Below are 55002 nucleotides of genomic sequence, written 5' to 3'. Positions count from 1 at the left end.
GCTACTACTAAGCAACAATATTAAGGCGTCAACTTTAATATTGTCATAGTTGTATTAATATTATTGTGCAACTGAGCAGGAGTTGCATTGGCATTTACCAGTTGTATTGTAGTTGGAACTGTTGTAACGGTTATAATAACTTCAGCTGCGGTAGGTCCCCCACCATTGCCTGAAAAAGGTAAGGGTGTTATAGGAGTTCCGTTAACAGTGAGATTGAAGTCCGCATCACCTTGGTTGTGGATAGAAAATGAGATGAAGTAGCTCCCCGTCTCGTTAATCGTTATCGTTGGAGATGGAGGAGTAAAAGTAAATGCACCACCAACATTCGCTAAAACCCCAGTAAAGGTAATGGGTGAGTTACCCGGAACTGTGTCAGTCCCCGTACCAGGATCTGCTCTGAAAACACTTAAGAAGTCTGATATCCCGACGCCTGCAGGCCCTGCTGGCCCCGTTGCTCCTGCTGGTCCTGCTGGCCCTATTGCTCCTGCCGGTCCTGCTGGTCCTACTGCTCCTGCCGGTCCCGTTGCTCCTACTGGCCCTGCAGGGCCAGGAATTCCTTGGAAACCTTGTAGCCCTTGCTGACCTTGAGCACCTGGAACTCCCTGTGGACCTGGCAGTCCCTGGGGTCCCTGCGGTCCTTGAGGTCCTTGAGGTCCTTGAGGCCCTTGAATTCCTTTAACAATGACCTTCGGCAAAACTTTGAATTTTTTAACTGAACATCTTCTAAATTTTCTCCGATGCATTTTCTTTTGCCAACAATAATGTCTAAACATAATTAATGGTCACCTCCAAAGTCTAGTCAAATTAGCTTATTGTGCAATTAACCAAAAAGATTGGGCTGTTGACTTCATCTAGGAAAAGATAGGCATAGGCCTGTCCGTATGCTCCAACTCGTTGGTCATGATCTTAAACCTCTGTGACCGCCCACCTGTTCTCGGCGTGTGTTGTATGCTTTTCCAACAAAAAAGGACTAGCTCAACAGCTAGTCCTTAATGATTGGGTTGAAAAGTACTACCTTCTATTATTTTTGGGTAAATGCGATTTTTAAGCCGATTAGTGTAAATAACGAGCCTTGAATATAATTGATTTTTTTAGAAAAGGATGGATTTCTCCGTAGAAAGGAGCCTGCTTTTCCAGCAAAAATACTTATCAAAATAAAAAGCACTAAAGTTTGCATTAAAAATACCACTCCAAGAACTAGCATTTGAACAGAAACATTACCGCTTTCCTGGTTTACGAACTGAGGAAGAAAAGCCAAGAAAAAGAGTGATATTTTTGGATTCAACACATTCATGATGACACCTTTTTTATACAATGATTTGTAATTCAAGGTATCACCACTCTTGAGTTCAAAACTCATATCTTTTGCTCTAAATGACTTATACGCCAAAAATAATAGATAAGCTGCTCCAGCGTATTTGATTACTGCAAATGCCAAGGAAGATTGATAAATTATTGCTGCGAGGCCGAAGGTTGCTGCAAAAATATGAACCAACAATCCCGTGCAAAGGCCTAAAGTAGTAAATATCCCTGCATTCCTACCTTTTGCTATGCTCTGTGTCAGAGTGAACACGTTGTCGGGACCCGGCATAATGGTGAGAACAATTGCTGCTCCCAGAAAAGCTAATATAGTTTGAAGCTCCACACAACTTCCCCCTTTGGATAATTTGCATATATACTACACCACAATATGTATAGAAGCTATTAGAGCAAATGATTGATGTAAACTGCCGAATTACAGAAACTCCGCTGCAAGCTACATGAGCACTCATGGTGTAGCAATGGTATAGAAAAGGGCTCCCTCTCGGGAGCCCTTTAAATAGCGGGATTACAGGGTTTTGAGGCCCTTATTACATCATGCCGCCCATCTTTGATTGATTCTCGCCGATAAACATGTCTGAACTTAACTCTTATTTTATAACATGTTTTTTTCCCTTCTCAGAAAATTTCATTCGCCTATATTCATCCATATTCGCCGAGATTGTGATTTTTTTTGTGATTTTTTTGTGATTCAAATAACGAAATATTCACCACATATCGGTCTCATCAACAATTTCCTTCTATTGTATATTGAGGCATGCGAAGTAGCAATGATATTTCTGAGAATTTATTATTCTCTAAAGTCCCCATTCTCGTCTCCTGCGAGCATGACGATCTTTTGATTATGATCCCAGCCCTCCAGATGATGATATCCTCAATTAGTTCTTATCTTACCACAAGATACAGCTATCCTTTTGGATAACCGCCAGTCTTGCTTTATGTCCATTCCCCCTGTCTGTTTTGATCCTCAATCCCTATTTCGACTTGAATTAAAAAAGTTTTTGGTTTGTCAGTTGGCTAACCTTCTTTTTATTCTGTTTTGCAAGTCTCCTCTCAATTTTGTAATCACAATATAAAAATCCTCAAACTATAAAGAGCCTACAAAAAAAACCGTCTATAAAAGACGGTTTTACTTAAAGGATGAAACAACGGCTTAACTTAGTGCAGTATTTTAAAGCTAAATACAACATAATCTTTTTTTTGTTCATAATCTGTAATGTACGTTATCTGACCTTTAACTTTTCTCCCAGTATATTCTTCTTTTAATGAATCCCATTCGTTTAGCAATATTAAATCTCCAACATTGAATTTCCGATCATTATATCTAATTTCAAATGTTTTTATTTCTTTATATACTGGATCAAAGAACTCCTTATTGATTTTTAAATGATGCTCCATAGTATAATTAATTCCTTTCAAAAATCAATAATCAAAAAAATTAACAAGTTCTGAGATCGGAACACTTTCATCATATTTAAAGAGAGGAATTTGATAGTTTTGAGAGAACGCGATTGCAGCTTTAATTTCACTCATTTGAAATTCGGTTAGTAATTCTAAAGGGTAGTGTACACCATCTCTATTGAATAACCTTTCTTTTATTATTGAAGGTTTTTGGGTAATTAAAACAATTCTTTTTAAGTTTGTTCCAAGAAATGTCTCCTCCGGTAAAGTTATAATGGATTGTTTACTGTCCAACAAGCAAAAATGTCCGTCTAACACTAAGTATCGCTTCTCGCTAATTATTTCATTTAATTCTTTTTTCCACAGTGATTGATTAGTATAGGCTTGGTTAGTATTTTTATTTGTACTATCTATTCTAGTTCCTGCTCTTCTAATTAAATCACTAATTGAAAATGCATCAAAGTCTAAATACTCCGTTAGTACTTTTGAGAGATAAGTTTTTCCTACCCCATGAATACCTGCCAACAAAATGTATTCTTTCATAGCTGAGGATTCCGTATATAACAAAAAGATTGGGGTGCTACTTTTATTCCGGCATCAAGATCTCGCAACTCCAAAGGTGTTTCGTAAGTTCTAAATTCTTTAATTTGTATAGCATAGCCCTTTTCCTTGTTTCTAAAATAACTGTTAAAAAAACTTTTCTTTATTCCAGAATAGTTCTTTGTTCTTTGCCAAATCTTATAAGGACTATCTTCCAATATCCCTTCTATTTCAAATTCACCAACTACTTTTCCAAATGGTTTAGTAGCATAGACAACGACAGTAGAAATGTCATCTCTCTTGAATATACTTTTTCTATACTCAAACTTCTTCTTCCCTGAAATTATATCTTCAACAAACTCAGGTTTAATCGATAATAAAACTTTCATCAGTTTCACCTAATTCCATAATTTTATTAAATTGGTTATCAGTTAATTGCATAAACCCAGCATATGCGTCTCTTTCTAATCCTACTTCTTCAATTAATTTTTTTCTAATTATTCTTTTGTTTAGCGAGAAATTATACAACATTTTTATAATATGAGGGTATTGCTTTGTTCTCCAGAAACTAACTAATTCTTTTCTATCGAACACTACACCTTTGCCACAATACTTAATAAAATCTTCAATTGTGCTAAAGCTCTCAATTCTCCTAGTCTCAGCAACAGTACAAATAGATGTAGCAACGGAACTGTACTCTGCTGATTTTCCATAATCCGCCACTCTGTAAATTACAATGTTGTCTTTTGGCTTAAGGTTTTCTATCCCTCTCATTTTAGTAAGATATATTTTATCCACAGTGTTGGTAAAAGATAAATCTTCAACTTTATGTTCCCTTTCAGTATTTAGTTTAGAATAGGGAAACAATTTGGTATGGTATTGAGGACGAATGGACAATAAATATTTATTGTTGCCCTGTCTTTGTATTCTAGGGAAGTCCTTATATATATCATTTCTTACTTCCAATACTTTATTATAGACTAACTCTCCGTTCTCCTTCTTTCCCCAAAGAAGAAAACCAAATTTCTCAAAAAGCTTAATTAATCCTGTCTGCTTATCAAACAAAGTAACATAGGTTTCCTGGAATGATTCTTCAATCATCTTTTTAAGAATAATTCCTAAAAACCTTTCTCCTAAAACTGTCCCGTGGGCATCAATTTTAAATGTACCTATTTTCAAACGTCTTTTTTGTTTCATCGGGGGGTTTATGGTGTTATCTTCCTCATCTTCATCTTTTAAATACAAAAAGCCTAACAATATGTCTTGATCTTTAAGAACATAAACAGTTTCATCACCTAGTGACTTCTTCTCAAACCAAATACTAAAACCATCATAATCTTCCTTTAGAGAGTCAAAAAAAGCATTAGATACATCTAATTCGGAAAATTTAACCAATTGAATCACATCATTACTCATTCTAAATCTCCTCCATATTATCATTACCTTCTAATAAAAACAAACATAGGTTCGCCTTCGAATACTATTCGGCATGTAGTAATACTTACTTTTAGCTTCATAGTAGTTTTGTCTCGAAATATTCATTCAAAAAAGGCTAATTACCTAAGTAAATAGTACCAGAAGACGTGTTAACAATTTGTCGAAATTTGGAGTTTAACAAAATAACAAAATGAAAGAAGGCCTTACCAAATTTAATTTTTGGTAAAGCCTTATCTATGTTGTTATCTTATTTCACTATAAATCTTACCATTGTTCCATCAGCATACTTATCTAACTGATGACTTACCCATGATCCTGCTCCCCTGTTATCACTAGGGGTTATGTATCTGATATCAGCACCTGCTCCACCTTCAGCGCACATTCCCATTGGCCATTCGTCACGATCATACCCTTTTTTAGTCGGATACCCCTTCAAGGACTCCCTTCGATTTTCTTCGGCTCCGTCCCGATCAATCGTACATACAGCAGAATGTCCCGCTGCTATCGCATCCCTAATGTGTGCTCCGGTTTCAGGGTAACGTGAACTCGGGAACTCCAACGTATACCCAACTGCTTGTTGGCTGATTACCGCCGGTTCAGCATAAACGCCTTGTACCGAGAAAATAGCAGCTAGTAAAAATACAATTAATCCTTTTGCGATTCCTCTTAACATATGACACCTCCAAAGTATTTAAATCTTCTCTATACTAATTGGAGAGTCATGTCGAAGTATCGCCTATGTTGTCACATAATAAAAATTAAAATCTGCCATTAAACTTTATTTTGAATATATAGACATAAATGTTTAGACATCCCTTTTTATTATTTGTATGCTTACTAAGCAAATAAAACAAAAAGGGGATTTATTCATGAAAAGAAAGCTCAATCTAATTTTGTGCTTTGCCTTACTTATTACCATTTTTATTCCATTATCATCTGTGAGTGCCTACACTGGAGGATATGCTAATGGGAAAAATGCAGCTATTACAGCAGCAGCAATGTATATATACGGAGCAACAAGTCCTGAAAACACAGCTCTTGTTACAGATAATAATGAAGAAACAAGTTACTCAATGCCTGCTGGTAAAATGATTGTAATTGACCTAGGAGAAATCAAAAATATCGATTCTTTTAAACTTAAAAGCGATGCCAAAGTATCTAGAATAGTTTTCTATGGACGTGATACTGGTTATCTAGGTTCTTATGGTATAAATGAAAGTAATGATAGTGCTTTTACTGGGCAACTCAATAAAATTCCGTTACAACAAAATGTTAGATTCGTCTCTTTTATGGGGTTATCAAAAGAAACAATTAACATCAGGGAAATTGACTTTTTCAACAGTAAAGACATAGTACCAGCACCCGAGCCTTCTCCGACACCAGATCCTAAACCGACACCTGAACCAACACCAACACCAACGCCGACACCAAATCCAACACCAAGTCCTGAGCCTAATCCTTCTGAACCTACGGAGCCAACTGAACCATCCGAACCATCACAACCTACTGGTGACCGTGCTATTCTGACTGTAACAATGGACAATGGCTTTGATAAAGAATTCGATCTAAGTAAAAAAGAACTCAGTGCATTCATAGCTTGGTATGACGCTAAAGATGCTGGCAGAGGCCCTTCATTCTTTGCCATCGATAAGCACAATAACAACAAAGGACCATTCAGTAACCGTAAGGACTATGTGATTTTCAATAAAATCCTTACATTTGAAGTAAGTGAGTATTCATCTAAATAAACAACAAAGGACTCCATACTGGTTACATACCAGCGGAGTCCTTTTTCACATCTACTCTAAATTCAAATTGATTCCGTATGTAATAAGCTCCTGCAATTTTTACCGAATCAGGCGAAAACTTTTCTATAGTGCCACCATAGTCTACAACCGACACCATATCCTCTCTCAACGACTGAACAACGTACACCCTTGCTTGATTTAATGCAGCTGCAAATAGCTCTATATCCGACTTTAACACTTTATATGTATGGTTCATGCTGATCACCTCAGGATAGGTATTTGATGGATTGTGTAGAAACCCCTTCAATGTATAAACCCGCCGACCAGTTAAGGTTAGCGGGTATTTGCTTTACTTACGTTTAAGCACCGCCAACTTGGTCAAACAATTGTACGATTTGGCTATGGTTATTCGACTGAACAGGTATAGTACCAATAAACAAAAAGCTAGCCGCAATGATTAGCAGTACCATTTTCTTTAACATTATCTAACCACACCTTTTCAATGAATTTTGAGAATTTTTGCATTGTTTCAGGAACCGCATGAGTACGGAAATGCTCAAACAGCCCTATACAGTTTATATAATAACTCTCATTATTTAGTGTATGATAACTTACCATTGAATACATCAAGTATTTGAAGCCATCGTCGTATGTACCTCGATGTAAATAATAATACGCTAACTCATAACTCAAACGTGCATACTGTTCTGGTATAACTTGTTTCGTATACATATCAGATGACGACTGCTGCACAAAAGAATCAATAATCATTTCAAACCGTTTAAGTATATCATTCACGTCTAACTGGTACCGATTAGCAGCAAGTATTAAGTTCAACAGTTTAGTAACCATTTCACTATCGACCTTTGAGGCAGCAATGTATTCTACATAGTCCGAAAGTACACCTATATCCCCAGACAGGAGTGTATTAACATAAATATTGCATTCTGCCCAGTTTTGGAACAAGCCAATCCAGTGTTGGGTGGTCTCGTCCGTCTCTTTGACCCAACCTAAATCAGCGTAGGCATATGTATATTGTAGAGCTTGTTGATAATCGCCTTGGGCTTCACATACACTTGCACACAACAAGTCAGCATAGGAAATATATACAAACAACGGGCGACTTAGCTTATTGACAGACTCATCCCGCTCTCGACTCCGTTGTTCATGTTTCATTGAATATTGGATTTCTGCCTTGGCTCTCATTTTCCTCGCCATTTCGTCAACCTTGTCCCATTTACGCAAAGACCTGTATACATTAGCCAAATCCTTCAACGCATCAAGCTGGTCACTTTCATCTAGCCGTTCGACAAAAGCTTCAAACACCGCTGCCGCCCTAATGTTACGACTTTGATCGTCTCCAATTTGAATCGTGAATATGCGATATTGACAGACTGCCAAACGTTCAGAATGTTGATATTTCTCCGCTTCAGCTACCCCCTCATAGAGCAGTAATGCAGCCGCGTGTCTTCCCTGCGACAACAATTCCTCTGCAATTTCAAATAGCTTAGGCGAATAAAGTAGATTGTCCATGATGGCTCCCACCACTCGACGGATCGAATCCAGCTTGTCCAACTCCGCACAGCGAAACAAAAACGGCTCGATTCGCCTCATATTGGGTGGGTGATCGATGATGTAGTTTTCTATAAATAGGTCATAAAAGTGACCTTCTGGTAAGCCCATAGCCTCAGTGATTAAGTCAAGCTGGTTCACAGACATGGACTTATTCCCCGCCACAATAGCACTTACGATTCCCCTATTCATGCCCGCTATATGTCCAAACTGCGTTAGACTCATGCCCTCTTGTTGTATGTATCTGTCTAATTCTGCTCGAATCGTAGGTGTATGCTTCATGTCATAGCCACCCTTCGCATAGAAATTCCAGTATTTTATAATCATTTACTATTTTTGTCCAGAAATTAACCAATTGTCAATATCTTTTTGCGAATCATGTGGAAAAGCTACGTTTGTCATAAGGGTACTCCTGTAAACAAAAAAAGCACCCCACCGGCTTTAAGCCAGTAGGGTGCTTCGTATTTCCAAGCGTTTGTGATTATTCGGCAGTAACAGGCGGTTATGTAGCCGGAACAGCAGTTGATTCTTTAGTAGAAACTGTAGGTACTTTATTATCTCCAACAGCTTGGTTTACCAATTCGCTAACTTTAGCTGCAAAAGCCGAAACAGCCGCTTTAGCCACATCTTCAGGTGGCTGTAATTCAGAATCAACGCGCTTGGTTTTACCAGGGTTAAACCGCTCCCAGGCCAATTGCACAGCCGATTCAATTTCATCTGAACCTGCTTTTATTCCCGCCGCTCCCAACTTATCTGAAAGGTATTTAGTTGCCCCGTGAAATTTAGCAGCTCCTTGGCCTGCAAATTTGGTTTCGGCATAAGCGTAGGCATCATGTGCCAGTTGTTCGATGCGTTTGCGCTGCTCTGCTGTAAAACGAGCCTCGTACAATGGCTTTAGCTTTCGGTATACCGCCGTGCCAAGAGTCAGCGCTCCGATTGTAACCAAGCCGATAGCAGATAGTGCAATGGTTGTGACGTATTGTTCTATCATAATAATTACTTATCCCCCTTGAAGATGTTTTTACGTAGACGATTAAGAGCGACAGCAACTTCTTCTCGGGTAATTAATGCACCTGGCCGGGTTCCATCAAAATACCCGTTTTGGGTCATTTCTGTCCACGCATCGGCTGCCCATGGGCTAACTTTGTTAATGTCTCTTTGTTGTTCTGACACTGTATTTCCCTCCTTTTTCATTGCCTTGATCCAATTGCGTAACTCGTCCGCTGTGCCGTTGTACTCGTTAAGATCTACTGGTCCGCCAATGCCATTAACTCGCATTTTTCCGTTTGGTAGCGTTCCGCCTGCGGAACCATCGGAATACTGCCAGAAGTCCCAACGTTTCCAACCGGACGCATCCGGTGGTACTTGTGTGGCACTGTACCTTGCAATCCATAATGGGTAACCGGACAGCCCCGAAAAATTCCCGATAAAAGATGGATACGTATAAACAATTGGGCGTACTCCAGTGAGCCGCTCCACTTCCTCCAAAAAGGCCCTGGCTACGGCTGTAATCGCCGTTTTGCTTAGGTTGGACTTATTGGACTCGTAGTCCATCACGGGCGGCAGGTCGAACGTGGACACGCCTCCAGCGTCCTTTATTGCCTTTGCAAAGTTTCCCGCCTCTCGTCGGGCCAGCTCTGGCGTAGTGGCAGAGTCGTCAATGTAGTGATACGCCCCTATCAGCAGACCAGCCGCTTTTGCGTTCTTCGCAAACTGCAAAAATGTTTTAGAACGGAATGAGCGTCCCTGTGTAGCTTTAATGAAAACAAAACTGATCCCGTCTGCAGCAACCTCTTTAAAATCAATGTTGCCTTGATGATGAGATACGTCAATACCTTGTGCATTACGGCTGTTTCGTCGTTGCATCTGTTTCATCTCCCTTGTCTTTCAACTGCTGCAAGAAACTTTTAAGCTTGAACGGTAATGGAATTCCCAATGCCCCAAGGTTCTCGGCCAAGGAAAGTCCTTCACGGCCAGCGTAAAAATAAATCGCTGCGATTCTAAAAATAGGCGCATCTGGTTGTAGCCAATCATCAATTTGTGCAGATAAGCCCACCACCATTAAAACAGTAGCCTTACGGATTCCTCCCCAAAACATCACATTACTGTCCGCTTTCTTATTTTTAAAAGCTGCGATAACTCCGAAAATATAATCTGCTACCATCATATAAAACAGCACCTTCAGCGGCTTGTCCCACCCACCCAAAAATGTAACAATCAGACCAGTCAGCGCCGTCACTCCCCCTACCGCCGCCTCCTTTTCCGATGTCCCAACGATTGCGGTCCATACGGTGCTGCCAAACATTTTTATTTGGCTCACTACCTTTTCCCCCTTAAAAAATAAAGCCCCCGATCACTCCGAGGGCATAAAAATAGCGCATCCGACTGGATACGCTGGCTAAACATTCTGTGGTGTTGCTAATATTGTCTTTTGTTCTTCTTCGCTAATAAATTTTGGAGTGTACAAAATTAACCGTTGCTCATCAACTTTTTTCATGGTCCACATGTTAAGTAAAAATGAATACATCTATTTCACCTCCCCCCGTTAAGATTTGGTTGTAACATCCATAAGAGCAAGCATAGCGGCTTCCGTGCTATCTTGGCGCGTCTTGAGCTCTGCCACCTGATCCGCAAGAGGTTTCTGAGGCACAGGGACTGAATCGTCGGGTTTATCTGTAGGAAAAGTAAAAAGCATACTCTGTGCCGCTGGATCTACTCGGTAAGCAATTGCCAGAGCGAAGTCCTCTGTGTGTTGCCCATATTCTAACTGCAAAACGCCTACTTGATCCCTGTCCAAAGCTTTTATTTCAGGGTAAAAACCGTAATCATCATCGATCGTTGATTCGATTACATCCCCCTGTGCTTCTCCACGAACCAAGAGGACTTCCCCTGTAGTTTTCCGATAAAAAATACGTCTTCCAAATTTAGTCATCCTTTTCTCCTCCTTATTCGATTGCCCACCATAAAGATATTCCCGCTTCATATCTGCGAGGTGCTCCGCTATAGATTCCAGACTTGATAAATACAGTCACAGTGGTACCCGACAAACTGACCGCTATACTTCCGTTTGTATTGCTGATATCTCCTTGTGTATCCGGCGCTACCGTTATAAGTCCTGACGGCAACGAAAACTGATTCCATCCACTGCTCATCGAAATTATAGCGTAGACGGATGCTGATACCCGAATGAACAACCTACCTATATTAAATCCTGTGGGTAGCTGGAATGTCCTTGTCATGACGGCTGGTAGAGCTGCAGTTTGTCCCCCATCAGGCTCACCGCTAATCGACAGATTTAAATTGCCGTTAGCATATTTTTTAACTGGCATATTGTTTAATGAGGCGACTATTTGATCGGCAGTCATATCAGTATTGGCGCTTCCTCCCTTGCCGTTGATCGCGCCTACGATTTTATTTTTCAGATCAACGGCTTGCGTAAAAGCTTGGTCTGCCCGGCTGTATGCTTCATTGGCTCGATCATATGCCGTCTTGACCGCGATTGGCGCGGCTGCCTGATCTGTAGAAGTGCTGCTTACCGATGTATTAATCTGCACAATTCCGCGCGCCTGTGTTGATGCGGAAGGCAGATCCGATGCAGGATGCGTATGCGCCTTGGGTGCTGCATACTGCTCTGTATACTTCTTGGCATTTCCCTCTGCCGCATTCCACGTCGCTTGCTTGGCGGCAGTTACATGCAAGTTGGTATCAGAAATGTGACTGTCCAGTGCTGCCTTGGATGCAATGTCATTTCCGGCCGGATCGTTTTTAATGTTTTCAATCTGTTCGGCCAATGCTTGGTCATTTTCATAGAGCGTATCAATCGGTACATTCAGAACGTCCGCATGTCCCTGGTCTGTGGTAACAAAACGTCTTGGTTGCTTTATTGGCATGATCTATTCCTCCTTATCAGTAGATATCATCGATTTCAAAAATAAACTCCATATCCGCATCCTTGATCTTATTGGTCATTGTACGGATAGCCGTCAGCTTCCCCGCTGAATCTACCAGGGCCAACTCATTGATTGTTTTCCCGGCCAACTCCGCTTCGGCCAATGAGCATACATACCTAATAGTTGCAGGGGCAATAAATTCAAAACTGGAAATGTCCTTTTGCAGCAGCTCCGCTTTTAAAGCCTGCTCGGTACCATCCAACGGCAGTGATTTTCCCTCTGCATCCACACCACCGCTGCCAAATGCCATCTTAACCACCTTCGTCAGTGTACCGCCTTCAGCCCGTGCTCGGGCCATCTGCTCTCTCGCATAGGCAGTTGTTACCGTCAATACTTGTTCAGCCATAACTGACATCCTTTCTAAACTTCCATGATCGTTTCCGTCGAACTTAATGTCCGGCTACCATCCAGCATAACGCTACCATTCAGCAACCAATAATTCTGCCGGACCTTTACATTGCCTTCCTGTCGATTTTCTATTGGATGCCGTACCTTCAACTCCAACCTTTCCCGGTATCGCTGGCGCTCCCCGGTCCATCCGGACAAAGAAGCAATTCCATCTAATAGCTTCACACCATCCAGATACCAAGGCTGCCCACCGAAAAATCGCACTCTGGAACGTAAACGGACACGGGAACGGATTTGGAACGTATGATGAAATGCAATGTTAAATGAAGGCAAAGCCTTATTGATGTGGACAGGTCGAATGTACTCAAAGTCTTCCATCAGGCTTTTTACATCAAGTGGGGTATCAACAGCATAGACAAATAGAATATTCTTTTTTAGAAAATTCTCTTGTACCTCCAACAGATTACCGTACTTCCTGCCTATTAGCCGCAGCGTAGACAGCGTAAATGGCCGTTTGGCCCAACGTTTACGACGTATTGCGTCACGGCGCTGCTCCAGTGTTCCAATCTGCTCTTGTCGGAAGTATATCCACTCCCATTTCGGTAGCGCCCAGGTAGCCCGTTGTAAGATAAACTGATTGCCCAGATCGTCAATTGACTTTTCTCGGTCGTCTACAACCAGCTCCATAACGTCAAAATGCCGCTCAGCCATGTCTATCTCATACATGTGCGGCGGCAGCATTTCCCGATAGCGCAGAGGTATCATGTCAGGATCACCTCAATATTCAAAACAGACGTGGCAGGGACTTCAATATCCTCTACCGCTCCATTAAGCGTAAGATTGTCGTAATCCTCCACGCCCTTGACCAACAATGCAGCACCTACGTAATTAAAGACAAGCTTTGTTCTGCCAATGGCGTAGTCGGCAATCCGTTTCCTAATGGGTTCCACCAATTCTGGAAGCGGAAGAACTGTATTTAGTTTCGCAGCTACTTGCAACGTGAATACTGGGGCAGGATGTACAGCCAGATCATGCCCGGCAATCCGCTTGGTTTCCCACATATCCGCCTTCACCTTAGCAGCAAATTCTTCTGTTACAGGCTCACCCTGCAGGTCAGTCAAATACAGGTCTATGGACACATCACTACGCGCCTTCTCCACGGCCACAGCACCACCAACACCCTCCAGCTCCTTCGCCCATGTCTCATAATCCTTTCGACGCCCGCTGCCTTCCTCAGTAAACGCACGCTCAAGCATTCGCAATCGGTACGTATCATCGTCCTCGCCCGCTTTACGGGGCATTCCATCCGACCACCCGTGACCATCCAGAAATTCGCCATCTGCCCAAATGGGGAAGCCCTGAAGGAAAGCATACGTTAACAGTTCCTGCTGTTCGGAATATTCCATAGCTATCGGGTACCACAGATCATAGAAATATTCTCCCGGATCAGTAGGAGGCGGGGGCAAGCCTTTTTCCTGTGCCAATGTAATCGCACGGTTAACCCATCGGCGGTATACTTCCTCGGGGGTTTCCTCCAAAATTGCCATTGGAGGAAGCGCCGGCAGATCCGTTAACTTAACACTCACAGTTCAATCGCCTCCTCCAGTTCTGTTTCTCCGATCAACCCAGTTAATTTAATTCGTAGGTGCATGTTTTGACCGTCTCGCTCCATAGACAGCACCTCGGCTTGAGTGATTTCCGTATGAGCTGCCAAAGCTTCCTCGATGTCGCGTTTAATTTCAACGTCCTCCCAATTGGCCCATTCCGAGCGCTCCACACCTATTTCCTCATCGTATACAACATACTGAAAGCGTTCTGTATTCAGGATTTTGAGCGCAGTCTGCACCAAGTATTCAGCATACGTGGCTGTCTTTTTTGGACGGCCATCGTCGGTGGTTGCCATCTGCCGCGTGCGATAGTCGATCACGTACGTCCATTTGGTTTCAGAAGCTACGGTTTCGGTCAGCTCCACCTCGTCCAATGTGGAAAAATCTATATCCGGAAATAACGTTTCATCGTCAGCCACCAGCGCCCACATCCTTCCCGTGGACGTAGTACCGCTGTCCACTCAGCCTGGAGACAATCAGCCGATCTCCGACCTGCAAAGGGCTAGGAATAACCAGCTTGCCACGTAACGAGTTGCGTGGGGCCTGCTTATAAGGCTCTCCTGTCTCGTATACCACACCGTTAGCCAATACGCCTGTAACGCTGCCTTTGGCTTCATCGCCCTCCAGATATTCAGCAGCTATGAAATCAGCTTTGACTTCCCGGTCTAACAGATAGTCAGCAAAGACTAACTTGTCCGCTGGATAGGGAGCAGGGTCACCATCTACCTCTATTGACGGGCTAACCGGCCAACTTAAAAGCGTAGCCCTTTCGGTGTCCCGTGCGTCGATGTTGTCTTTGGTTTGTTCTTTTAGAAGCTTGAGCGCATCATTCAGCACCGCTATTCCCTCCTTTCCAATTCCAACGTTACGGTATATGTTCCATTCTTGTAGCTGCTATCTGCCGTGACGACAATCCATTTAGAGGTATGATCCGTTTTAGTCAACACCAGCCAGCCAGAACGTAAACCAGTCAGCGTATGGTCTTCATGTCGGACAGTGATCTTCTTGATCTGCTTGGCGGTAGACAGAACTTTCAGCCGTTGTGTTGCGATGGTCTCTGGCTTTTCTTCTTCCCCGACTTCAATAATTTCTTCCATCCGGCCCATAGCCTTCACCGCACCCGATGCCGTTTTAGTAACAGTAGAAGCAATTTTGTCATCCTTCCACTTTTGGGCGGTCACAACTGTATAGGTGTCCTCGATGCTGTATCCTGCGGTGCTTGAGGTCATCTGCTCGGGAACAAAAATAGGGACCTTCGTGTTGGTCCCCTCTCGCATCACTTGCAGATAAAAGCTCTTTTCCGTCCTAACAAGGTCTATATAATATCTGTAGCCGCTACGCTCATATGCCTTTTGCAGCACATCAAGAATGATCTCTGAATGTGCCATCGTCCCATATCGTTCGTCCAAGCTGAAGCCCAAAGCTGGGCAGCGGAAGTCAATGCCCGTGCTCTTGATGTATCGTTGCAGCTCCGCTCCGGCTTCACCTTTAAGATATGGCCGAGTTCCCTTGTTTTTGGACAAGTACCAGCCGATCTCCCGTGCTTCAATTTCCCAGGCGTTTGTGAATTCGTCTTGTTCATATTTGATTATCGGCCCGTGAAAAAATTGGTTCTTGTGATGATATAAAGCACCACCGACCTTTTGCGAAAAGCACATCAGCATACCGGCTACCTTGATGTTGGTCGCGTTACGAAGTCGCACCGTAGCACTGCGGGCAATCTCATCCCGCCCGGAAGACCAGGACACTTCCTCGATGCCATCCGTTAGCATCTCCCGGGCGTTTTCCTTCCCATATACAACCGCAAAGCCGTCCATAATGCATCACTTCCCTTTCGCCTTGGAAACCTTGTCCGATATTCGCTTTTTGGAACTTGTATAGTCAAAAGCTCCCCTGGCGTTCGGGTCCTCCTTGGCCTTTTTACTTTTATCCTTTGCCTTCTTTTTTTTATCATCTTTTTTCTTATCATTTTTCTTGTCCTTTTTGCCCGTAGTATTGGGGCGGCTTTTGGACGATTTGGTAATAACCGTACCTGGCTTGAGAACCTGCTTAGAGTTGGAGTAAGAGACGATTTTAACAGGCTTATACTCTACAAATGAATAATTACCGTGAAGGTTTCCCTGTCCGTCCTTGTACGTCTGATCCATCCCCTCCAGGAGCATCGTTTGGCTAAACAGATTCTCAAAGTTAAGTACAACCGGCTTACCTTTCCATTGCTCCAACAGCTTCCACGTTACTTCCGGTGTTTTATACGTGACCGTCTGTTTGCTATCTGTCTCCCAAATTTCTTCCCAATAGCGTGGAAGGATAGCAGAAAAAGAAACCCGTTTCACTTTCGAGACGGGTTTTCCTGTGCGCTCCTGTCCAGTTATGACGGTAAAGGTTTCAACCTCATTACCAGACGTGATTTGAATTTCTGCCGGGGTGATCGGAAAGGTAAGACGGATCTTGCCTTGCGATAGTGCCAACATGGCTTACCCTCCACTCTCCAATACTTTCATCATTTCTTCACCAAACACTTTACGGATCAACGCACGACCTTGAGGACTGGTGAGCATCTGTGCGAACTCGGCAAAATTACTAATGCCCTTTGCCATTTCTCCGAAATCAATATTGATATTCTCAATGCTTATTGACTTCGGGGCAGCCGAAACGGATGGATTAAGCATCTGTGCCATCGGCATCATACTGGACGCACCGATCAGGCTTGGCCGTCCGACTTGACCGCCGTTTGCATATGGACGTACACCCATAATAATCCCGGCCCGCTCCCACAGCTCCCGACCACGGTTGCGTCGGCTGGCCGACAACGGAATAATCATTTCCGGACCAGCTTCCCCAACCAAACCAACATGTGGACGATTGATATATCCACCTTGAGCATATGGTTTTGGCTTAGGTTTCGGTGTAATTCCACCGCCGCCAGAATTAGCATCTTTTGCTTCCTTCATCTTTTTAAGGACTACTGCAACGGAACTGACGACAGAAGACAACGTGGGGAACTGGCCGCGCATACCAGCAATAAAATGGGACATAAGATCACTTCCCCAGCTATTGCCTTGGCTCGATACGTTTTTAAGTGACAACAGATATTGTGTGGTCTTATCCACGGCCGTTTTTGCAGCAGCGCTGACACTATTAAAACTCTGTTTATTTTTTGCTGCCCCTTTGGCCACATCATCAGCGCTGCTCTTTGTAGCGGTTCCTACAGCCTTGACATCTTTCTGAGCCTTACTACTATCGCCCATCTTCCACACAACACCCCATGCATTTTTAAGTGCATTAAGGCGTTGCTTGACTTCTGGCTGTTCAGCAACAGTTTTCAGTCCCTCTTTAAGACCCTTATCGATTATACTTTTGCGTACCTCGTCTCCAATTTGCTTGAGATGCTGCTGCTTTTGCACAGTGAGCCCGTTAATTGTAATCTTGGCTTCTGGCGGTGGACCAGGCTTCTCTTCCTTCTTGTCCCCCGTGAACCAGTTTTTCACGCCAGTCCAGGTATCCTTAGCAGAGTTAAAGATTCCAACCGCACCATCCACGACTTTCCGGGTCAATCCACTTTCATCGGCAAATTTCCCGATCTTTTCACCGACGATGTTTCCGATGTATGCACCGGCCATTGTACCGAGTGGTCCAAGGGCAGACCCTAGAGCCCCACCAATAGCACCGCCAGCTACACCACCAACCATAGCACCGCCCTGAGTAGATACAGCCTCACGCAAGCCCTTGTCCTTTGATGCTTGATAGAGGTCATATGCACCGGCTGCTACGCTTGCAACCGTACCAACGATACCGCCAACTTTAGCCGCTTTGCTTGCTCCTTTCAGGAAACCTCGCAGACGGCCACCGCCAGATGGCGGACTCGGTGGTGGGGGTGGATTTGGTGGAGCTGGACGACGAATACGATAAGGATTGTCACGCGATCCCCTTGGGCTTGGGTTCGGGTTAGGCGGATTTGGTGGAGTGGGACGGGGACCATTAATACGTATACGTCGTCTACCGCCACCGCCTCCCGCTCCCCTACGCCCTCCACGACGGTTTCGTCTACGGCGGCGATCTCTGTCTCGGTCGCCCCCATCGGCACCACCATCACCTGCCCCGCCTTCTCCGCCACCAGACACAGAGCCATTTATATAGACTTTCGTAGCGTTAACAGTCATGGAAGCGATAGAGCGTAAACCACCAATACGATCATCGACAGGGTTACGGTTTCCACTCAATTGGCGTCTAATACCGCGTCCGCCCATCCGCTCCCGTATTCGGGCAGCTCGTTGGGCTGGGGTTTCTTCAGGTGGTGGAGCTGGAGGTTCAGGAGGTTTCCGTCGAATCCAATTCCAACCGGTTTTGACTCCTCTTCCTGTGGCATTTGCCCCCGCTTTTCCCTTCTCTCCTACCCATTTAGCTGCGGTGGTTAAGTCATCATTGAATTTCTTAACACCCTGAGCGAAAGACCATAATTTCTTAGCCACCAGTACAGCAGCCAGTCCCATCAGAGCAGTGTTTATGGCTCTAAAATGATCTTTATAGAAGCTGGTCGCTCCGGTTATCGCATTGGTTATCCCTGTACCAAGTGCCTGAATATTGTCCTTATTCTGTACCAGCAAGGCGTTAAATTCCTTCATAGCTGGAAGGGCTGCTTGAGCAATATTGGTTCCAATCTCTTGCATTTGCAAGCTCATTTCAGCACGAGTTTGCTTCATTTCCGTCATTGGGTCAGCAGTTTGCTGCTTACGAAGCAAATTATCAGTGGTGCCCTTCATGTTAGGTGCTTTTTGAAACGCTGTGCCGAACGTCTTCAGGATGGAATCAGCATTGTCTTCACCAGCGCCAGAACCTAGAGTGACAAGAGACTGTTTTAGCTGACTTCTGGTTTGAGTGGCCAAATCCCCGACTAATGCTGCAATGGCTCCTTGCGCACGCTGTTTGTCACCTGAATTAATGTCGTCTGTAAAAGCCGACGCCTGGCGTTGGGCCTCATCCTTCCCTGCCCCACGACTGATAAAGTAATTCGCCATATCCCCTGTATTCAGAGCTTTGACACCAAACGTCTCTTTGAAAAAGTCGGCAGGCTTGTCGAAGTTAAATGCGCCATTCTGGACAGTTTTCGTTAAAAAGTTTGCCATTTGCGCTGAATCGGTGCCGCTGCTTGCAAAGTATGGACTGTACTCCCAAAACGTATCGAACAGATCCTGCTGCTTGTCACCTACCTCCTTATAGGCATACATCATGCTATCAGCGACTTGACTGTAGGATTCTTTAAAACTGTTCGACGTTTGAGACAGCGCCCGCTGTACTTCCTCAGCTCCGGCATCCGGGCGAATGTACTGGATTTTAGCAGACGCACTTACGAAGTCACTCATCTTGGATTTGTCCTGAACTAAAGGGGCCGCATCGGCAAGTTGTCGTGTTCCTTCAATACGATCTGGGATAATGGCCTTTTTAACTAAATCATCTACCGTACTAAGGCTCTGCTGACGAATGTTTTCCGGCATGTATGCCGCACTTCGCGCCGCCTCACGGCTGTAGTCGGACACGCCTCCAAACATAGAGTCACTCACACCGCTACCGAGCACAATCCCGCCCGCCAAAGCTGCCAAGGCTGAAATCTTGTCAGATAACTGGTCAACGACTGGACTTATGGAATCCTCAGCACGTAATTTCACATTAGCATCACGAATACTACGGATATCCGCGTCCGCACGATCCGCTGAACGCCGAAGATCGTCCGCCCCCGCACGTGCACGACGAAAGATATCGTCCAGATGGATCTGATTCATGCGGCGTACTTCGTCGGACGCGCCATTAATCCGTCTGCCTAGATCGTCCGCAGATTCCCTCGCCCGGCGGCTACCTGATACAAAATCATCGAACATGCTACCGGATGCCCGGCGAAAATTCACCAAGTCGTCATGGGCGCCCTGAAGCATACGACGCATATTCCGGACTGCGCCGGTGATCATATCCCTTGCCTCAAACGGTACCGTAACTGATGTAGTTGCTATAGTTCCCACCCCCTTCCTGTTTCGACATGGTTATTTCCGATTCATACGCGCCATTTCTTCCTCAGCGATCATTGATGCTGCCAGGCAAAAATAATATTGGCGCTCTTCATCCACTTCATACGGCAAGACCTCAGAAGGCAGCTTTTTTTGGTTAACCCAAAAATGGGCTATCCAGCTTGCCTCGCCATCTCGCCGGATGAGTTTTTTGCTTCTTTCATCAATTCTTCCTTAGTTTCTTGGAAGTTACGTACCGCCTTGCTGAGGATTGCATAATGGTCTGGATTGCTGAGCATTCGTGGTGGTAACTCATTCTTGTTTATGCAACTATAAACTTTTAGAAGCTCTTTGTTGTTCCAATCGAAGTCATGCTCCGTCGCCCGCACAATCATAACGTCGATATCGTTGAATGTTTCCTTTGGTGAACCATCATCATTAAATGCCACATCATAGCAACGGCGGATGTCCATTGTGGTCAAGCGCCGAACGGACCATTTCTCGCCGTCCACCTCTACCTCAAGTTGTTCCGGCTTTGCCGCCGCCGTGCCAGCCGCAAGATATTTTTGTAATTTGTCGCTCATTGTGATTCCTCCAATTTATTAGTCTTCTTTCATCAAAACACAGGTATTTTAAATAATCACTGCATGTAAAAAGCCTGCAAACTACTCCTATTGGAGTCAGTCTACAGGCTTAAATGATCTAGGAATTTATTATCTCACAGTAATGTAATACTCAATTTGCCCCGATCCATCTGGTAGATCAGCCACAACCAAAGCGACTCCAGGCTTCAGACCAACTACTAGACCATCAACATTGAGATAGATTGGGTTATTGTCCCCCTGATCCCCACTAATCCAAAAACTTGAACCAGTCAGATACCTCGATTCGCCTACTTTAAGAGTTAATCGACTGATAACTGCGTTCTTAGTAACCCCTTGCGTAATTGCGGCTTGAGAATCTGGAGCGGCGGCGGCAGCCGGAGAAGCAAATGATGTCGATCCTAAAGAGAAGCATGCAGCAACAGTTAAAAGTCCAATCAATAGTTTCTTTTTCACTTTACATCATCCTTTCATATTTGGAATACAAATCTATTATATAGAATATATATCCAAATATAAACACCTATTGGTAAAATATTTGATAAAATTTCGAGTGTTTTATGAAATACTTCACTAGTAAAGTGAAAAATTGTAAAACTAATATGAGTATTCAAAAACTTTTAAGACTATTTTGCTAGAGCCTAGCTTTCTGAAAATGAACTCTTGGTTCCGCTTAAGCCATATAATCCGGAAACTTGTCCACGAAATCAAAATCCGTAGCTGTACCGGACAAGGTAATGTCAATGCCATTATTGTCATCAATTTTTGCAACGAGAATATCTATCTCCTCGTGAATGTGAATTCCCGTGATAAGGACACGTTCCGTGTTGCCCGTGATACGGTCTTCCAAGGAACCTGTAATACGAGGAAGGAACATTGTACGACCTGCTTTAAAATCGTCCAGCAGTCGGTATCGCAATCGCGATTCCAATTTTGACATGACAATTTTAACTGAGATTTCGTATCCTGTGAGTTGCTTTGTTTTAGCCATGCGCCGTGCTCGAACAATGTCCAAGTTTTCTGGTTTCAGTAGCACTTCTACTTCCTTCACCGTCTGTACGTCCTCACCGTTGTCATCCTGTAGCGAGAGATTTCGTCCAATAAGCTCGCGATCCATCTATTATTCCACCTCCCAGTCAGTATAGAAAATTTCGATAGCATCAAGCGGTTTGGCGCCGAGCTTGAAATAGGCATAATCGTTCTCGCTTGTCTTATCCGGATTTTCTGAGAAACTGAATTTGTCTGCAATGGCCTTCTGCTGAGCACGGATTTTGAGATATTCCAACACAGCAGCAATAAACATGCCGCGGCCTTCTTTGTCGTTATCCAGCTTGGCCTTCCAACGCTTGCCCGCTTCGTAGATATCGTTCATCACTTGGTCAATCGTAGCGGATACGCGAATCTTCCCAAAGTCCTCACGCTCATTTGGTCCGATCGTGGTCAGAGTGTTAATAGCAGATTCGATAATGTATTTGTAACCATCTCGTGTAGCCATCAGTGTTCCCTCTGCCAGTCCTTTTAGTGCCTCAGTGTGGCTCCAGTCCACTTTTGCCAATGTCATAGGCACTTCAACACCCGTAAATGACTTATTGGCAGGTGTACCCGCAACCAGTCCAGCCACCCATGCAGCCCATTCGACGGATGTGTAGGTCTTGCCGCTGGTGTGTTCACCAGCCAACGAACAGTTAATTACATAACGGGCATTCATAGCCCGTGAACGTGCGTTGTGCGCCTCAATGTCGCCGTCCGTAGCTGCCGGGCCAGCGACAACCACCGTCGCCAGCTTATGACCCTTATCACGGCGATCCAGCAACCATTGTTTGGCGGAAGCTTGTACAGCCGGATCAGTAGCGGAAAGATAAATAGTATCAAACGTCAGGCCGTACACCCGGTTGAAGATGCGATTCCAGTCGGTCGCTGCCAATGTGGCCGTGCCAGTTGTACCGCCATCCAATTTGGTGTAAGCCACGTCTGCAAGGACAGCAGCTCCAGTATCTTTAAAACGGACCATAGCGGACTTTTTAAGAGCTTCCACAGCAGCGGCTTTGTCAGCCACTAAATACGTTTCAGTATCATAGATACCTTTAGTGTCTCGGACCACGATCTCCTTTTTGGTGTCGTCTATTAATGCAGGACGCACCATATATTCAAAGTCGTTGCCTCGTGTTCCTGGATAACGCGCCTCAATAGTGTAGCTGTCAGTAACAGCGACAGATGCAGCCTTTTCTTCCCCGTTTGTAACCCGGTAGCCGATAACAGTCGCCCCGCTTTCGGCAGCAAGCTCCAGTACATCAACAAGCTTGCCGGACTCCTTTAGGCGCTCTGAATCATCAGCCATATCTACGGCTTGGTTCGGCGCGCCCCATTCGGCCTGATAGGGAATGAGTACGCGGCCAGTTGTGGGAACAACACGTGACCGCGCCTTAACCAACAGCGCAATATAAGCGCTGGGTCTAACCCGCTGAATTGTCATTTGGCGTTTCCTCCTTTGGTTTTTTCACTTGTGGTTTATCAGGCACGGCAGCAGGGGCTTCCTTGACCGGATGCAAATACGCATCCAGTCTTTGCTCCACTTCTGCCCGCGAAAGCAAGGCGTCAGTAGCGCAATCAAAAAGAGCGCCCGCAATCTCGTAAGGCTCTGCCTTCAAGACCGCTGCGCTCTCAATCCATTCCTGCTTATTCCGTTTGTTTAAATCCTCAGTCATGCGTCAAATTCCTCCCCGTTGTGACTGATATAAAAATTGTTAATCTTCTGAATTGGGCGGCCATCGTCATTGACCAGTGACTTCGGTACACTGAGCAAATACGAGTACCTAAAGGTAACCTCTACTTGATCGGCCTTTTTTCGGGTTCGTGGCGGCTCAATGACCAGCACGACTCCAAAACGTTTGGATGCTACGTTAAAGCGCTGCTGTCGAAGGTAGAGGAACAACGGGTCAAGATCAAGCGGTATAGGCTCCCCCTCGTCCTGTTCGTCCGCTCGTTCCTTATCATAGTGGAACACCAGCCCCACATCTTCAATGATCCGATCAGCTCGCGGCGTATGAACCTTGTCCGATACAAGATCCGTCTCGATAAACACGGCAGGCAGTTTAAAATCACCAGCCAACCATTTAGACCGATCTCGCAAGATAGAGAGCTCTGGATACACTCGTCGCACAATTTCGGCCCAGGCTTTTAAACCAACATCCATCATCAGCGCAACATCCTTTCAAGCTCAACCTCTAACCGCCGCATGAGGAGTTGGTTCATTCCTCCCTCAAGGTGCTCCACAGCAATATCAAAATAATGCCTGCCGATGAAGCTACGCGGCTTTGCCATAAACCCAGTCTTGGCAGACGGATCATAGACAAATGAGCCGCCACCATTCCAGTAACCCGGCACAAAATGTTTCTTCTCAATGGTGTAACCATCATTGACCAATTGTGCATAAGGCAGGTTGGAACCAAGCTCCAGCGTGATCGCATTGCGGTCTACATCCCATTCCCACACGTTATTATTGTCGCCACGGGAAAAGGACTGCCACATGGCCCCGGTGTCGATCAAGCCCTGGCGGTCAATTTCATCAATGATTAGATTGAGCAGTGTTTCCCCGGCTGCCTCCGCGATGTTACGCAAAATACGTTCCATCCCTTCATCAGCTATACGACGGAACCGCCGGGCCAGTCCATCGAAATCATGAACGGTCATTTCCCTTCACCTCACATGTTACAAGCAGCTCGCGCCAGTAACGACGCGGAATGGAGTCAATAACCAGGTATCTACGGCCTAGCAACACCACTTCATCACTGAGCTTAATGTCGGCTGTCTTCGGGACCCCTACAGTCTTTTTGACAATGTACATTACTGGTTTAGCATCCGCTTTGGCTTCCGTCGTAGTTGTCACGACAAAGCATTTTACGTCAGTCACCTTGCCCGACTTACGGTCATCAAACAGATCGTCCTCGTCTCGTCTCTGACCAACACGATACACGGCCAGTGGCGTTTTAAAACGGTGGTTCATAGCACGTATGCGGTGATGTTACCATCATCCGGTCCAGTCTGCTTTTTCACCCACAGAAACAGGATAGCGTCCACATCAGCATTACCCGTTGTTTTGCCTTCCACAGCCTGACGGGTGTACGTCCAAGCACCATCGCTCTCGGACGCATAATTACGCGCCACGGATGCAAGATATTCCTCGCTGTCCTGCAATGCCAATCCCTCCGCCAGCTTGGTCCAAGCCAGCATAATCTGCTTATCAGGTTCGGCCGGGAAGGGAATTGGCAGATACAGTTCAATACGTACTTGCGCGTCATCAATGTATTGCTGTAGCAGCTCAGCCGGTGCCTCTTGGATCGGGGTTACCCGGCTACGCTGTTGGAGGATTGTTGGCGTCAGCACTTTTACCGTCAGCCCCTTCCGGTTTTGACGGATCATCTGCAGGTGACGTATTATCGGAAGGCTTACCACCGCCACGTAAAGCAGCAATTAGATCAGACTTGTTCATGCTGCCGAATCCTTCAATGTTGGCAGCCTTAGCCTTGTCTTTAAGTTGGACGAGGGTCAGGTCTTCCAGCGGAATAACCTTTTCTTCCTTGATATCAAAATCCGAGCGTTCACGAAAATTTTTAAGGACAGATTCATTATCAACCAGTACCGGCACCTTTGGTACAAAGCGGATACCATAAAGCATCAAAGAAGTGTTTTCTCCTCGATATGTGATATAGGCCATTAAAATTCCACCCCTTCGACGTATGCCACCGCTCCGGGCTCTTCGAAGATAGAGTCAAAATCCGAATGGATAGCGTAGAATCGCTTGTCTGCATAGATGGCTTCTCTGCCCTCAGTAGTTTTACGAATCTGCATGTCATAGGTGTTAACCAACGCAAAGTTATCGTGATAAGTGAACAACACAGCACCCTCTGGCATATGTGCGACTTCAACCACATCGTAACTATTGATTTTCTTCACACCACCAGTAATTTGCAACTGAATAGATGCGCTGGTGTCTTTCTCAGCCAGCGCCTGAATACGCTCACTAAATGTGTTTGGGTGCATGAAATATTTGAACACACCACCTGTGCGCAAGCGAGTAGGAATTGCACGCTCGATCTCGAAGAAGACGCCTTTTTTCTTTACATCAGGAAGCGTCGTCCAGTCAATAAAGTTGCCCTTGGTCTTCGCCAACTTGAGCCATCCGTCATTGATGCTGAGGAAAGCATAATCAGGGTCCGTATTCGGCGTAGCAATATCCCCGTTGAACCCAATGTCCTGCATGTTATCACCATAGTTTTTGGTCATGGCCGCCATGATGATTTCCTCGGCATTCTGCCCGCGTACACGTTCAGTCTGACGGATGAACTCCTCCGTAATTTCAAAAGGCAGAACTACTGGAGCCACAGCATAAGGGACCTGTGGAAAAGTAGGTGCAGCAGTATTGGTGGCCTCCTTATTTTCCACTTTACTGCGCAGGTTACGGCCAGTCACACCGATTTTGTCAATTGTACCTTTAGAGCTGATCTTGTTAACCGTGCGAATCCCCTTTAAAAACTCCGTAGATTCATAGGCCATTTCGGTAAACTTGTCCACCTGTTCATAGTTTAGGGCTGTTTGATCCAGCGTGCTCGTAATGGTGGATTTGATAATTTGTCCGTTTGTTCTCATATTTATCTCCCCTTTCGATTACAGAAGGCCGCCGAAGCTTACGCCCGCCGACTTCTGAATGTCATTTTCTCCGCCGCCACCTTGAGCGGAACCACCACGACTGTTCTTCACAACCTGTACGTCAGTAGCCAGCGCTTGAACCTGCTCAGTCAACGGTGCTAGTGCCTTAGTAATCGCATCAGTCAGCGCGTTTGCTTGAGGTTCAGCAGGTGGTTCTGTTCCCGCTGACTGTTCAGGCTCTGCCCTTTCTTGTTTCTTCAATTCAGTAACTTGCGTCGACAGGGTTTCTACCTGCTTGGCGATTGGAGCCACCGCAGCCTGTACAGCCTTAGCAATATCTTCAGCGTTCAAATCGTCTTCCTCCTCGGACCCCTCATCTTTTTCAGGGTCGGTTTTTGTTTTTAATTCGGTTAATGCAGCAATGGCATCGTCAATGTGTTTCATGTTGCCGTCCGAAATCTTTTTCCCTGCTTTAGCAATCTGTTCAGGTGGGCTTCCGATTGCCTTTACAATATCCTCCTGAACGAGCACCTCCTGAGCGATGTCCACAAAGTCCTGAAGGGCTTCACGGATTAATTCGGGGTCGCTCTCCATGCCGCTCTCCCAACTATCCCAACGAAAAAGAACCGCATTCAAGGCATCTTGAGCAGCCCAAAATTCGCGGTTCTTACGGTTCTTATTGTATTTGTCAGCGACTGCGCCTTTTTCAATCAATCCCATTGCACCGAGCGCTTTAACGATTTTACTCAAGAGCCCTTTGGATACCTCCCCGTCTTCCTTGATCTCTTCCCGCTTACCGACACCCCACATCGAGAAGCCAGTAATCTCGCCTTTTTGAATATCATCCCAAGTGTCGTCATCCGTTACCTTTACCCCGGCCACCCATGAGCCTTTAACAATAGTCTGTTCACCGATCTCCATGTCACAAGGAGCAATATAGGATTCGACTACATAGCCTTTGTCCGTATCCAGGTCATGCTGCTTGTCGATGTTGTAGGTATGTTGTTTCTCCATGAAGAGATGGGCAGCCTTCTCAATTTCCTCTGCATCCATCTGATCCCCATGAGCGTCAGCCACGTCCGGCTGATATACCACACCGATTACAACCTTCTTGGCATCGTCAACCTTCGCAATCTGTACTTGCTTCTGGATGGCATTTTTCCCGGCAGATTTAATGATTGCGAATGGTACACCGTTGGCTCCTTTATCAACCAGCGAAATATGTGTAATCTTTGCATCTTTCAATTTAAAGGTCATATTCTCTTTCACCTCCCCTCATACGTAATCGATCATAAGCATCCGTAGTTAGTAATCATCTATAACTATTAAATTCTCATGAATGATTACATTTTTTTCTGATATGATGGGACAAAACTACAAAGGAGTTGCTTTATCATGGCAAGGATCAGAAACTTGATGCGTGTAAATAAAACTATTAAACGAAGACATACCGAAACTGATGCGGAATATGATGTGAAAGAATTAAAAGACGAGAAACTTATCATATTTACCACAAATGGATCTGATGATCGACAAGAAAAAAGCAATACACAGACCCTACTATTTGATAAGAAAATAGCACATCAGCTCTATAGCATCTTTAAATCGGAATACAGCTTTCAGGACTAATCCAATACCAACTGCATCGTGCAGCGGCAGTTTACAATCTCCTTTGCTTCGCCGGACGGATCGCCGGGGTACATCAGCTTGCTATCACCGACTTTAAATGGTTCATCCAGCGGTACCACCTGACCATTTGCCTTGCGATGGCTCTTGCGGGTACGTGTGCCAGAAGCAGACCGCCATTTTTTTCCCTTGGCGATCTCCGACTGCTTCCAGCCCTCCAGCTTGCCACCGTTGGCCGCTGCGGTACTCATCGTTCTGGACACGCGCTGCGCACGTTGCATGCTAAATGGGCCATCGTCACCGCTGGCCGCCTGAGCGCTGACCTCCTGCACCAACAAAGCCCGATCCGAGGGCGTAGCCCCTTCCTCAATGGCCTTACCAAAACTACGCAACAACACATCCGTAGAAGCTTTGTTCATGTCGGGTACCAGCTTCTTGAGCTTCTTCGTGAAACGACCAGCAGCCTTGTTGCTAGTGCTCCATACCTTTTCCTTATCCAGCGCGGTTAGCTCAGTCTCGCCCGCCAGATGAAATAATGGCTCAAATGCTTCCTGGACAGCCTGCTCGAACAGCTCCGCAAATACATCCGTGGTATGCAAGGCAATAAGCACCTTACCCAACTCACCGATATCGCCCAGGGCATCCTCGCTCAATTCGGCAATGGCATCATGCAACGCCTGTCCCTGAAGCTCCAGAATCTCAGTTATGCGATCCTCGCCTTGCTTGTACAGTTCTTCCAGCACCTTGCGTTCAACATACGACAGTTCTAAGCTGTCTAAAAATTCATCGTCGTCTGCCTTGGCGATCAGCGCCCAACAGGACTCACACATGAACGCTTGCCTCCTTGTCAGCCTGTTTTAACAAGCGTTTGGCAATTGTAGCAATACGATTTTGCATGTCGTCTGTGTCCGTGTCTGGCTCTGGTTCAAGCAATGTGGGCTGACTGGCTGCGAGCTGCGCAATCGGCGTATCCAGATATTCCTCGCTAAACTTGGTCTCATCAATCGTTGTGCCAAGTACATCCTCGGCAATCGGAATCAGATCCCGCACCAGCATAATGCCCCGGTCAGCGATAAAGTCCAGCATAGCTTTGCGATCCGCAGGGTCAATGATCTTCGGCCCTCTCAACACGGCACGCACTCGAAAAATGTCCATAGCCGGGAACAGGCGTTTATTAAATATCTCTGCCATAATCCACTTGCGGTATGGCTCAAAAACCTGTTCCTCTGCAAACCGTAGAGCTGCATCGGCGGTCGCCCTGTTGTAATCTGAGCTTTGACCGACCAAGATTGGAGGCAGCCGGAAGGCAGACAAGATATCAGCCTTCTTTTCCTTGCCATACTCCAGAAAGAGCGCGTCTTGTTGCAGCAGGTCATTGAGTTTTTCCAATTTAATCTGCACTTTTTCAACCTTTTCGTCCATCGGGCCGCCTGTTTCTTCCCCTTTTGCCTCCAAATAAAGAATGCCGCCCTGTGAGTTGGAACCTTTCACATTTTTAAGGAGTTCCATTGATTGCTTGGTAAGGCGACCATTGGTGACGGTCAAAATCATGGACAACATGCGTCCGTTGCTAAAGTAATTCACATTCAATTCCTCAGCTTCCCGGCTGCCGACCACACCAGGCGCATTGCCAAACCAGCGCGGCTCCCCATAGGGCCCATCATGACCGATGCGCAGCGGGATGATCTGATTTTCATCATTACCTTCATCTGCCTCCGTCCCAAACAGCCGGAACCACACAACAGATGTATTGCGCTTCATAGCATAACGTCGGGCGTAAATCTCCTGTGAAAACTCCTCTACTTGCTTTGTGGAGCTGATACGCCGCTTGCGTTTGATAGTCGCCTTGTTACTTTCCTTCGTACAGCGGACATATTTTGGATTCATCCGGAAGATAGTCGGGAACTCCGAACCTACAGGCCAAGCTACCTCGACATGAGCCATTCCCGTACTTTCCAAATCGTCAATCAACTGGCTTATGATTTCGTCTGGTGTATCCTCCAGATTGCAGGTCTCCAGAAACTTCTCAGCCTTATCCCACTCGACCTTGGCCGTCTGATCACTCTCGCCCGGCAAATATTCCAGGGCAATTCCATAACCAGCGATATTGCGTTTGTATGCCTCTATGCATTGCGGTATTATGTTGGAATTTTTGACCAACAGCTTGCAGGAAGCAGGGTCATTGCCGAGTGCGAAGGGTAACAGACCGTGAAGATCGTATAGATCGTCGAATAAATCCGGCAATTGAGCGCTGGACGGTATATGCCGTTCGTCGTCCGCCTTGCTGATCTGAAACCACTGTGCATTTCCTTCACTCATTGCTTATATCCACCCCACTTCCTCGTTGTAATCATCACGGGACTCTGCCCGCTGCTGCTGTTTCTTCTTGAACCATTCAAACCATTTACCAGCCACTTGTCGCACCTGCAATGCAATAGAATAAGCAAAGATTCTATCATCATGACACCCGCTATCTGCCTCAGCTCTGCCATTCTTGTCGATTAGCGTCATGCACTCGCTGTACAGTTCGGGGCAGTAGATATCATAGAGCTGGTCCCGAATCGCTTCCTTGAAGTCACTTATCATGACTGGCCGGGTCGCTTGGTTGGTATTCCAGCCAAAACTCTTCTTATGCATGAATAACAGCGGATAATGACAAGTATTGAAGAGTGTATTCAGCACCGATTCCCCAGTGTTGTTGTTCTCCACGGCCAATAGTGCAGTATTGTAATACAAACCAAGCGTGTTCAGCTTTTTACCATACAAGTCGGTGTCCCATTTGCCATGCAAAGCCGCGCACATTTCCCCTGTGCGCTCCTCAATGACATAAGCAGCATCATAGTCCCCGTCTTCCTTACCCTTGGCTGTATCGGCAGCCAGCACGTACCGTTTACCTTGTTCTGGCTGTCGATACATAACCAGCTCGCCAGAAGGCGCCGGGATGATCTTGTTTTTAACAAAATCAATTTCGTGTCGGCTACCAATAGCACTGATTGCATCTCGCAAACTCTTAATAAATTTGTTGTCGAAGATACCTTCACCAGATAACAGAAAGGCATCGTCGGGCTCAGAAGGGTACTCCTGATCAAATTGCCGTGGATCGCCGCCGCAGTCGTTCCGAATGGTATACCGCCGCCACTGCAATTGTTCATCGTCCAAACCATATTTCGCTTTCAGCTCCCGTTCTTCTTCGGTTAACTCAAAGCCTCGTGGTACCGGCTTGCGATAGTCGGGCATTTCGAACCACGCAAAAAAGAGCGGAGTAAAATCACTCTCGCCCTTAACGGCTGTATCCCACATTTTTTTGAACTCTTCCATGCCATTGGCGGTAGATTCGATCACACCCAGACTGCCGGGCTCTTTGGACAGAGCTGCCAGGAGGGACAGTAGATGCTTCTTTTTCTTCTTGGCTGGCCAAAATGCCACCTCTGAAGCATGAAGATAATGGATCGTATCCGAACGGGCAAGCACCCGGCTTTCTGCAGTCTGTACAGTGATCTTCGATTTGAGCCCCGGATTCTTACGGCGATCCGCTGTCCGAATCGTTGGATTCTCGAAGGTGAGTTTCTTAGCATTGTTCTTTCGGCTCATCGGCTTGATGATTGCCGGCACCTTTTCATAATAGAACTGGAACATGTCATAAAGGTTGCTGGAGGCATCAGAAGACTGCGCGACGATAAAGGCGTTCTTCGCTTCTTGCAGTGACGTGAAATAATAGATCAGTGCTTCCGTGACGGTGGAGAAACCCATCTGCCGGGCTTTAAGAATGATAATCCTAACAGGCTTGCCAGCTTCGATTTGCCTAAATACTTCACGGACAAATGTCCGTTGAGCATCATTGAGCGTTAGAGGCATAATACGACCGCTCTTCGTCTTGATCTTTAACATACGCCAGCAGAATTGTTCAAAGTCGGCTAAGATTCCTTTTAGCTCATCCAGTTTTTCAGGCCGATCCCTTAGCCGCCGCTTGGCTCGTTTTCGATGCTCCTTAGCAAGAGTAATTACCATTCGTCGTCATCTTCCTCATCGTCTTCATCGCCTTCATCCCCTTCCGCGCCGCCATAGCCTAATAACTTACGTTTCTCAAGCTCCAGCCGTTCGCGGGCTATCTCCAGCTTTTCTTCCTCCTGCTGCAAGCTGGCTATAAGGTTAATAACCCGAAGCTTTTTATCACGGGTTTTGACGAGCGCTTCCTCTTGCTTGAGAATCTTGTCCAGCTTGGAAGTAGTGACAGTCGTGATCTCCGTGACCTTCATACCTTCGGTTTCAACAGACAGACTGATTTGCTTGCCTGTCTTTGGGCTAGTATAAGGAACCTTGTCCTTGCGCTGGTGCAGCTCCTGTTTGATCTTCTTTTCCTCGTCGGTTAGACCAGCTTCAAGCTGTTTAATCCGGCGCATGTGCCGTCGCTCTTGGAGAGACAACATGATAAGTTGTTCGTTGAGCTGGGCCAAAGGGGAAGTATCAATCTGATCAAACAGCTCTTGCTCGTCTTCCTCCAAGGCATCCAGAAAGATAGTTTCATACATCCCCGTCTTGAGAGCCTTCTTGTTGCGATAGGGACCGCCCGGTCCACCACTATTCCCCTTGGCGTTTTGATTACCTGGGGGAGCACCGCCGCGATTGCCAACAGCATTTTTGTTCCCCTTTGGCGCTCCCCTTGGATTAGGAGCGTTCCCTTTCGTTCCATTTGGAACGTTCCCATTGGAGGAATCAAAAACGTTCCCATTCAATTCATCCTGCCAGCGATCCATAGACTTCCATTTGCGGACCCTTCCCTCAGGAATAGAAAGAGCGGCGGCGATGTCTTTTAGCTTCATCGTCCCGCCGCTCTCCAACCACATCTGTTTTGCTTTGTCCCGCTCAGGACTTCGCTCTCTTGCCATGCTACACAATCACCACCCCCAACAAAAAAAGCGAGCCTCATTGGCTCGCTTTCCCAGCAATTATATTTAAAAATTCGTATTAGTACTAGTCCGAACTCCGAGCTTTCCAGACATGGAGCCAGAACCACTACTTAAACTAACATAAAATTTCCCTGCGGACCACGCCTTGCTTGAATTTAATATTTCATCGAATGTTTTACCCGGTTTTACTGTTCCACTGTACTTTTCCGCACCAGATACACTTCCCTGATTTACGGTAAAGGAGATAGTAGTGTTTCCTGTATTTCTCAAGTACAGTCTTACATATCCATATCCTCCTTTAATGTCAAAATCAGCAGAATCATTAAATCCAGCTACTGGACGATCGACAATTTGTCCATCAGTAGCTTGTGGAGTAATTACATGGTCACCAGTAGGTGTAGTAGCTGGAGCTTGAGTCGCCGCAGACGATGTTGCGGAATCAGTTACAGCAGCATCTGAATCTGCAAAAATCGCACTGGGTACAGCAATAGCTCCCCCAATTAGACCTAGTGCCAAGGCTGGTGCAATAAAATGTTTTTTCTTCAAAGCTTATTCCTCCTATATTTGTATATTAAACTACCTCCTCATACTACTAAAAGATTCCATGTTTTTAATTTTTCTTACAATATAATCATAATCTTGTTTAATAAATCCATAATTATGAATCAACTAGCAAGATTATTATATGCTTTTACAGCTCGTCCTTCTGAAGCTTTATATCCAACTCAATCAGACGATCCAAGTCCTGGACCGTCTGCATTTTTATATTTCCAGCTTGCAGGTCTTTGACCCACTGAGCTATACCAGCTTTAACAATCTTCCGGTACTGCGCCTTGGATTCGAGGATTCCCTCGACGATCTCTATCTCACGTTGTAATAGTGCATCTTGGTGTTCGTTGTCTGTTCCCATTGTCGTATCCCTCGGCTTTCCTATATACTGGAATGCGAGATAGCGGATGTCTGCAAAATGCCACGCGTGGCGGGCCGCTATCTCAGCCGGGGGATACCCTGGGTGAATGGGAGGACGTTAGCGCGTCCTCCTTTTTCCTATGCTACGGGTTCATCCCGATGCAACAGGACTGGTTCAATACCAGTGCTCACCAAGAATCGCTTTTTGATTACATCGCAGAAGATCGGGTCCAGTTCCAATGTCCGGCATGTCCGGTCCATCTGCTCACAGGTCATGAGTGTGGAACCGCTGCCGCCAAAGAAATCGGCAACCTCGTCACCGCGCTGGCTGCTGTTTTTGATTGGGATGGCCAACAGATCAAGAGGCTTTTGAGTAGGGTGGACGTACTTATTCACATCGCCCCTCGAAACCTCCCATACTGTCTCGGGGAGCGGGTCCTCAACAGGCAGGCCAGCCTTCCATACCGTTGTCTGTGTCCGATCACCGTACCAAGCAGGAGATTTGCCTTTCATATGAGCATAAAAGACTGGTTCATGTTTGAAACGGTACTGTGCCCAGCCGAATGTGGCCGCATTCTTAACCCAGACACATTGTGTCCGGACGACGATGCTAGCTGCGTTCATCGCATCCTCGAACTCCCGCTGATAGGATGAAGGATGGAATACATATATAGCTGCAGTCGGCTGCATTACCACTGCATAGTTGGAAAAAACGGCAAACAAAAAGCCCGCGAAGTCCTCAGCGGGCATGTTGTCGTTCATTATGCTGCTACGGCCATCAGCGGCCAGACGCTCTGAAACACTCTCAACTGCCACATTATAAGGTGGATCAGTAACGACCAGCGCTGCTTTGGCCCCGTCCATTAGAAGTGCTACATCATCAGGATTGGTCGCATCTCCACAGACCAAGCGGTGTCGACCAAGCTGCCACACCTCCCCGCGCCTGGTCTCCGGCTCCTTGATTTCATCTAGAGCACGCTGGACGTCAAAATCATCATCGGTAACCGGAAGGTCCAAAGCTTCATCATGTGGCACAGCAAACTCTGCGGCCAAATCCTCAAACTCTTCCAAATCAAAGCCGGACAGGGCTAGATTAGCTCCACTCACCTGCAGATCATCAAGCAATCGATAAAGGGCTTGATCATCCCAGCTCCCGCCGACCTTATTAAGCGCCAGATTGAGAAGCCTTTCCTGCTGGTCGTCCAAGTTGACAATCGACACAGCCAACTCGGTATGCCCCAGCTCATTAACCATGATCTTATAGCGTTGATGGCCACCGACCATGTTCCCGGTGCGTTCGTTCCAGACAATGGGCTCAACATAACCAAAGGATTGGATGCTGGCTTTTAGCTTCTCGTATTCTGGATCACCTGGTTGCAGATCAACCCGTGGGTTATATGCTGCTGCGTTGATTTGTTCGATTGGTAGGACTCTGATTTCCACTAACTTCACTCCCTTAACAGTCTTTACCTCGCATTCAGGTAATCGAGTTTGCCCATAATACTTTTGAATTCAATTTAGAAAGGATGAAGAACAATGCCAAGTGAATTGCTCAGAACAGTAATCGAAGGATACCATGAGGCCCATTGTGATTTTCACGACTGCGAAATTGGACCGCACGTTCCATCACACGAAGCTTATATTGATCCAAGCGACCCGGGAATAATTCCGCCGCAACCATTCGCTAGTGCTCCAAATGGATTTCATTGGGCATTAAATCCAAGGCATGCAGATGAGCCAGGTGGTCATTTCCATAATGCTGAATGGGTACTTCATCACGAGCATCACTAATTTCTAATTCAAAAAGGGGAGATCCGTCGAATTGGACTCCCCCTTTGTGTTGAGTTGGTTTCCACTATTCGGGTGGGCGGCTGATAGGATGCCAGAGCGTGTGTATGCCCGCTCTCTGCTCTCTGCTGTACTCATTCCGGCATTCGTCCGTATAACAGGAAGAAGGCCCAAAACAGCTTGGATATTGTCATATGAGAGCAAAAGAAAAAGCGCCCTTCAAAGGCGCTCAGACTTTAGTTCTTCAAGCTGTTCAATAAGCATTTTAACATTGTGTTCCATCCCATTAGTTAGATGATCGTAATTTTCTTCGGTTAGAGTCTCCCACAAATGCCCAGTCTTACCAATGAAATTACCCACACTACCATATAACAGCTTGCACGCTGCTTCGTAAACTGGACTTGCAAGCAGGTTTATTTCGGTAGAACTAATGGTAGGTACCAATGTAGCATGTTGTAAATAAACTAAATGACCGTAAATTCTGCGTAACAAAAAAGTTTTGTCCCCTCCAATCCGATCCGCTAACAGATCAACGTGACTGGAGTAATCGGTAGAATAATCAAAGTAAAATCCAACAATTTTGTTGCCATTTCTTTGATAAAAAATCATAGCTTTAATGAGAGTAATTACATCGCCATATACAATTTCAGCACTGACCTTGATTCTTTGCTTTTGTTTCTCACCCTCCGCTTTTTTTTGTTGCTTCATTTGGTAGCTCGACGCAAAAAAACCGCCCGAAATCGATGCTGCGGCTCCGATAATTGCTCCGATGAATCCTTCACTTAAAAAATTCCATGCCAAAAGTAGTATCTCCCCTCTTACAAACATCGACTTAGTTGAATTTTACCTCCTTTTGGCATTGGGGTCTACTGCAAAACTGCTTGACCCCATCCCAGTTTCCCCATACACAACCCTTGCATTTTTTCGGCTGTTTTGGTGGGCCTTTCATGTATAGCAAAATTCCTTTCTTCTGCTTCTTCTTCAAGCCATTCAAACCTTTCAAGGCAATAAAAAAAAGCCACCAAATGAGTGACTTGTGTCCGCCTATGTATTTACAGCACCAATGCAACATAGGCGCTTATTTAAAACCCGAAAAAAGAAACAGCGATATGGTCTATTCCCACAAGTGGGATGCAAAACGCTGCGCTGTTGCATAAAAGCATTGTACTTAGTTACTAGAGAGGAAGAACAAGACCATTTTACTGAGCTGCCGAAATTCAAGTCAAAACACGAAACTTCGATGCAGCACAGAAATAGCGAAATAACAGAACAAAAGCTGCTCTTTCCTCACTTTTTCGTAATAATAATGACGCGTCGGGGAATTGAACCCCGCAAAATCTTTCGGACTGGGTCTGGTACGATGTTTCCGCCGGTTAGCAGTTTTCCCTCGGCCTGTACGAGCCGCAACAAAAAAGCCGGCACATTGACCGACCTCATCGCCGAAGTATTAGCACCTCGGTTCGTTCCTTATTTGATTTTCCATGATACAAATTTACCACATAAAAAGTCCAGTGGCGCTCCATAAAACGTTCATTTTTCATTCAAAAAACAATCACCTTTTAAATCCCCGATTCATGACCTTCCTCTTTGATCTTCTTTCTTCAACTTCTTCAAAAGCGCCATTTACATAAGCACTTATATACTTGTTCCATTTTTTTATATACAAGCAAACAAATATGATTGCGAAGGCCACTCCTAATACTACCCCTAGTGTAATATTTAGGTTTTGAAGGCCACCTCTCAAATCATCTAAAAGCGATGCTTGATCTTTCAAAATGTCTTTCGATAAAAAAGTCACTAACTTTTCTAAATCCTTTTCCTCCCCTATATTCTCTTTGTATAGCATCATCTTGGTTTCATGCCACCAATCAATAGGCTTAACCGATTGCTGCAAATAAAATGTTAATGGCATTAGGGCAGTTGAAAAAAATAATGAAATAATAGCCATTATTACACCAAGACTCTGACCCGAACTAGTCTGGACATTGATACTTGTCTTTATTGCCTTTAATTCATCATACGTATGATCGGCAATAAGTTTTCTTTTAAAAATCTCTCCTTTTTCCATCGAGATATCCCCAAATATAGATGGTTTGAGATCGTACTTGCCCTTTAAGTACCTGCTAGCTGGTCCTTTACCCGAAAAATTCACTCAAAAAAACTCCCTCTTTTATTGCTAGATTTTAAAAACTTGTTAACAAACTTCTACGATAGTTTTTTTAAAGTTTTGATGTCTTGTCGATAGCTGATTTAGTCAATTCAGCTAGTCTTAGATTATTTTGGCTCATCAAAGCTTTAACTTGTTTAAAATCCAATCACCATCTGTGTGACCAATTTTATTTCTTAACCAAGTAAAAATACATTCTCGTCTACTCAGTACCTTGTTGTGATGCTCTTTTTTATACCCGTTTCTAACTGCAAAATTGCAGACCTTATACTGTCCTCTCCCTGGCAAAATAAATTCTAAAATACTATATAAAATCATAAATTTAGCTATAGGATCAGTATTATTCAAAGCCGTTCTATATAGCTTCATATAATTTAAGTTTAAATTATTGTTTTCAAGGCTCCCCAATACATTTTCAATATCGCTCGATTCGATAGGCGACATAATTGAATAATTTACTTCCATCCTCGATATTATTTCTGACTCTACAAAACTGCTGCGGATGTATTCACTCCTGCCAAGCCCTATATCTTTTATATAAGAAAAATGGTTAAAAAATTGATCAGCTAGTTTATCTCCCAACTTCTCTGCCGACTCGAAAGAAATGCCTTTGGAAAAGTAAACCGAAATAATAACCTTCCCATTTTTAGGAGCATTCTTAGGATCACTAATAGGTTCATTAAGTGTTTTCACTTTTATGACTGAAATTTCAGTGGCTGAAGGAACAATCGAAAATTCTCCCTCTTGTAATAAAGAAACTGATTTAGCTGAATACATAATATAATTATCCATCTGGTCTCTCCTTTCATTCCATAAGTAATATCGGAAACTTTCCCATTGTAATATCTAGCGAAAAATGTCGAAAAAACAGACCAAAAAAATGGTCTGTTTAAGATACTGCCACTCCCTCGTTCTCTTCTCTAATCACAATAAGTCTTAACGAAGCTGCCAATATGCCAATTGCATCAGCCTTAATCCGTCTAAATGAGCTCTCACTAATTCCCATCTCTCCACAACTGATGTAATCAAACTCTCCTTCATTGTCCAGATAACTCCGTTGAATAACCTCACGCTGCATGCTAGAAAGCTTGCTCATTGCCATATCAAGTAACCGATCTTTAGCCTGAAGATCTGCTTCCTTGTCCACGTTGTATGTGGCAATTTCCTCCGTCTGCTTGCTGATCGCATTGGTGGATTGATGCTCTCTATAAGTATAGGACTGCGTTATAGCAGCCTCGCGCCTAACAAAACCAATCTGCCGATACTGCCGGACCGTCTCCAGATATTCTTCCACCGCAAGGCGGGTAGCTCTCTCATCAATCGGCAGAATGTTAAAAGTCAGTTGTAAGTTGTTTTTTCTTCTTTTCCCCATCATGTTCCCCTCACCCGTGGTATAATTTGGTGAGGTTTAAGAGTGATGACCCCCGCGAGCCCGGCCAAGGAATGCGGGGGTGTTTGTATTACTCTGGGATGCATGTCCCACAAAACTCCTGCCATTCGGCTCGGCAGTCTTCCAGACTCCATCCGTCTACTAAATCCTCAGGGTAACCATATTCCGACAATAATTGACGATAATCCTTAGTCATAGAGTGCTGCTCCTTTCGTAGCTCTTTGGTGCGTACTTCTGGATTGCGTGTCCTTTATGTCCAAGCTCATCAGCTCATGAACCACTCGCGTTTTCGGAATGCCAACCTGTCGGGCAATCTGCGACCGGGAAACACCTTGATTGTCCAGATCAATAATTGTCTGACTCACCTCGTCCGGCAACGGTTGGTAGAATCCTTCGATTAATGTATCAGGCCCTTTCTTTACTTCATTCTTAGGGCTAGGCTGCTTCGCATCCTTTATAGAACCTCCGGTACGATATTGGTGTTTAATCATGCCGTTGCCTCCCAATTTCATAGGCGCTGCACCCATTGCCGGGACTGGCTCTGCAAGGGCCTGCACGTTCGCCAACTCCCAAGCGTACTTACCATCGCTATAATCGCCAAAATAATACTCATTTTTACGAGCACCAGCCCACAACCTAAATTTCCCATTTTCAGCTTTAAGGCTGATAATACCGCTGTTGTGCATATATTCTACTTTGTAGCATTTAGACAAATGGGACGAAGCCACAATCGCACCCATCGACAGGTCAGTCAACGAAATAATTCCGTGTTTTAGCAGCACATTCTTAATGGTACGAGACAAGCACGCCTCACGTTCAAACATCTGCCCGACGTGAATAGCCAGTGATTCGCTATATTTAGTAGTCCATACATTAGTTGCTTTTTCTCCAAGACAATCAGTGTCGCCTAGGGTTGCATTATAGTTTTAGTAGCAAAACGACAAGTATAGAATATGTTGACTAATGAACCTATTCCAATCCTTTAGGAGGCCTATTTATGAACAAGGACCAACTTCTAACCAACTGGGCAAAAGTAAACTGGAGCAAAAATGAAACTCGTCAAACTGGTGGTAGATTCACACCCTACGTTGGCCAAATTGTTACAGCGACAGTAGATGGTATTGTATGGAATGAAAGAATCTTCATTCATAGTTCAGTCACTCTTTTGAACGGTCAAGAGTATGTTACATTTGCTCATGTCGGTTTTGATAACAATGGCGATCCTGGAATAAGAGTTCAACGAGACGTGAACGCAGAGAAAATTGTAATAGTTAGTAGCCTTGTTTAGTAGTTTTAAAATCTACCCTTATCCCTCTCACCGTACCATCTGTTGTGAGGGGTAAGGGTTTCCATCGTATAACTCAACAATGTATCACGGTACCTTTATTTACGCATATCCAAGAGCCTCTGAACCGCCGCATTAACATTTGCCAAGGTGCACACCTCCAAAGGGGGAAAGCCCCTATAATCTGGCTCATACAAGCTCACCTTGGTCTCAACTCCAAAAACTGCAAGTTAGACAGTTCTCCAATTCGATATTCAGCTTGAACCAAATCTAACAAGCCGAGTATTTGGAAGCTATGAGCTATCTTTTTTATCGCTGCCCTTCTGCGTTCAGCAAACGTACTCCCACTAATTGGGTACATGTCATTCCGGTAACCTTTCCCCATATATGACTGCGCTCCAAGGTACCTCGCACCTTTGATATACAAAAGTTCCATAATGGTTCGCTCGTACGGATTAACTAAGTTGTTAATGGAACTCTGTATAATTTGAGAGAGCGTGTTATACAGGAAGTAAAGCTCTGGGCGCTTATATTTGAGGATCATAGCCTTTGTTTGCCTAACATGACCTTTCTCTCCCTCGTAACTTTTCAGAGAAATGCTGGACTTTACAGCAAATTCATAGTCTCTGACTATTCTTACTAGTTGAGGATTTATTGAAAGCAGGTATTCTGTCTTTTTAAATTCTTCAGGTGACACACCAACTCGCTTACCTGCTACGTCCCTGAGGGCTCTATCTAATTCTGCAATTCTTATTTGAGCCAAGATCAACCTCCCCCTTTCTCAGCGTGCAATGTGTTTGTACCGAACGCGTAGCCCTTCAAGCGGTATGCTACGGTCATCGGCTAAGTAGTAATCATGTCCGTTGTGTTCGATACGCGAGAGCTTCCAGCGAACGCCGTCGTCATTTTGGTCCAGATACTCAAGTGTTTGTCCAGAAGTGAACTCCCGCCCATGCAAAGCATATCGACCGCCCATATTTTTAGTTAGGACGCCCTCGTCTACTACTTCTGCAAAGGCCTGGTCAAGCAATCGTTTAGCATCATCCAAAAGGTCGCCTACCCGGCAAAACATCCCACGGAGGTACTGATCATCCGGATTTCCTCTGTTGTAATGTGCTGTCCAATTTTCCTCAGCAGTGACAATCATCTGACTAACGCGCTGCATTCGTGGAAGCAATGCCTCCAATTCTACGGTTATCTTATTTTTCATAGATCCATTCATAGATATCGTCCTTTCGAGTTGAAATAAGATCATACGTTCCGTTTTATAGGTGCAAGTGGCCACCGTAGCCCGTGAGGGTAGGGGCCACACTGCTTTATGAAAGGAACGGCTTACGCCGCTCCCCCGTTTCTCATTTGCTTGGCAACCATCTTCTTGTAAGCCGTCCATTTAGTAGTGATCTGGCCACTGGTCAAGCCGATGCTTTTAGCAATCTGCATCCATGTCTTGCCTTCTTCACGACGCTGTTGAAGCAAAGTAGGGAAGTCAACAGGGATATCGTCAAAGTTAGGACGGACTTTCAGAATGTATTCCTCCAATTCTTCCTTATCGACTGTCGTCTGGGAATCTGTGTCAGTAGCAGGATTTGAGTCGTTCTCCGGCTTGTTGTTGTCCTTAGATTCATTTTCTTCAGTCTGCTCGGATGAATCAGTATTAGCATCTCCTTGCCCTTCCAACTGATCGTCATTTTGTTGTTCTTCTTGCTGATTGTTTACTGACTCCCCATCTTTCGGCGGTTCCGTATTGACTTGGCCTTGGCGCCATTCATCCCACTTGGCGGCCATTGGCGCGACCCGCTTTCGGTATTCATCCACCATAACCACAAACACGCCCACACCCATACCGATATCAGCAGCTATTTTCAGATAGGTGTCCCCACCGGCCAAGCGCTCTGTAATTTCCACAAAGTCATACTGCATGTCGTCAAAGCTTGGCGCCAGGCCGCTAAGTATAAAGTCCTGAATAACTTCAAGGTCAATCTGCTCTGGATCGGCTTTAACCTCCACTTTCTCAGGAGGAAGCCCAAGATCCATGGAGAGCTGCTCTCCTTCCGGCTTCGCTATAGATACCACACCACCATCATCCACGGTGTATTTCGTGATCGGGTTGCCCGTTCTGGCATTCTTCAAAACTTTGTACGTGACAATCTGTGAATCCAAACCTCCGATAATTTTAAGCTCCAGCATGCTTTGAAGCGTATTGTATTGGCCGTCCAGCTCAGAAGCTGGGATACTGATTGTAATTTCCGTTTCTTCCGATGACTTGAGATTGATCTTTTTAACCGTACCTTTGAAATTTATATAGCTCATCTTTAAGCCACTCCCTTAATGAAATTTTGATGATAGGCCCAGCAAAGTGCGATAGCGTCCGAAGGATCAAAAAGACGTTCCCTTATGTCCCCGATTTTGTATTTGCCCCGTGGGTCGTTTTTCTTGTATAGGACAGGAACCGCAATTTCGTCATAATCGAGGTCGAACAGCATCTGCATTTCCATGGCGACTGTCTCTTTATCCGCATTCCCTTTACCAGTCTGAATTTTAAGCTCCGAAGGCCGGATGCCTACAATCGGCTTGTCCAAATGCAGGGCAGCCAAGGAAACAGAAGTATACGCCCCGACAAGTGCTAGTACACTGTTGGCATTTTTAAAGTGAACTGGACGCTCCAGTACAATCAATTCCGGTTCTTCCTGCTCGATCAGTCGGAATGTGTCCTGGTAGATGGCGTCCAAAACACCAGGCATTGCAATTGACGAATAGTCCCTTAATCCAAAGTCTAGCGGCTTACCATTTCGCATTGTGGCCCAACCAGCAAAATTCGTGCCGTGGTCAATCCCCATAATCTTCAAAGCTGCTTCCCCCTCTTTTTACGCTTACGCGACTGCTTGACCAGCAACATACTGTGTTCAAGGACAAATACCTCGCCTATCACCCTGCCGCTTCGGTCTCGTACAGTTTGCTTTAACTGAGTTTGATACATCGGGTCCTTTATCTGGCGCTGCATGACCCGTCACCTCCAGCGATAGGCCAGTCACCAAGAATCAGGCGAAATTCGGCCATCCCCTCAGACAGCTCGCTCCGATCGATGTCCGGCAGCTCCTCGAGTAATTCCGATTCATTCGGAACTTGTCCAGTACGGACAAACCGATGTTTCAGGTACTCATAGACGCTCCAGCGCGTCCAGCATGACGGCTGCATCAGGCCCGTACCTTGTAAGGCTGCAATGCTCCATAGTGCTTATTTAGCAGCCACCGCTTTCCTGAGAATTTGTTTAGCAGCACGACCCCATCTGCTGTTTCCCGTTCTGAGACCCAGTTGTCCAGTGTCACACCTGGTCTGGCCTTTAACAATCCAATCTTTTGCTTTTTGGTGAGTCGTTTCCCCTGTTTCATGTCCGTTCCTCCCCTAAGCGATTTGTTGTGTGTCTTTCTCAAATTTGAGCTTCACCACTCCAGTAGGACCATTACGTTGTTTTGCGAGGTTGATTTCCAAGATACCCGGGTCTGGTGTGTCAGGGTTGTAGTATTCGTCCCTGTACAGCAGAAGGATATCGTCAGCAACCGCGCTGATTGCCGCGCTGCCTGATAAGTCTGAAACGAATGGTCTTTTATTCTGCCGACTCTCCACATCCTGCTTGACCTGAGATAAGCCGATCAGTGCGCAGTCACAGTCTTTTGCCGCCTTCCGTAGCTTTTGACAAACCCTGTGCAACCCAGAACCGCTGTTGTCGTTTCGTTCGGCAGGCTCAACCACTTCCTGCAGGTAGTCCACAATGACCAAATCAAGTCCTTCTTGCCGCTTCAATCGGCGCATTTCGGAACAAATGTACTCCGCAGTCACGCCACGGCTATCGTCGATATGAATTTTTCGCAGAAACTCCATCTGCATAGAAATACGCTCGATTTGTTCCGGCTTCAGATGCCCTGAACGTATAGCCTGCAGAGGAATACTGCACAGATTAGCGATCATCCGGTTATAAATCTGCGCCTTAGACATCTCCAGGCTAAAGTCCGCCACCTTATGCCCCCGCTGGGTAGCCCGCATCTTAATTTCATTGGCAACGGCTGACTTACCCATGCTAGTTCGAGCTCCAATGACAACCAGGTTAGTACGCTGGAACCCTAGCGTCAGTCTGTCCAATGCTGACCAGCCTGTCATAATGCCAAGCGCTCGAGAAGGATCTTGCGTTTTAAGTACCAAGTCCTCATACCACTGGATGATGTCGTCAACCGCCGTATCCTTTTGCAATGCTTTAGGACGAATATCCAGTGAACGCTGTTCAAATTCATCCAGTAATTCCTCAAACCCGCCTGATGACAAATCCAAAAATTTATCACGGTATTCACCGACCAAATCCAGCGCTTTACGACGAGCATCGGTTTCAATGAGCTGCCTGATATTCTGCTCCAGCATTGAAACTGCGACGGCAGAGCTGGCCAGTTTGGACAGATAGGAAACTCCACCCACCTTTTCAAGATGCTTTTCGAATACCGTTACCAACATGGTCATGGATAGTTCCTGTTCGGTCCGATGTAGTTCTAGTATCATTTTCAGCAGATTGCGATGCCAAGGTTGTGTAAATAAGCTTGGCTCTAGTGTTACGGCGACTTCCCCAACAAGGGAAGGGTCTCGAAAAAAGGAACCTAATATTTCAGCCTCAAGTAACTCCGTATTCAGCAAGTCGCTGCTCATCTGCCTTTCTCATCAAGATCGTAATGGGGTCGTCTTCCCGAATTTCTGCTTCCGCCGGTGAAGCCCGATCCATTCGGCGTTCCGTTTCCGGTCCCCCGCGTTTACGGTATCCTTCCAGCGTGCCACGTACATAAGCCAAACTCTTTTTATTCTGCCGAACGGCCTCACGCATGGCTTTTAGCAGCCATTCTCCCCCGTAATCGTCAAACAAGGTTCCAAGGTCCTCGCTTTCAAATTGGGTAACCTTTCCTGAGCCCGTAAAATTATTTTCGTAAGCACGGTAGATATAGCCAAAGGAATGATCCGAAGGAATCTCTCCTCCCCCACCCCTTTGTTCTGTATCTAATTCCTGTACAGTATCTAAAGATGTAGTAGTGTTTTTTTTAATAATTGCTTTAAATATTGTTTTAGAGAGCCGAAACCCCTTGGTATGACAGGAAAAATCACGCTTCACAGTTACCTTTTTAGTAACTGGCGAGTTACCTTTTTGGTAACTGAACAGTTGCCTTTTGTGTAACTGAGTTACCTTTTTAGTAACTCGGATCGGTTGCTTTTTGGGTAACTCAGTTACTTTTTTAGTAACTGGTTTGCCGAGATTTGGGGTATGAGTTTCTATGTTAATTTTGATTAATTCGTTCATCATTTTGGGGTCATATCGTTCCACCACATCTACGGACCACATATCATAATGCTTGTTGATCTGGAACACATTCATATGCTCGTCCCAAAACAGCACATGATTTTCAACCAGCTTTTTTAGTTCCTTTTTGATATGTTCTTTACGGACACCACATAGCTCAAAATGTTTAAGCATAGGGATTTTAGCCGATGGCTTCCCGCATCCCCAGCTCAGCGTGAGGACAAAATCAATAATGTCCCGCTGCCGCTGAGTAAACTTCCGCCGGATCAGCTCTCGATGTATTTCATGTGATATGCGTATATGTGCGTCCGTAGGCTGAGGATTTACATTGGAGTCCACCGGCTTCACCACCTAATCTCTTGCGTTTTATATATAAATACCGTTCGCTTCTTCACACCGCTTGAATCATTTACACACTCTGCTCCCTACCATCCCGCAGAAATATATAAGGGTACTTAGCTCGAACCACTGTCCAACCTGGATAACCCCGCGCGCAGTATTCTCGTACCTCGCGCTTAAAGGCTACAGGGTCGGACTCTTTAATCCGCCAAATGTGTTCACCGATCATACTGCGTAACAGCGGCTTGCCAGTAATCTCATCTATAGTCTCATTCAAATTCCAGTTCGTCCTGACCTGATCTATCAGCAGGCTGCTGCGAATCAGTATTATTTGGCTGAGCTGCATCACCTGTCTGATGTGTTTCACCGTCTTTAGGTTCGGCTGGCATATCAAAGACAAAAGGTTCATCGTTTGGAGTGATATCCTCACGTACCGTCTCATCCTGAGTAACCGCAGAAGCAATCTCTACACTGATAGGAAGCCACTTCCAGCCTGCGCGAACAACGGTCTTTTTGCACATCTCCACATAATCCGTCACCCAAGGCCCGTTATTTGCAGACTTTGAACGCTTTTTATGAGCTTCAATTTCGCTTATCGGCATGTAATGAATGAAATGACCGCCATCGTTGAATATTGCCACCATGTAAGCACCGATAACCTTGCCGGATTCAGCGGGTTTCACATCTCGACGAAAGAACCAAGGAACATGCTTCAGGTTTTCTTCCAGACCGTAGGTTAACTCTATGAAGTCATTTTCATATACTTCATGGGCAACAATGGATCTAATGTTGCCTGAGCGACGGGCCAAATCAATCATGCCTTTATAGCCAATGATGAATTGAACTTCCGTTGTGTTCGTTTTGTTGTTTTTGAATGGAATTAGGTAGCAGTGTCCCAATAATCCTGGCTCCAACCCCAACTGAGCAGACTGCATAACCGCTCCCATCAAAGATGCTATTGAGCATTCCAGCAGCTTGGGATTCGTGCGAATCGTCGTTAAGGCTATCCGGCTAAGGCGTTCAATGCTCATATGCTTTGGCATAGCCTCCGCAATCTGATATTTCATTTTGTCCATATAAGCTGCGATAGTCTGAGAAGGTGTAGGCGCATCGTTTTTTGCTCCAGCAGCCTTATTTTGAAGCTTTTTTTCAAGGGTTGCTCCGTTACTGCGTTGCCCTGCCATAATAGCCTCCTTACTTCACCAGAAAACGTCTTGAAGACGTGGTGTTTGCGTATTTTTCAAAGATGTGCGGCTGCTCCTGCTTCAAACGCTTAGTGTCCAGGCGTGTTGTTTGACTGGATTTCCATGTCAACAAAGGTTCACCGTCATAAACCGCCATTTCATGGTCACCCATCACGGCTTTCAGCTCGTTCTCTAATCGCTTGACCTGTTCCGCAGCCGCTTGTGCGTTCTCTTTAGCGACAATGAGCTTGTCCACAAGCAATGCCTGATCTTTCTCCAGCGTAATTTCTGTCGCTGGCCGAGAAGCAGGATACAAGCGATTCAGTAGCTCAGTCGAAGCAGCGCTACCGTCTACCATTGGTGGAACCCGCGGAATTACATGCTTGTTCCAAAACTCGTCCTCGATCTGTATGAGAGAATCAATAATGCCCTCGTTTCGCTCAACCAGCCTGTATTGGAATTTCTGACCACCGATTAAAACGGCGAAGTAACCATAATCCACACCAAGCACAGCCATGTAATGTTGGAGCTGAACTGCGTACTCATCAGGAACCTGATCGTCGGCCCATTCGCTCAGCTTATAGGCACTGGCTGTTTTACATTCCAGGATCCCAAGTCCTCGACCACCTTTGTCTAAAATCAGGCGGTCCACGTTACCCAACATAAATTTATGTGTAGGATGCTGATACATCTTATTGCTGCGTTGCACACGTAATCCGGTTTGGTTCATAAACTCACGAGCGACTAAATCCTCTAACTGGTTGCCCCAGTAAGCTGCTTCGCCTGGTTCGTCTGGTGCAATCTGATCCGTTTTTTCTAAAAAGACACTAACGGGTGATTTATACCGATTCAACCCGGCCACTGCAGATGCATCAGCACCACCGATACCACGCTTACGCAGTCTCAACCATTCGTCACGTTCAATACCTTTTGTAATAGCAGCTACATTCATAGCCATATACATATCGCTCCCTCTTGTTAGGAACGGTCACCCATGATAAGATGACCGTATTCACATATTTAGTTTTCAAAAGAACAAGTGATAGCCCGTTGCCGCGGGCTATTTTCTTATAATGAAAAAGCTGACTCGTTTCGGTACAACTTCGCTATTCGCTATCTTGAGGCCAGTATCAATGATGCTTTTGAACTGCTCTGTGACTTCTCGTTGTCCCACTTTCTTGATTTTCAGCGCAGTATAAAGCCCCACATTTAACGCGATAGCTTCTAAAAACTCATTAACATCCACAGATTCGTCGGTGCTAATTTTCGCAAAAAACTCCACCACTTTTTTATGAGTTGCGTTCATGCCGATTCTCCTTCCATGATTTCATCATGTTCCACGATCTGCCGATACTCGACGATAACAGGTGCATTCTCGATGCTGACAATGAGCTCATCATTTTCATCTAAAACATGGAATTCAGAATGGACATTATTTTCATACTCCGTACCGACTTGTTTAATCTCAATGACTTCGCAGCCATTTAGCTCCGTTCCAACTTCAAAAATCCTTGTTGGATTAGAGACAACGGTCAAACGTTGAATAACTTGCACAAAGTTTCCTCCTTCCGTATGTAATTTCAAGCAGGCTGGATTCGAACCAGCAGTCAGGCGCGCTCCGTCGTTTTCCGCCTGATATTTTCACCATCGCGTGTACACGTACCATCGTGCCGCTGCTTTATGATGCGTCAGCCGCATCTTCCGACGCCGAACGGGAGTTGGTTATGTTACCGTCCGACGCCGGAAGACAAGGCCGACATGGCCTGTCCGTTGCCAGCTTTTCCTATATCACTGGCGACATATTTCCGAAAAACTCCAGCCGCTCTTCTGCTGGCAGAAGATTTAGGCTCAGCAAGGCGTTATTCCATTGAAAGTAGGCTTCGTCCCGCTTCTGTAGTAGCTCCTGAAATTCAGATGAAAGAACTGAACCGCCCGCTTGCAGAAAAGCATATATTGCATCCGTATTGGCTTGCGTCCCTGCCTTCTTATCCAGAAAGTTTTGAATGAGGCGTTCCTTTAACTGTTGCATCACGCACCCTCACCCTTGCTTTCTCTCGCAGAAGGAGATAGAATGAGCAACACAAGAGACTTTAATCGAGTTCTCAAACCAAGCGTCCGGCCTGCCCGCCGGGCGTTTTTATTTTGTTCTTGAAAAGACAAGTGAAGATTCATCATGAATGCTGCTTGAGCAATACTTTTTTGACGATGACTCTCAGAAACGATTTCCGGATTTTGCAGCATCATGTTTAAATTGTGCTCTGCGTTTGCTGCAACAAATTTGGCTTCATCCTCTAATCTCTCGATTTCCATTTCTGCTCCCTCATTTCATATATTTTTTTGCCTTCAGGTCAGCTCGGTGTTCTTTCCAAGCACCCAACCAGGAAAACGAATACTCTTTACATAACACTGCCGCGAAATGCGTAAGAGCAGTAATAGCTTCAACCGCCTCCATCAGTAGACGTTTCATGTTCTGGCGCTCAGAATCAGTAAGCTGGTCAGCAGTTTTGCTAATTGGTACCTCAGCAGATAGAACAAGAACTTCCCTCATTTCTTCAACCGTCTTGAACAGTACACTTGCCCTATGTAGATCTACATTGTCCAGCCAAGGAGCAAAGGCACCGCCTGTTACTTCCCCGGCTGCTGCAATGTAAAGCTGGCCGTCATCATAATGCTCCGCCGCTTGTTGCATGAGCTCTTTCGATGGTTTGCGGGAGCCTTTGATGATCTTTCCAATTAATGAAGCATCCACGTGGGCAACTTGCCCGGCTGCGGTACGCGTTTCACCCCGTCGTTTTAAAACTTCATTAAGATTGGGACCAAACTGTCCAATTGACATGTTTTTTTCCTCTCCTTTGTCCGATTGATATGTTTATTACGGACAGAGGGCTGATGTAGTATTAGGTTGTAAGTTCTTCCCCCCGTATCCCCTCAACCCGCTAGAGCCGGTACAGCCTGGCGGGTTTCTTCATTTGTTTAAGCAACACTTCCTGTACGCTCCCAATAATCTTTGGCGTTATCCCGAATCCATTCAGTATGTTCGTTAATCCAAACCATCAGTGCATGAAGCGGAACTCTTGGGTGACCAAACTCTCTAATGACCGGAAAGTCTTCTCTATTAAGAAGTTCACTCGCCTTCGTACTACCAATTCCGAGAAATTCCATCAACTGCTTCTTAGTCATCAGCGACGGTAACTGATTTGGTGTATACTGCTTCATTGCCTTTGAAACAGCAGCGTCGATAATTGATTTAAGCTGGTCAGTGTCAAACTCCACTTTTAGCATCAGATGACCTCCTTCCTATCAGGTCTGTTCAAGCGCTTCAGCACCTCAGGTGGAATTTTTTCAAGATAAGCTGCTGCCTTTAATTCGATAGGATCAATATTTAGAACGTTAGCTAGTGCGTCATTAAGCTTGTTTGAAGCAGGTGAAGTTTTTCCATTTTGCAGCTTGCTTAGGTAATGCTTCGTGAGTTCGTTGCCAGTGATATCTCCAATGAGAGTGCATATTTTATCCAACTTTAAGCCACTACTTTTAATAGAATTTGCCAACAAATCAGAATATTTCTTCACTTCTATCACCCCTTGATAATTTGTGATTTTATAAATCAATATTATGTGATTTATATTATCACATTGATTATAAATGTCAACAACAAATGATATAAAATTATCAATAATGTATGTGTTGATAATTTTTTGTCAACTATGAGATAATCGAAATGAAACACGAAGGAGTTGTTAAGAAAAAATGAAGTATTCTAATCTGTTGAAGGGGTATATTAAAAATTCGAGGCTTACTCTCGAAGAAATATGCAAGCAATTAGAACAAGAAGGGCTTTCGATGAGTCGAGAACACCTCAGCCGGTTGCAAAATGGAAAAACCCCCCCTACTTCAGATGAACTCAATAGAGCACTTGCGAAGATAACGGGGGGGAATGCTGAAGAACTAATTATGGCCTCTTTTATTGAAAAGGCTCCTCCTGAAGTAAAAAAACTACTTGAAGAAGGAAGTAAACAGCGAGAAGCGTCTCAATTAATAAGAAAACTAAATGACTATATAGACTATTACCTTAATTTCGGTACGATCAGTGATGATATCTTAGGTTCTATCCATGAAATTGTAGGCGATATGAAAGAATTTGATATTGACTTCTATATGTTAAAGAAAGACCCTGTCAGCTCATATAAGTCCATTATTGTTAAACTAACAATTTATTTGTTAACACAAGATGAGCAGCCAGAAAAAAACAATAAAGATCCTAAAACCATGGATGAAGTAATGAAGAGTTTCATGGATGATATATACGAAAGGTCGGAGATTTATAGAGCGGCTCACAATGGTATGCTGCTACTGTCTCAAAATGAAACTGATGGAACCATAAAATCTATAGGCAATGATATAGATAAACAGACAAAAGACAAATTGTCTTTCTTTACCGAATTAGAGTCAGATCTCGGACTTGATTTGACTGATCCTAATGTTCAAAAAAAGCTCAAGAGAGCAGCTAAAATCATCTTCTCCGACGAAGATTGATTCTATTTTTGGCAACAGAACAGCCAATTCTTCTTCTTTAAAATTTAGTTTTTTCTTCAATTTCATTAGTTTGATTTCGTTCATAGATGCCACTTCCGTATCTAATTTTTTTGTCCTCTAATTAACTAATCGATTAGATAATGACAACCCTATAAAATAACTCTGCGAGGCATGATCATGTCCATAAAACCTGGTCGTTGCCTGCTGAAACAAAGGTTGCGCGAAATACGAAAAGATCAGCAATGGTTGAGTGACACTACAGGGATTACAAAGTCTCAGATCTCCGAATACGCCAACAATAGGCGGCTGATGTCCCTGACAACTGCTATGAATATTGCTTCAGCAATCGGCTGTCACATTGATGATCTTTATGAGCGAATCGAACTCAGCAGCACTGAGTGACACTATGTCACTCCGACCAGGTAAAAGTTCGCTCTTTAGTGAACTCTCCTTGCCGATCTTCCTCTCAGGTTCATTTAAAGCCACTGATTGTCGAATTTTAAGGTATTATGTTGTACAAACGTTTGTAGAATTAACTTTAACATGGCTGGATGGTCGGAGTCTGTCGAAATGTAGCACCAATCAGGCTGATTTAAGGGGGGTTAAACCATGTTTAAGGGGGATTGACAAGCCTACAGTTTTGTTCTTATTCGTACAAAACTCCCATCATCAAAGAATACTTTACTGCCACGATCGTCCGTTTCAGTTTGTTTAATCATGTTCTCGTTTATAACCGTTGAGCGATCATATGACTTGAAGCCATACTTAGCATATGCCTTTGAAATGTCCTTTAAAGTTCTTAGACCTATGTATGAGCCCGTTGAGGTATGATAGGCAGGACAGCATTCCCTACTCTTAGTTGGCTGCCACAAATCAATGTAATTCACATCATATAAGGAAATTTCGACAAAATCCGAGTCACTCCCGTCACGATCATGAATTTTTACGCACGTTAATATCACTCTGACTACTCCTGTTGTTTTTTTACTTTATGATAGAACAGCACGTAACAACCTACAAAGTATTACATATTCATTGTCAGTTTTCGATAATAAAATTAACAAGATAAAATTAGCAATTTCCCAGCCGATGGGGTCATAGAAGGATGTAAAGAAAAATGTTTTATACGCTTTTGATTGTAATCAGTTCCGCTTGCTTTGTGCTTTTTCTCGTTTGGGGAATAATATCTTCATTTAGGCGAACTAAAAAGGCTAGATGGAGTTTTCTAATCTCACTTTTGGGTCTATTAATACTTTGTATAGTTGCACCTAGCGACGAGTCTAAACCTGTATCTAAGGGGGACTCAGCTCAAGAACAAGCCAATGTATCTCCTAATGTAAGTGAAGAAGATGTTGAGAGCACACCTTTATTTAGTGATTCCGATAGGAAAAAGGCCCTTCAAGTCGAAGGTGTCCTTTATAAGTATCAAAGTGAAATGGCTCCCTATGAGCAGAATGGCGCTGGGGTGCTTGATAAGAGCAAAAAAATCGATGATGCTGCCCTTTGTAAGGAACTTCAACAAGTCAATGAGAAATATAAAGAGACAATAAAAAAAATTAATTCTATAACAATTCCTGACGAGTTACATAGCGACTTGAAGGATAACTTGGAAAACGTATTAAGAAGTGCAAAAGGATACTATACTTCTCGCTCCTTAGCATATGAATCTTTCTTAAAGTATATTAAAGAGCCAGACGAAACACACATTGATACAATGCGCCAGCAATTGATGGATGCCGGAGATTTTTCTAGAGAGTACAAAATGTATGTGACTATGCTATTTGGAAAAACAGGGATGCCTAATGACATGAAAGACAAAGAATAAAAAAATTTTCAAACGCTAAGATCTTTTGTACAATAACATTAATTAAACATTTTATAAATCAGGCCCTTCCGGGCTTTTATTTTCACCATTAAAGCGAACATTTGTACCTATATAAGGAGATAGAATGTATGGCATCTTTCACTAAAATTAAAGCAAACAATAAACAGGGCTATAAATGGATTTGTACAGTAGACGGCCTACCTAATCCTGTAACTGGTAAGAGAAATCAGATTGCACGTCGAGGTGATACTAAAAAGCAAGCTGAGGAGCGGGTACAGAAAGTCGTAGATGCCCAAAAAAATCATGGAATAGACACAAAGAAAATCAAGAAGCTAACGTTCGAACAGGTAGCCTGGGATTGGTTAAAAACTTATTCCAAGAGCAAAGTAAAGAAAAACACCGTGAGAGTTAGAGAAAAAGAGATTAAGATCCTACTAAGATATATTGCTAAGGTCATAATAGACAAGGTTACACATAAACAGTATCAGAATATCTTAAACGATTTAGATGATAAAGAGTATGCTAGGACAACCATTGAGGGCGTACATGTAACTGCAAATATGATTATGAAATATGCAATAAAAAACAAAATGAGATTGGATAATCCATGTTCGGGGGCAGTTATCCCGGCGAAATTGTTGACGGTAGAGGAAATTGAAAATAGCCCAATCGAGGATGGTTACTTAGAAAAACATGAGCTGGCTGAATTTTTAAATGCAGTTAATGAACATGGTTTACCTGATGACATTGAAATCTTTCACTTGCTTGCCTTTTCAGGGATGCGATCTGGGGAACTCTGTGCTTTAAAAGATACGGACTTTAACTTTGAGTTAAATGAGTTACGAATAACCAAGACACTTTATAATCCTGATAATAATATGCGTAAATACACTCTAACTCCGCCCAAATCTACAGGGTCTATCCGTAAATTTAATATAATTGATAATGTTATGAGTTTACTCCAAAGACACATTGTTAAACAACAAGCTCTCAGACTTGAATACAAGAAACTATTTGATGATTATCATGAAAACAACTTTGTTTTTGCCCACAAGAACGGCTACCCACTCATTCAAAAAAATATATTAATCCGTATGGAACGTATTCTCAAGAAAACCTCAATTAAAAAGAAAGCTACTCCTCACATTTTTCGGCACACTCACATATCGATGCTGACTGAAGCTGAAGTTGATCTCAAAACGATCATGAAGCGAGTTGGTCACGATGACGCAAAAACTACATTGAAAGTCTATACGCACGTTACGGAGAAAATGAAGAAAAATGCCAATGAGAAGATTAAAAATCACTTCGCAGACATCCTTCAAATCTGACTGGTTGCAGAGAATGTGATTTTTATGTGATTTTATAGAAAAGGGCTCCCTCTCGGGAGCCCTTTAAATAGCGGGATTACAGGGTTTTGAGACCCTTATTACATCATGCCGCCCATGCCGCTTTTACCTGTGTTATTGATGAATACATATGAATATAAAGGGTTTTTACTGTGCTATTTATGAACTGATAAGAACCAAAATCACTACGTTGCGTTAACTTTC

At 44.6% G+C, this 55002-nt stretch carries 74 protein-coding genes; 7 read left to right on the top strand and 67 right to left on the bottom strand.

Features of this window, described 5'->3' with window-relative positions:
• Positions 1-20 precede the first annotated feature (20 nt).
• From MMB75_RS07395 to MMB75_RS07365, 7 genes are all read right to left on the bottom strand, one after another.
• On the bottom strand, positions 21-773 hold the full coding sequence (locus MMB75_RS07395) for a collagen-like protein (RefSeq protein WP_103042281.1): 753 nt from the start codon (positions 771-773) through the stop codon (positions 21-23).
• A 248-nt stretch (positions 774-1021) separates the two neighbouring features.
• A complete protein-coding gene (locus tag MMB75_RS07390; protein ID WP_103042280.1) occupies positions 1022-1645 on the bottom strand; it encodes a LysE family translocator in 624 nt (207 codons plus the stop codon).
• An 833-nt stretch (positions 1646-2478) separates the two neighbouring features.
• Positions 2479-2718: a DUF3850 domain-containing protein gene (locus MMB75_RS07385; RefSeq protein WP_222821837.1), complete on the bottom strand. Its 240-nt coding sequence runs from the start codon at positions 2716-2718 to the stop codon at positions 2479-2481.
• Between the two features lie 24 nt (positions 2719-2742).
• The gene (locus tag MMB75_RS07380; protein ID WP_222821838.1) at positions 2743-3264 is read right to left on the bottom strand and encodes an AAA family ATPase; all 522 of its coding nucleotides are present in this window, start codon (positions 3262-3264) and stop codon (positions 2743-2745) included.
• The gene (locus MMB75_RS07375) at positions 3261-3650 is read right to left on the bottom strand and encodes an ASCH domain-containing protein (RefSeq protein WP_222821839.1); all 390 of its coding nucleotides are present in this window, start codon (positions 3648-3650) and stop codon (positions 3261-3263) included. The genes MMB75_RS07380 and MMB75_RS07375 overlap by 4 nt, the downstream gene beginning before the upstream one ends.
• The gene (locus MMB75_RS07370) at positions 3628-4677 is read right to left on the bottom strand and encodes a hypothetical protein (protein WP_222821840.1); all 1050 of its coding nucleotides are present in this window, start codon (positions 4675-4677) and stop codon (positions 3628-3630) included. The genes MMB75_RS07375 and MMB75_RS07370 overlap by 23 nt, the downstream gene beginning before the upstream one ends.
• 268 nt (positions 4678-4945) lie before the next feature.
• Complete coding sequence (locus MMB75_RS07365) at positions 4946-5371, bottom strand: NucA/NucB deoxyribonuclease domain-containing protein (protein WP_222821841.1); 426 nt, start codon at positions 5369-5371, stop codon at positions 4946-4948.
• Between the two features lie 196 nt (positions 5372-5567).
• On the opposite strand from MMB75_RS07365, the gene MMB75_RS07360 reads away from it, so the two are divergent.
• Complete coding sequence (locus MMB75_RS07360) at positions 5568-6446, top strand: hypothetical protein (protein ID WP_261990984.1); 879 nt, start codon at positions 5568-5570, stop codon at positions 6444-6446.
• A 22-nt stretch (positions 6447-6468) separates the two neighbouring features.
• On the opposite strand, the gene MMB75_RS07355 is transcribed toward MMB75_RS07360, so the two are convergent.
• From MMB75_RS07355 to MMB75_RS07225, 27 genes are all read right to left on the bottom strand, one after another.
• Positions 6469-6702 carry a hypothetical protein gene (locus MMB75_RS07355; protein ID WP_222821842.1) on the bottom strand — a complete coding sequence of 78 codons (234 nt, stop codon included), beginning with the start codon at positions 6700-6702 and terminating at the stop codon, positions 6469-6471.
• A gap of 188 nt (positions 6703-6890) precedes the next feature.
• A complete protein-coding gene (locus MMB75_RS07350; RefSeq protein ID WP_222821843.1) occupies positions 6891-8300 on the bottom strand; it encodes a tetratricopeptide repeat protein in 1410 nt (469 codons plus the stop codon).
• Positions 8301-8520: 220 nt separating this feature from the next.
• Positions 8521-9009, bottom strand: a complete 489-nt coding sequence (locus MMB75_RS07345) for a phage holin, LLH family (protein WP_222821844.1) — start codon at positions 9007-9009, stop codon at positions 8521-8523.
• A gap of 5 nt (positions 9010-9014) precedes the next feature.
• On the bottom strand, positions 9015-9884 hold the full coding sequence (locus MMB75_RS07340) for a glycoside hydrolase family 25 protein (RefSeq protein ID WP_222821845.1): 870 nt from the start codon (positions 9882-9884) through the stop codon (positions 9015-9017).
• Positions 9862-10338: a phage holin family protein gene (locus tag MMB75_RS07335; RefSeq protein ID WP_277507363.1), complete on the bottom strand. Its 477-nt coding sequence runs from the start codon at positions 10336-10338 to the stop codon at positions 9862-9864. The genes MMB75_RS07340 and MMB75_RS07335 overlap by 23 nt, the downstream gene beginning before the upstream one ends.
• A gap of 225 nt (positions 10339-10563) precedes the next feature.
• Entirely contained in the window at positions 10564-10950 is a 387-nt protein-coding gene (locus MMB75_RS07330) for a hypothetical protein (RefSeq protein WP_222821846.1), read from the bottom strand.
• A 13-nt stretch (positions 10951-10963) separates the two neighbouring features.
• A complete protein-coding gene (locus MMB75_RS07325; protein WP_261990985.1) occupies positions 10964-11908 on the bottom strand; it encodes a phage tail protein in 945 nt (314 codons plus the stop codon).
• 16 nt (positions 11909-11924) lie between these two features.
• On the bottom strand, positions 11925-12314 hold the full coding sequence (locus MMB75_RS07320; protein ID WP_222821847.1) for a phage tail-collar fiber domain-containing protein: 390 nt from the start codon (positions 12312-12314) through the stop codon (positions 11925-11927).
• Positions 12315-12328: 14 nt separating this feature from the next.
• Entirely contained in the window at positions 12329-13081 is a 753-nt protein-coding gene (locus MMB75_RS07315; protein WP_222821848.1) for a putative phage tail protein, read from the bottom strand.
• Positions 13078-13902 (bottom strand): baseplate J/gp47 family protein, encoded by an 825-nt coding sequence (locus MMB75_RS07310; RefSeq protein ID WP_222821849.1) that lies wholly within the window; start codon positions 13900-13902, stop codon positions 13078-13080. The genes MMB75_RS07315 and MMB75_RS07310 overlap by 4 nt, the downstream gene beginning before the upstream one ends.
• Positions 13899-14342 (bottom strand): DUF2634 domain-containing protein, encoded by a 444-nt coding sequence (locus MMB75_RS07305; protein ID WP_222821850.1) that lies wholly within the window; start codon positions 14340-14342, stop codon positions 13899-13901. The genes MMB75_RS07310 and MMB75_RS07305 overlap by 4 nt, the downstream gene beginning before the upstream one ends.
• Complete coding sequence (locus MMB75_RS07300) at positions 14335-14760, bottom strand: hypothetical protein (RefSeq protein ID WP_222821851.1); 426 nt, start codon at positions 14758-14760, stop codon at positions 14335-14337. The genes MMB75_RS07305 and MMB75_RS07300 overlap by 8 nt, the downstream gene beginning before the upstream one ends.
• A 2-nt stretch (positions 14761-14762) precedes the next feature.
• Positions 14763-15740 (bottom strand): XkdQ/YqbQ family protein, encoded by a 978-nt coding sequence (locus tag MMB75_RS07295; RefSeq protein ID WP_222821852.1) that lies wholly within the window; start codon positions 15738-15740, stop codon positions 14763-14765.
• A 6-nt stretch (positions 15741-15746) separates the two neighbouring features.
• A complete protein-coding gene (locus MMB75_RS07290) occupies positions 15747-16394 on the bottom strand; it encodes a hypothetical protein (protein ID WP_222821853.1) in 648 nt (215 codons plus the stop codon).
• A gap of 3 nt (positions 16395-16397) precedes the next feature.
• Positions 16398-19934 (bottom strand): tail tape measure protein, encoded by a 3537-nt coding sequence (locus MMB75_RS07285; protein ID WP_277507358.1) that lies wholly within the window; start codon positions 19932-19934, stop codon positions 16398-16400.
• A gap of 158 nt (positions 19935-20092) precedes the next feature.
• Positions 20093-20503 (bottom strand): hypothetical protein, encoded by a 411-nt coding sequence (locus MMB75_RS07280; protein ID WP_058830634.1) that lies wholly within the window; start codon positions 20501-20503, stop codon positions 20093-20095.
• Between the two features lie 129 nt (positions 20504-20632).
• Positions 20633-20977 (bottom strand): hypothetical protein, encoded by a 345-nt coding sequence (locus tag MMB75_RS07275; RefSeq protein WP_222821854.1) that lies wholly within the window; start codon positions 20975-20977, stop codon positions 20633-20635.
• A gap of 217 nt (positions 20978-21194) precedes the next feature.
• A complete protein-coding gene (locus MMB75_RS07270; RefSeq protein ID WP_277507356.1) occupies positions 21195-21638 on the bottom strand; it encodes a phage tail tube protein in 444 nt (147 codons plus the stop codon).
• A 3-nt stretch (positions 21639-21641) separates the two neighbouring features.
• Positions 21642-22994 (bottom strand): phage tail sheath subtilisin-like domain-containing protein, encoded by a 1353-nt coding sequence (locus MMB75_RS07265; protein ID WP_222821855.1) that lies wholly within the window; start codon positions 22992-22994, stop codon positions 21642-21644.
• Positions 22975-23226, bottom strand: coding sequence for a hypothetical protein (locus MMB75_RS07260; RefSeq protein ID WP_222821856.1), 252 nt, complete (start codon positions 23224-23226; stop codon positions 22975-22977). Before MMB75_RS07260 ends, MMB75_RS07265 begins: the two co-directional genes overlap by 20 nt.
• Positions 23223-23717: a hypothetical protein gene (locus tag MMB75_RS07255; protein ID WP_222821857.1), complete on the bottom strand. Its 495-nt coding sequence runs from the start codon at positions 23715-23717 to the stop codon at positions 23223-23225. Before MMB75_RS07255 ends, MMB75_RS07260 begins: the two co-directional genes overlap by 4 nt.
• Positions 23717-24211, bottom strand: coding sequence for an HK97 gp10 family phage protein (locus tag MMB75_RS07250; protein WP_222821858.1), 495 nt, complete (start codon positions 24209-24211; stop codon positions 23717-23719). The genes MMB75_RS07255 and MMB75_RS07250 overlap by 1 nt, the downstream gene beginning before the upstream one ends.
• Positions 24198-24524, bottom strand: a complete 327-nt coding sequence (locus MMB75_RS07245) for a hypothetical protein (protein WP_222821859.1) — start codon at positions 24522-24524, stop codon at positions 24198-24200. Before MMB75_RS07245 ends, MMB75_RS07250 begins: the two co-directional genes overlap by 14 nt.
• Complete coding sequence (locus MMB75_RS07240) at positions 24521-24904, bottom strand: head-tail connector protein (RefSeq protein WP_076158954.1); 384 nt, start codon at positions 24902-24904, stop codon at positions 24521-24523. Before MMB75_RS07240 ends, MMB75_RS07245 begins: the two co-directional genes overlap by 4 nt.
• A complete protein-coding gene (locus MMB75_RS07235; RefSeq protein WP_222821860.1) occupies positions 24873-25235 on the bottom strand; it encodes a Rho termination factor N-terminal domain-containing protein in 363 nt (120 codons plus the stop codon). The genes MMB75_RS07240 and MMB75_RS07235 overlap by 32 nt, the downstream gene beginning before the upstream one ends.
• The gene (locus MMB75_RS07230; RefSeq protein WP_222821861.1) at positions 25235-26167 is read right to left on the bottom strand and encodes a phage major capsid protein, P2 family; all 933 of its coding nucleotides are present in this window, start codon (positions 26165-26167) and stop codon (positions 25235-25237) included. The genes MMB75_RS07235 and MMB75_RS07230 overlap by 1 nt, the downstream gene beginning before the upstream one ends.
• An 18-nt stretch (positions 26168-26185) precedes the next feature.
• Positions 26186-27424, bottom strand: coding sequence for an XkdF-like putative serine protease domain-containing protein (locus MMB75_RS07225; protein WP_222821862.1), 1239 nt, complete (start codon positions 27422-27424; stop codon positions 26186-26188).
• 138 nt (positions 27425-27562) lie between these two features.
• Between MMB75_RS07225 and MMB75_RS07220 the strand changes: the two genes are divergently transcribed.
• Positions 27563-27796 (top strand): hypothetical protein, encoded by a 234-nt coding sequence (locus MMB75_RS07220; RefSeq protein WP_222821863.1) that lies wholly within the window; start codon positions 27563-27565, stop codon positions 27794-27796.
• Here the strand turns inward: MMB75_RS07220 and MMB75_RS07215 are convergent.
• From MMB75_RS07215 to MMB75_RS07150, 14 genes are all read right to left on the bottom strand, one after another.
• Positions 27793-28623, bottom strand: a complete 831-nt coding sequence (locus tag MMB75_RS07215; RefSeq protein ID WP_222821864.1) for a phage minor head protein — start codon at positions 28621-28623, stop codon at positions 27793-27795. The genes MMB75_RS07220 and MMB75_RS07215 overlap by 4 nt on opposite strands.
• The gene (locus tag MMB75_RS07210; protein WP_222821865.1) at positions 28616-30112 is read right to left on the bottom strand and encodes a phage portal protein; all 1497 of its coding nucleotides are present in this window, start codon (positions 30110-30112) and stop codon (positions 28616-28618) included. The genes MMB75_RS07215 and MMB75_RS07210 overlap by 8 nt, the downstream gene beginning before the upstream one ends.
• Before the next feature lie 3 nt (positions 30113-30115).
• A complete protein-coding gene (locus tag MMB75_RS07205) occupies positions 30116-31801 on the bottom strand; it encodes a terminase large subunit (protein WP_068941133.1) in 1686 nt (561 codons plus the stop codon).
• Entirely contained in the window at positions 31795-32679 is an 885-nt protein-coding gene (gene terS / locus MMB75_RS07200) for a phage terminase small subunit (RefSeq protein WP_068941130.1), read from the bottom strand. Before terS ends, MMB75_RS07205 begins: the two co-directional genes overlap by 7 nt.
• Positions 32680-32745: 66 nt before the next feature.
• Positions 32746-33246, bottom strand: coding sequence for a hypothetical protein (locus tag MMB75_RS07195; RefSeq protein WP_068941129.1), 501 nt, complete (start codon positions 33244-33246; stop codon positions 32746-32748).
• 145 nt (positions 33247-33391) lie between these two features.
• Positions 33392-33610: a hypothetical protein gene (locus MMB75_RS07190; RefSeq protein WP_014599851.1), complete on the bottom strand. Its 219-nt coding sequence runs from the start codon at positions 33608-33610 to the stop codon at positions 33392-33394.
• A 137-nt stretch (positions 33611-33747) separates the two neighbouring features.
• The gene (locus tag MMB75_RS07185; protein ID WP_222821866.1) at positions 33748-35052 is read right to left on the bottom strand and encodes a site-specific DNA-methyltransferase; all 1305 of its coding nucleotides are present in this window, start codon (positions 35050-35052) and stop codon (positions 33748-33750) included.
• Between the two features lie 109 nt (positions 35053-35161).
• Positions 35162-35290: a hypothetical protein gene (locus MMB75_RS07180; RefSeq protein WP_277507350.1), complete on the bottom strand. Its 129-nt coding sequence runs from the start codon at positions 35288-35290 to the stop codon at positions 35162-35164.
• 326 nt (positions 35291-35616) lie between these two features.
• Positions 35617-36198, bottom strand: coding sequence for a hypothetical protein (locus tag MMB75_RS07175; protein ID WP_222821868.1), 582 nt, complete (start codon positions 36196-36198; stop codon positions 35617-35619).
• Between the two features lie 751 nt (positions 36199-36949).
• Positions 36950-37549 (bottom strand): hypothetical protein, encoded by a 600-nt coding sequence (locus MMB75_RS07170; protein WP_029517861.1) that lies wholly within the window; start codon positions 37547-37549, stop codon positions 36950-36952.
• Positions 37550-37684: 135 nt separating this feature from the next.
• Positions 37685-38356 carry a hypothetical protein gene (locus MMB75_RS07165; protein ID WP_222821869.1) on the bottom strand — a complete coding sequence of 224 codons (672 nt, stop codon included), beginning with the start codon at positions 38354-38356 and terminating at the stop codon, positions 37685-37687.
• Between the two features lie 97 nt (positions 38357-38453).
• Entirely contained in the window at positions 38454-38939 is a 486-nt protein-coding gene (locus MMB75_RS07160) for an ArpU family phage packaging/lysis transcriptional regulator (RefSeq protein ID WP_261990987.1), read from the bottom strand.
• A gap of 85 nt (positions 38940-39024) precedes the next feature.
• Entirely contained in the window at positions 39025-39150 is a 126-nt protein-coding gene (locus MMB75_RS07155; RefSeq protein ID WP_261990988.1) for a hypothetical protein, read from the bottom strand.
• Positions 39143-39757, bottom strand: coding sequence for a hypothetical protein (locus MMB75_RS07150; RefSeq protein ID WP_222821870.1), 615 nt, complete (start codon positions 39755-39757; stop codon positions 39143-39145). The genes MMB75_RS07155 and MMB75_RS07150 overlap by 8 nt, the downstream gene beginning before the upstream one ends.
• 194 nt (positions 39758-39951) lie before the next feature.
• On the opposite strand from MMB75_RS07150, the gene MMB75_RS07145 reads away from it, so the two are divergent.
• On the top strand, positions 39952-40242 hold the full coding sequence (locus MMB75_RS07145; protein WP_222821871.1) for a hypothetical protein: 291 nt from the start codon (positions 39952-39954) through the stop codon (positions 40240-40242).
• A 196-nt stretch (positions 40243-40438) separates the two neighbouring features.
• On the opposite strand, the gene MMB75_RS07140 is transcribed toward MMB75_RS07145, so the two are convergent.
• From MMB75_RS07140 to MMB75_RS07055, 18 genes are all read right to left on the bottom strand, one after another.
• Complete coding sequence (locus MMB75_RS07140) at positions 40439-41002, bottom strand: hypothetical protein (protein WP_222821872.1); 564 nt, start codon at positions 41000-41002, stop codon at positions 40439-40441.
• A gap of 18 nt (positions 41003-41020) precedes the next feature.
• Positions 41021-41461 (bottom strand): DUF5348 domain-containing protein, encoded by a 441-nt coding sequence (locus tag MMB75_RS07135; protein ID WP_222821873.1) that lies wholly within the window; start codon positions 41459-41461, stop codon positions 41021-41023.
• Positions 41462-41571: 110 nt separating this feature from the next.
• Positions 41572-42549 carry a hypothetical protein gene (locus MMB75_RS07130; protein ID WP_222821874.1) on the bottom strand — a complete coding sequence of 326 codons (978 nt, stop codon included), beginning with the start codon at positions 42547-42549 and terminating at the stop codon, positions 41572-41574.
• 2 nt (positions 42550-42551) lie between these two features.
• Complete coding sequence (locus MMB75_RS07125) at positions 42552-43076, bottom strand: crossover junction endodeoxyribonuclease RuvC (RefSeq protein ID WP_261991066.1); 525 nt, start codon at positions 43074-43076, stop codon at positions 42552-42554.
• Between the two features lie 5 nt (positions 43077-43081).
• Positions 43082-43240, bottom strand: coding sequence for a hypothetical protein (locus MMB75_RS07120; protein ID WP_193217078.1), 159 nt, complete (start codon positions 43238-43240; stop codon positions 43082-43084).
• A gap of 193 nt (positions 43241-43433) precedes the next feature.
• A complete protein-coding gene (locus MMB75_RS07115) occupies positions 43434-43628 on the bottom strand; it encodes a DUF6906 family protein (protein WP_013372040.1) in 195 nt (64 codons plus the stop codon).
• A gap of 13 nt (positions 43629-43641) precedes the next feature.
• A complete protein-coding gene (locus MMB75_RS07110) occupies positions 43642-44928 on the bottom strand; it encodes a replicative DNA helicase (RefSeq protein ID WP_222821876.1) in 1287 nt (428 codons plus the stop codon).
• Positions 44894-45907 carry a replication protein gene (locus tag MMB75_RS07105; protein ID WP_222821877.1) on the bottom strand — a complete coding sequence of 338 codons (1014 nt, stop codon included), beginning with the start codon at positions 45905-45907 and terminating at the stop codon, positions 44894-44896. The genes MMB75_RS07110 and MMB75_RS07105 overlap by 35 nt, the downstream gene beginning before the upstream one ends.
• A 70-nt stretch (positions 45908-45977) precedes the next feature.
• Positions 45978-46184: a hypothetical protein gene (locus tag MMB75_RS07100; RefSeq protein ID WP_222822228.1), complete on the bottom strand. Its 207-nt coding sequence runs from the start codon at positions 46182-46184 to the stop codon at positions 45978-45980.
• Positions 46177-47091: a recombination protein RecT gene (recT, locus tag MMB75_RS07095; protein WP_222821878.1), complete on the bottom strand. Its 915-nt coding sequence runs from the start codon at positions 47089-47091 to the stop codon at positions 46177-46179. The genes MMB75_RS07100 and recT overlap by 8 nt, the downstream gene beginning before the upstream one ends.
• Positions 47092-47101: 10 nt before the next feature.
• A complete protein-coding gene (locus tag MMB75_RS07090) occupies positions 47102-48049 on the bottom strand; it encodes a YqaJ viral recombinase family nuclease (RefSeq protein WP_222821879.1) in 948 nt (315 codons plus the stop codon).
• Positions 48050-48151: 102 nt separating this feature from the next.
• Positions 48152-48397 carry a hypothetical protein gene (locus MMB75_RS07085; protein ID WP_068941095.1) on the bottom strand — a complete coding sequence of 82 codons (246 nt, stop codon included), beginning with the start codon at positions 48395-48397 and terminating at the stop codon, positions 48152-48154.
• Entirely contained in the window at positions 48394-48645 is a 252-nt protein-coding gene (locus MMB75_RS07080) for a hypothetical protein (protein WP_222821880.1), read from the bottom strand. The genes MMB75_RS07085 and MMB75_RS07080 overlap by 4 nt, the downstream gene beginning before the upstream one ends.
• A 229-nt stretch (positions 48646-48874) precedes the next feature.
• Entirely contained in the window at positions 48875-49123 is a 249-nt protein-coding gene (locus MMB75_RS07075) for a hypothetical protein (protein WP_222821881.1), read from the bottom strand.
• Positions 49120-49401 carry a hypothetical protein gene (locus MMB75_RS07070; RefSeq protein ID WP_222821882.1) on the bottom strand — a complete coding sequence of 94 codons (282 nt, stop codon included), beginning with the start codon at positions 49399-49401 and terminating at the stop codon, positions 49120-49122. Before MMB75_RS07070 ends, MMB75_RS07075 begins: the two co-directional genes overlap by 4 nt.
• A gap of 10 nt (positions 49402-49411) precedes the next feature.
• Complete coding sequence (locus MMB75_RS07065) at positions 49412-49927, bottom strand: helix-turn-helix domain-containing protein (RefSeq protein WP_277507338.1); 516 nt, start codon at positions 49925-49927, stop codon at positions 49412-49414.
• A gap of 137 nt (positions 49928-50064) precedes the next feature.
• Positions 50065-50373, bottom strand: a complete 309-nt coding sequence (locus MMB75_RS07060) for a helix-turn-helix domain-containing protein (protein WP_222821884.1) — start codon at positions 50371-50373, stop codon at positions 50065-50067.
• Entirely contained in the window at positions 50373-50660 is a 288-nt protein-coding gene (locus tag MMB75_RS07055) for an XRE family transcriptional regulator (protein ID WP_222821885.1), read from the bottom strand. The genes MMB75_RS07060 and MMB75_RS07055 overlap by 1 nt, the downstream gene beginning before the upstream one ends.
• Positions 50661-50838: 178 nt before the next feature.
• Between MMB75_RS07055 and MMB75_RS07050 the strand changes: the two genes are divergently transcribed.
• Together MMB75_RS07050 and MMB75_RS07045 are read left to right on the top strand one after the other, a co-directional pair.
• Positions 50839-51624, top strand: a complete 786-nt coding sequence (locus MMB75_RS07050; RefSeq protein WP_222821886.1) for a helix-turn-helix domain-containing protein — start codon at positions 50839-50841, stop codon at positions 51622-51624.
• A 177-nt stretch (positions 51625-51801) separates the two neighbouring features.
• Complete coding sequence (locus tag MMB75_RS07045; RefSeq protein ID WP_222821887.1) at positions 51802-52026, top strand: helix-turn-helix transcriptional regulator; 225 nt, start codon at positions 51802-51804, stop codon at positions 52024-52026.
• A 230-nt stretch (positions 52027-52256) separates the two neighbouring features.
• Here MMB75_RS07045 and MMB75_RS26210 read toward each other — a convergent pair whose 3' ends face one another.
• Positions 52257-52586 carry a LytTR family transcriptional regulator DNA-binding domain-containing protein gene (locus MMB75_RS26210; protein WP_222821888.1) on the bottom strand — a complete coding sequence of 110 codons (330 nt, stop codon included), beginning with the start codon at positions 52584-52586 and terminating at the stop codon, positions 52257-52259.
• A 155-nt stretch (positions 52587-52741) separates the two neighbouring features.
• Between MMB75_RS26210 and MMB75_RS07040 the strand changes: the two genes are divergently transcribed.
• Positions 52742-53449, top strand: coding sequence for a hypothetical protein (locus MMB75_RS07040; protein ID WP_222821889.1), 708 nt, complete (start codon positions 52742-52744; stop codon positions 53447-53449).
• A gap of 128 nt (positions 53450-53577) precedes the next feature.
• On the top strand, positions 53578-54780 hold the full coding sequence (locus MMB75_RS07035; protein ID WP_222821890.1) for a tyrosine-type recombinase/integrase: 1203 nt from the start codon (positions 53578-53580) through the stop codon (positions 54778-54780).
• The last annotated feature ends 222 nt before the right edge of the window (positions 54781-55002 follow it).

Origin of the sequence: Paenibacillus sp. P2(2022) (assembly GCF_029522175.1) — a bacterium.
GTDB classification, from domain to species: Bacteria; Bacillota; Bacilli; order Paenibacillales; family Paenibacillaceae; genus Paenibacillus; species Paenibacillus polymyxa.
The sequence above is the reverse complement of the archived record's forward strand: the minus strand, read 5'-3'. Positions and strand labels throughout refer to the sequence as shown.

What these genes read in the sequence shown, in the direction of transcription:
- recT (WP_222821878.1), bottom strand. Translation starts at nt 47,091, where the DNA reads ATGGCAGGGCAACGCAGTAACGGAGCAACCCTTGAAAAAAAGCTTCAA.
- MMB75_RS07385 (WP_222821837.1), bottom strand. Translation starts at nt 2,718, where the DNA reads ATGGAGCATCATTTAAAAATCAATAAGGAGTTCTTTGATCCAGTATAT.
- MMB75_RS07145 (WP_222821871.1), top strand. Translation starts at nt 39,952, where the DNA reads ATGAACAAGGACCAACTTCTAACCAACTGGGCAAAAGTAAACTGGAGC.
- MMB75_RS07315 (WP_222821848.1), bottom strand. Translation starts at nt 13,081, where the DNA reads ATGATACCTCTGCGCTATCGGGAAATGCTGCCGCCGCACATGTATGAG.
- MMB75_RS07325 (WP_261990985.1), bottom strand. Translation starts at nt 11,908, where the DNA reads ATGCCAATAAAGCAACCAAGACGTTTTGTTACCACAGACCAGGGACAT.
- MMB75_RS07190 (WP_014599851.1), bottom strand. Translation starts at nt 33,610, where the DNA reads ATGGGAACAGACAACGAACACCAAGATGCACTATTACAACGTGAGATA.
- MMB75_RS07235 (WP_222821860.1), bottom strand. Translation starts at nt 25,235, where the DNA reads ATGGCCTATATCACATATCGAGGAGAAAACACTTCTTTGATGCTTTAT.
- MMB75_RS07270 (WP_277507356.1), bottom strand. Translation starts at nt 21,638, where the DNA reads ATGGATCGCGAGCTTATTGGACGAAATCTCTCGCTACAGGATGACAAC.
- MMB75_RS07155 (WP_261990988.1), bottom strand. Translation starts at nt 39,150, where the DNA reads ATGACTAAGGATTATCGTCAATTATTGTCGGAATATGGTTACCCTGAG.
- MMB75_RS07040 (WP_222821889.1), top strand. Translation starts at nt 52,742, where the DNA reads ATGTTTTATACGCTTTTGATTGTAATCAGTTCCGCTTGCTTTGTGCTT.
- MMB75_RS07365 (WP_222821841.1), bottom strand. Translation starts at nt 5,371, where the DNA reads ATGTTAAGAGGAATCGCAAAAGGATTAATTGTATTTTTACTAGCTGCT.
- MMB75_RS07210 (WP_222821865.1), bottom strand. Translation starts at nt 30,112, where the DNA reads ATGAGTGAAGGAAATGCACAGTGGTTTCAGATCAGCAAGGCGGACGAC.
- MMB75_RS07375 (WP_222821839.1), bottom strand. Translation starts at nt 3,650, where the DNA reads ATGAAAGTTTTATTATCGATTAAACCTGAGTTTGTTGAAGATATAATT.
- MMB75_RS07215 (WP_222821864.1), bottom strand. Translation starts at nt 28,623, where the DNA reads ATGTGTGAGTCCTGTTGGGCGCTGATCGCCAAGGCAGACGACGATGAA.
- MMB75_RS07135 (WP_222821873.1), bottom strand. Translation starts at nt 41,461, where the DNA reads ATGAATGGATCTATGAAAAATAAGATAACCGTAGAATTGGAGGCATTG.
- MMB75_RS07265 (WP_222821855.1), bottom strand. Translation starts at nt 22,994, where the DNA reads ATGACAATTCAGCGGGTTAGACCCAGCGCTTATATTGCGCTGTTGGTT.
- MMB75_RS07360 (WP_261990984.1), top strand. Translation starts at nt 5,568, where the DNA reads ATGAAAAGAAAGCTCAATCTAATTTTGTGCTTTGCCTTACTTATTACC.
- MMB75_RS07110 (WP_222821876.1), bottom strand. Translation starts at nt 44,928, where the DNA reads ATGAGCAGCGACTTGCTGAATACGGAGTTACTTGAGGCTGAAATATTA.
- MMB75_RS07395 (WP_103042281.1), bottom strand. Translation starts at nt 773, where the DNA reads ATGTTTAGACATTATTGTTGGCAAAAGAAAATGCATCGGAGAAAATTT.
- MMB75_RS07255 (WP_222821857.1), bottom strand. Translation starts at nt 23,717, where the DNA reads ATGATGGATGTTGGTTTAAAAGCCTGGGCCGAAATTGTGCGACGAGTG.
- MMB75_RS07045 (WP_222821887.1), top strand. Translation starts at nt 51,802, where the DNA reads ATGTCCATAAAACCTGGTCGTTGCCTGCTGAAACAAAGGTTGCGCGAA.
- MMB75_RS07280 (WP_058830634.1), bottom strand. Translation starts at nt 20,503, where the DNA reads ATGAGCGACAAATTACAAAAATATCTTGCGGCTGGCACGGCGGCGGCA.
- MMB75_RS07035 (WP_222821890.1), top strand. Translation starts at nt 53,578, where the DNA reads ATGGCATCTTTCACTAAAATTAAAGCAAACAATAAACAGGGCTATAAA.
- MMB75_RS07180 (WP_277507350.1), bottom strand. Translation starts at nt 35,290, where the DNA reads ATGGTTGCGGCGGAATTATTCCCGGGTCGCTTGGATCAATATAAGCTT.
- MMB75_RS07245 (WP_222821859.1), bottom strand. Translation starts at nt 24,524, where the DNA reads ATGAACCACCGTTTTAAAACGCCACTGGCCGTGTATCGTGTTGGTCAG.
- MMB75_RS07090 (WP_222821879.1), bottom strand. Translation starts at nt 48,049, where the DNA reads ATGGCTATGAATGTAGCTGCTATTACAAAAGGTATTGAACGTGACGAA.
- MMB75_RS07060 (WP_222821884.1), bottom strand. Translation starts at nt 50,373, where the DNA reads ATGCTAAAAGTGGAGTTTGACACTGACCAGCTTAAATCAATTATCGAC.
- MMB75_RS07085 (WP_068941095.1), bottom strand. Translation starts at nt 48,397, where the DNA reads ATGAACGCAACTCATAAAAAAGTGGTGGAGTTTTTTGCGAAAATTAGC.
- MMB75_RS07070 (WP_222821882.1), bottom strand. Translation starts at nt 49,401, where the DNA reads ATGGAAATCGAGAGATTAGAGGATGAAGCCAAATTTGTTGCAGCAAAC.
- terS (WP_068941130.1), bottom strand. Translation starts at nt 32,679, where the DNA reads ATGGCAAGAGAGCGAAGTCCTGAGCGGGACAAAGCAAAACAGATGTGG.
- MMB75_RS07205 (WP_068941133.1), bottom strand. Translation starts at nt 31,801, where the DNA reads ATGGTAATTACTCTTGCTAAGGAGCATCGAAAACGAGCCAAGCGGCGG.
- MMB75_RS07125 (WP_261991066.1), bottom strand. Translation starts at nt 43,076, where the DNA reads ATGGGGATTGACCACGGCACGAATTTTGCTGGTTGGGCCACAATGCGA.
- MMB75_RS07355 (WP_222821842.1), bottom strand. Translation starts at nt 6,702, where the DNA reads ATGAACCATACATATAAAGTGTTAAAGTCGGATATAGAGCTATTTGCA.
- MMB75_RS07330 (WP_222821846.1), bottom strand. Translation starts at nt 10,950, where the DNA reads ATGACTAAATTTGGAAGACGTATTTTTTATCGGAAAACTACAGGGGAA.
- MMB75_RS07220 (WP_222821863.1), top strand. Translation starts at nt 27,563, where the DNA reads ATGGCAAGGATCAGAAACTTGATGCGTGTAAATAAAACTATTAAACGA.
- MMB75_RS07260 (WP_222821856.1), bottom strand. Translation starts at nt 23,226, where the DNA reads ATGACTGAGGATTTAAACAAACGGAATAAGCAGGAATGGATTGAGAGC.
- MMB75_RS07295 (WP_222821852.1), bottom strand. Translation starts at nt 15,740, where the DNA reads ATGGACGGCTTTGCGGTTGTATATGGGAAGGAAAACGCCCGGGAGATG.
- MMB75_RS07115 (WP_013372040.1), bottom strand. Translation starts at nt 43,628, where the DNA reads ATGAAACAGGGGAAACGACTCACCAAAAAGCAAAAGATTGGATTGTTA.
- MMB75_RS07370 (WP_222821840.1), bottom strand. Translation starts at nt 4,677, where the DNA reads ATGAGTAATGATGTGATTCAATTGGTTAAATTTTCCGAATTAGATGTA.
- MMB75_RS07320 (WP_222821847.1), bottom strand. Translation starts at nt 12,314, where the DNA reads ATGGCTGAACAAGTATTGACGGTAACAACTGCCTATGCGAGAGAGCAG.
- MMB75_RS07250 (WP_222821858.1), bottom strand. Translation starts at nt 24,211, where the DNA reads ATGACCGTTCATGATTTCGATGGACTGGCCCGGCGGTTCCGTCGTATA.
- MMB75_RS07290 (WP_222821853.1), bottom strand. Translation starts at nt 16,394, where the DNA reads ATGTTGGCACTATCGCAAGGCAAGATCCGTCTTACCTTTCCGATCACC.
- MMB75_RS07160 (WP_261990987.1), bottom strand. Translation starts at nt 38,939, where the DNA reads ATGATGGGGAAAAGAAGAAAAAACAACTTACAACTGACTTTTAACATT.
- MMB75_RS07065 (WP_277507338.1), bottom strand. Translation starts at nt 49,927, where the DNA reads ATGTCAATTGGACAGTTTGGTCCCAATCTTAATGAAGTTTTAAAACGA.
- MMB75_RS07165 (WP_222821869.1), bottom strand. Translation starts at nt 38,356, where the DNA reads ATGGATAATTATATTATGTATTCAGCTAAATCAGTTTCTTTATTACAA.
- MMB75_RS07130 (WP_222821874.1), bottom strand. Translation starts at nt 42,549, where the DNA reads ATGAGCTATATAAATTTCAAAGGTACGGTTAAAAAGATCAATCTCAAG.
- MMB75_RS07340 (WP_222821845.1), bottom strand. Translation starts at nt 9,884, where the DNA reads ATGCAACGACGAAACAGCCGTAATGCACAAGGTATTGACGTATCTCAT.
- MMB75_RS07380 (WP_222821838.1), bottom strand. Translation starts at nt 3,264, where the DNA reads ATGAAAGAATACATTTTGTTGGCAGGTATTCATGGGGTAGGAAAAACT.
- MMB75_RS07225 (WP_222821862.1), bottom strand. Translation starts at nt 27,424, where the DNA reads ATGACCTTTAAATTGAAAGATGCAAAGATTACACATATTTCGCTGGTT.
- MMB75_RS07345 (WP_222821844.1), bottom strand. Translation starts at nt 9,009, where the DNA reads ATGATAGAACAATACGTCACAACCATTGCACTATCTGCTATCGGCTTG.
- MMB75_RS07230 (WP_222821861.1), bottom strand. Translation starts at nt 26,167, where the DNA reads ATGAGAACAAACGGACAAATTATCAAATCCACCATTACGAGCACGCTG.
- MMB75_RS07120 (WP_193217078.1), bottom strand. Translation starts at nt 43,240, where the DNA reads ATGCAGCGCCAGATAAAGGACCCGATGTATCAAACTCAGTTAAAGCAA.
- MMB75_RS07050 (WP_222821886.1), top strand. Translation starts at nt 50,839, where the DNA reads ATGAAGTATTCTAATCTGTTGAAGGGGTATATTAAAAATTCGAGGCTT.
- MMB75_RS07350 (WP_222821843.1), bottom strand. Translation starts at nt 8,300, where the DNA reads ATGAAGCATACACCTACGATTCGAGCAGAATTAGACAGATACATACAA.